The following is a 56,732-nucleotide window of genomic DNA, read 5'->3' as shown; positions in this document are numbered from 1 at the left end:
TTGGGCGATCACCAGTTCCGGCCCGGATACCAGAAACATCGGTGCACCGATTACAGGCAGGCGCATTGACGCGCGTAATCGCAGCAAAGCGGACATAGTCGGAAGGTTTCCTGTCGTTTATTGGATCTGTACGTTGGCTGACTTGATGACTTTTTCCCACATCGCGTACTCGCGGGCAATACGCGCGGAGACGGCCTTGCTATCGCCATCGTTCACGGTATAGCCGCCTTCGAGCATGGCCTTTTGAAATGCAGGATCGTTCGACACCGCCTTCAGTGCCTGGCTCAGGCGTTGCTTGATCGCGTCGGGCAGCTTGGGCGGTGCCATCAAAGCATACCAGCCCACGACTTCATAATCCGGCACGCCGGCTTCAATCATCGTCGGCACATCGGGAAGCTCGCGATTGCGTTCGCGCGAGGTCACTGCCAGCGCGCGCGCCTTTCCGCTTTTAATGAAGGGAATAGCGGTGCTCGTGATGTCGAACATAAAGGTCACTTTGCCGCTGACCACGTCCATCATGGCAGGTGAGTTACCGCGGTAGGGTACATGCAACATGGGGGCATCGGCCTGCTGTTTCATCAGCTCGGCCGATAGATGATTCGATGCACCCACGCCCGCCGAGCCAAACGTCACTGCATCGGGATGCGTCTTGGCGTAATCAACCAGCTCCTTGACCGAGTTCACAGGGATCTGTGGCCCGACGAGCAGCACGTTGGTGTAGTCCACCACCATGCCAATCGGGGTGAAGTCCTTTCGCGGATCAAACAGATCCGATTTTTGCACCAGTGGCGAAATAGTCAGCGTGGGACTGGCGGCAAAGCCAAGCAGATATCCATCAGGGGTGGCTTTGGCCGTGGCATCCGATGCGATCATGCCGCTGGCGCCGGCGCGATTTTCGACGACGACGGTTTGCCCGAGTTTGTCACCCAGGTACTTGGCAAAGACCCGCGCTGTAGTGTCGACTGGCCCGCCGGGCGCGTAGCCTACCAGCAAACGGATCGGTCGGTCCGGGTAGCTTGCAGCCTGTGTGGCCGGGATGGCTGTAGCCATAGCGACCGCGAACACGCCAGCTTGCAGCATTTTTTTGATCTGCATCGTTTGTCTCCTGTTGTGGTGATGGACTGCGTTTGAATCTATAGGGTCTCCTGCGTTCCCAGAATGGCGGTGGACTGGCTCGACAGCGTGCCGCCGTTGCCGTGTACCAGCGCCAGTTGTGCGCCCTCGATCTGCCGTGCTTGCGCGTGTCCACGCAACTGACGCACCGCTTCGATCATGATGAAAACGCCATACATGCCCGGATGCACGCAACACAACCCGCCGCCATTCGTGTTGACGGGCAAGGAACCGCCCGGACTGATCGCCCCGCTTTGTACATAGGCCCCGCCTTCGCCTTTGGCACAAAAGCCCAGGTCTTCCAGAAACAGAATCGTGTTGATCGTGAATGCGTCGTAGAGCTCCACCACATCGATATCCGACGGACGCAATCCCGCCATCTCGAAGGCGCGCCGTCCCGATTCCTGAGCCGCCGTGATGGTCAGATCCTGCATGGATGAGATCTGTCGGTTCCACACCGCTGTGGCATTCCCCAGGACGTACACCGGTTTTTGCGGCAGATCACGTGCGCGCTCGGCGCGCACCAGTACATAGGCGCCTGCGCCGTCGGTCACCAGACAGCAATCGCGCACCGTCAGCGGGTCAGACACCATGCGCGACGACAGAATCTCGTCCAGCGTGATGGGTTCGCGTAATTGGGCTTCGGGATTGCGTTGGGCCCATTGATTAGCGGCTAGGGCCACATGCGCTAACTGCTCGCGGGTCGTGCCGTATTGATGCATGTGCCGCGCGGCGGCCAGGGCGTAGGAACTCAGCGGGCTGAGCGGCTCGTAGGGCGTCTCGTAGGGCTGCGGATCGAACGACTTACGCACGCGGCCGATTTCCGCGCGGCTCAGCGACGAGGTGCGTTGCGTGCTGCCGTAGCAAACCAGCACGGCATTGCATTGGCCTGATGCCAGCGCTTGTAGCGCCGGCATCAAGTGCGCGACAAAACTGGAGCCGCCCAGCATGGTGCTATCGATAAAGGTGGGACGTATGCCCAAATGCTCGATGACGGGCATGGCCCACATGGGTGCGGCCACGCTGGCCGTGCAGATGCCGTCGATATCCTGCATCGTCAGGCCCGCGTCGGCCACCGCGCGTTGCGCGGCTTGAACCAGGATTTCCATCTCCGTATAGCCATCGGCGCGTCCCAGGCCCGCTTGTCCGATGCCTGCCACCGCGACCGAGCCGCGCAGTGCGTGTAAATCCGTCATGCGGCCTCCGTCGCAACAAACACCACCAGCCCTTGTCCGTCCTGCTGGCGCACCAAGGCTTGGACTGCCATCCCGATGCGCACGGCGTCAGGCGCAATGCCCTCGACCCGGCTCATCATGCGCACGCCTTCTTCCAGATCGATGAGCGCCACGTTGTAGTCGCCACCGGCATCGGCTTTGCGGCGCACGACCGTCGTCGAGTAGACCGTGCCACGCCCACTGGCGCGCGCCCAGCGCAACTGCGTCGCACCGCAATGCGGGCAAATCATGCGCGGGTAGAACACCGCGCGGTCACAGGCGGCGCAGTGTTGAATCTGAAAAACACCCTGGGCCAGGGCTTGGCGATATTGCTGGTCGGCGCCGCCGCTCGCCGACGCCTCGACAAATTGTGCAGTCATAGTTCCACAACAGTGATTGAAAGATGCGGTATGGCAGTGTCGGATCCACGGCGCGCGATGGCTATTCTTTATTTCTGAAGCGGGGCTTTTGCACAGGAAGATTGTGCTGTGCACCGGGTGCGTGGCTAGATAGCTGCCAAGGAGGCTGACATGGACCTAAGCTGGACCCCCGAAGAGCGAGCGTTTCGTGAAAGCGTGCGCGCATTCGCCCAACAAAATCTGCCGCAGACCATACGCGACAAGGTGCTCAAGCATCAGCGACTGCATCGCGACGATTATGTGCAATGGCACCGCATCCTGGCTGACCATGGCTGGGGTGCGCCGACCTGGCCCAAGGAACATGGCGGCACGGGTTGGAACGCGATTGAACGGCTGATCTTCGAAGTCGAATGCTTCAAGGCAGGCGCACCGCGCCTGTTGCCGTTTGGCTTGTCGATGATAGGCCCTGTGCTGATGAAATTCGGCAGCGCCGAGCAGCAGCAGCGTTTTCTGCCCCGCATCATTCGTGTCGATGATTGGTGGTGCCAAGGTTATTCCGAACCGGGATCGGGCTCCGATCTGGCATCGCTGAAAACGCGCGCCGAACGCGATGGCGATCACTACGTGGTCAACGGTCAAAAGACCTGGACGACACTTGCTCAGTATGCCGACTGGATGTTTTGTCTGGTGCGTACCGATATGCAGGCCAAGCCACAACGCGGCATCTCGATGCTGCTGATCGACATGCATAGCCCTGGTGTTACGGTCCGCCCGATACGCACGCTGGATGGCGGACACGATGTCAATGAGGTGTGGCTTGAAGATGTGCGCGTGCCCGTGGCGAATCTGGTGGGCGAGGCGGGTCATGGCTGGACCTATGCCAAATACCTGCTCGGTCACGAACGCACGGGCATCGCCGGTTTGGGGCATTGCTACCGCGAGCTGGGCGTGGTGAAAGACATGGCCATGCGCCTGCAGCGCAACGATAAACCGTTATTTGAAGACACCCGTGTGCGCGACCGCATCTCGCGGGTCGAGATCGACATCATGGCGCTGGAAATGCTGCTGCTGCGCGTGGCGGCCGCGCGCGGCGATGCACCGGGTCCCGAGGCGTCGATCCTGAAAATTCGCGGCTCGGAAATCCAGCAGGATCTTGCCATGCTGCAGATGGAAATCGCAGGGCCCGACGCCTGGCCCTACGATCCCGCGTGGATGGAAGCGGACGCCGCGGCTCATGGACCCGGCCCGGACATGACCGCCGCCGCGGGCGCGGGCTATGCCGATATGCGCAAGACCAGCATTTATGGCGGTACGACCGAAGTTCAAAAAGGCATCATCGCTCGCATGATGCTCGGGCTATGAACGTCGCAATCCCGGAATAAGCACGAGATGAATTTCACCTACACCGAAGAGCAGCGCATGCTCGATGACAGCCTGCGTCGTTTGATGCAGGAATCTTGGAATATGGCGGCCCGACGCGCGCGTGCCGAACGCTGCGCACTGGATGCGGGCGCTTGGGCGCAGTTGGCGGATCTGGGCGTACTGGGGTTGAACATCGCTACCGAGCATGGCGGGTTTGGTGAGCCGCCTGCCAGTCTGTTGCCTGTCCACATGGCGCTGGGCCGAGGGCTCGTGGCCGAGCCCGTGATTCCCAGCGGCGTGATGAGCGCCAGTTTGTTGGCCGCCAGTGACAATCCGGCGATGCAGCAGCAATGGCTGCCCGCGCTGGCATCAGGAGGCGCGATCCTTTCCGTCGCGTATCAAGAACCCGGCCGACGATACGCGACGGAACCGGCGCTATGCCGGGTCAGCCCGTGCGATGACGGCGGCTTACGCCTGTCGGGGACGAAACAGTTGGTCTGGCACGGCGCCAGCGCCCATGGCTGGATCGTCTCCGCGCTCGCTGCCTCGGGCGATCCCGTTTTACTGCTGGTGCCTTCCGCTGCGCCGGGCGTTGTTATCCAAGACACCCCGACGCTGGATCGAACGCGTTGCGCCCGCCTCGAATTTACGGACACCATCGTCGACGCGCAGGCCGTCGTGGCCTGGGGGGATCAAGCCCGCGTGGCCCTGGCTGGCGCATTGGATTGGGGCACCGCCGCGCTGTGTGCCCATGCCGCCGGCGCGATGGAAAGGCTGCTGGAAATCACCGTCGATTATCTAAAGACACGTCGTCAATTTGGACAGCCGTTGGCCGCATTCCAGGTGCTGCAGCATCGACTGGCCGATATGTTGATCGCGAAAGAGATGGCGCTTTCGATGGCCTATGTAGCCGTCGCTGCGCTTAGCGAGCCGGACCTTGCGCAGCGGTGTCGCATGCTCGCCAGCGCCAAGTTCGAGACTGCCCGGGCCGGCCGTTATCTCGCCCAGAGCGCGGTGCAATTGCATGGTGGCATGGGCATGACAGATGAGCTGGAAGTCGGGGACTATTTCAAACGCCTGACTGTGATCGACTTGTTGTTCGGCGACATGGCCGAGCAACTGGCAACGTTGAGCAATCTAGCCTGACGCCATAACGCGCTGGGTGGGCGCGTCGCGCACACCCGGTGGATCTTCATGGAAACGCAGAGCGATGACACAAGATTTCGCACAGATCCGCTTCACGCTGGAACACGGCGTAGGCGTCATTACCCTTAACCGCCCGGAACGCTTGAATAGCTTTACCGCCGTGATGCAGGAGGAGCTGCAACGCGCGTTGGACACGTTAGAAGCGTGCGCGACCCTGCGCGGCGTGGTGATCACCGGGGCGGGGCGCGGCTTTTGCTCGGGTCAGGACCTAAGCGAGCGCCAACCCTTGCCCGAAGGGCAAAAGCGCGACTTGAGCGAGGGCCTGAAGAAATACTATCGTCCGTTGGTGTTGCGTCTGCGCGCGCTTCCCGTACCGGTTGTATGCGTGGTCAACGGCGTGGCCGCTGGCGCGGGCGCGAGTCTTGCCTTGGCTTGCGATGTTATCTACGCGGTTGAGTCGGCCCGCTTCATTCAGGCATTTAGCAAGATTGGCCTGCTGCCCGACGCGGGCGGTACCTGGTTCCTGCCGCGACTGGTGGGCGCGGCGCGCGCCATGGGGACTGCGTTGTTTGCCGAGCCGGTGTCCGCCCGACAAGCCGAGTCCTGGGGCTTGATCTGGCGCTGCGTCCCCGATGACGCCTTGCAAGACACCCTGGCGGAGGTGGTGTACAAACTGGCGCAAGGACCCACGCGTTCCTACGCCGCCATCAAGCAAGCTCTGTATGCCTCCGCAGGCAATACGCTGGCCCAGCAAATCGATCTCGAAGCCGAGCTGCAGCGCGATCTCGGTTACACCCAGGACTATCAGGAAGGCATGCGCGCGTTCGCGGAAAAACGCCTGCCCGACTTTCAAGGCAGGTAGGTTGCCGGCATCCGAGCGGTGGATTTCAGGCTGTTGAACAGGGTCTTGTATAAATACGAATTCACAAAACCCTGGCGCCCGCGCATGCTATGGGCCACTCCGAACACAGCCAAGGAACGATTACATGACGTCTCCCATCCCCGCCGACTGGATTGGTAGTAGCGAATCCGTCGTCGATAACCTCGACGTGGGCCACGCCGCGCGCATCGCGGCTACGCTCGGCGAACCGGCCCCCGCAGTGGGCGACGAGCTCCCAGCGCTGTGGCAATGGGCGTTTTTTATCAAGCCGGTGGAAGCAGACGGCATCGGCGTAGATGGACACCCCGCGCGTGGCGGCTTTTTACCGCCCGCCGACGATCGCAATCGCATGTGGGCAGGCGGTCGGGTGACCTTTCACTCGCCGTTGCGCGTGGGCGTTGCCGCCGAGCGCAACTCCACAGTGATCGATGTACGCGAAAAAGTCGGCCGCACGGGTGCCTTGCTGTTCGTGACGGTGCGGCATCATTACCTTCAGGAGGGCGCACTGACGATCGAGGAGGAGCAGGACATCGTCTACCGGCAGCCGTCGCCGCCCAAGCTCACAGGCACGGAGCCCGCGCCAGCTTCGCAATGGCGCGAGACCATTGAGCCTTCGCCCTTGCTGCTGTTTCGCTATTCCGCGGTCACCTTCAACGGTCATCGCATTCACTACGATCATCCCTATGTCACTGAAACCGAGGGCTATCCGGGCCTGGTCGTGCACGGGCCGCTGATCGCGACATTTATGGTGGCGGCTTTTCGTCAAGCGAATCCCGACGCGCGCTTGGATCATTTGTCCTACCGTGGTCTGCGTCCGCTGATCGCGCCCACGCCGTTCGAAGTGGCCGGCCGCGTCGTCGAGCCGGGTCAGGCAGAACTCTGGGCCGAATGCGACGGCACGCTGGCCCATCAGGCACAACTGAGGTTTTCCGCATGAGCAATATCGGCAGTAACCCGCGTCCCCTCGATGGCATCACCGTCATCAGCCTGGAACACGCCATCGCCGCGCCGTTCTGCTCGCGCCAGCTGGCCGATATGGGTGCGCGCGTCATCAAGATCGAGCGGCCCGGTGTGGGCGATTTCGCCCGTGGCTACGATGAACGCGTGCGTGGCCTGTCCTCGCATTTCGTCTGGACCAACCGATCCAAGGAAAGCCTCACGCTTAACCTCAAACATCCCGAGGCGGGCGACGTCATGCAGCGTCTGCTCGAATCGGCCGACGTACTCGTGCAAAACCTCGCGCCCGGTGCGGCCGAGCGCTTGGGACTGTCGTTCGATCAGCTGCACGAAAAATACCCGCGCCTCATCGTGTGCGATATTTCGGGCTATGGCGAGGGCGGTCCCTACGAGACCAAAAAGGCCTACGACTTGCTGATCCAGAGCGAAAGCGGCTTTGTGTCCGTGACGGGCTCGCCCGATGCGCCCGCCAAGGCTGGTTGTTCGATCTCCGACATCGCCGCCGGCATGTATGCGTATACCTCGATCCTGAACGCGCTATTGCTGCGCCAGCGTACAGGCAAGGGCAGCCGTCTGGACGTATCGATGCTGGAAAGCATGGTCGAATGGATGGGCTATCCGCTTTACTACGCTTACGAAGGCGCGACCCCTCCGCCGCGCGCGGGCGCCGCCCATGCGACCATCTATCCCTATGGTCCATTCCCCGTCGGCGATGGCGCCACCATCATGCTGGGCCTGCAGAACGAGCGCGAATGGCGCGTGTTCTGCGAGCGCGTGCTGGGTCAACCCGAGCTGGCCGATGACGAGCGGTTTTCCTCCAACTCGCGCCGCACCGCGAATCGCGAACCCTTGCGAGCCCTCATCGTGCAAGCCTTTGCCGCCATGACGATCGATGAGGTCACGCAGCGGTTGGAAGACGCCCAGATCGCCAATGCCCGCGTGAACGAGATGAAAGACGTCTGGGCACACCCGCAGCTACAGGCGCGCGATCGCTGGCGCGAAGTCGGCAGCCCCGCGGGCACCTTGCCAGCGCTGGTGCCACCCGCCACCAGCAACGCCTTTACGCCGCGCATGGACCCGGTGCCAGCCGTGGGCGAACACACCGACGCCGTGTTGGCGTCGCTGGGCTTCACCCCCGAAGAGGTGGCGCGTTTCAAAGAAAATCAAGTCGTGTGAGGGCGGGTGCCGGCAGCGCTGGATTCAGTCCAGCTGCTGCACCCACTGACCCGACAGCCCCGCGAGCAATTGCGATACGGGGCCTTGGCGCAGCACCAGATCGGGTGCGAGTTCATGCAAGGGCGCCAATACGAAGGCGCGTTCGTGCATACGCGGATGCGGCAGAATCAGGCGCGCAGAATCCATCTGCGTATCGCCATGCAGCAGCAGATCCAGATCCAGCGTGCGTGGCGCATTGGGGTAAGGGCGTTGCCGTCCGTGCCGCGTCTCCAGCGCTTGTAATAGGTCCAGCAGCTCCAGCGGCGCGAGGCTGGTATCCAACGCGGCGACCGCGTTGATATAGTCCGGCCCGGTGGCTTCCACCGGGGCCGTGCGATAAAAGCGCGAGGGCTCGCAATACAACACCCCCGGGCTGCCACGCAGTTCTTTCAACACGGTATGCAGCGTGGTGACCGCGTCGCCCAGGTTGGCGCCCAGGCCGATATAGGCGCGTTCGACGCGGCTCATGCTTCGGCGCGCGGTGCGCTGGGACGGCGAGTTTTTCGGCGGCGCTTGCGCAGCCCGCTGGCCTCGGAGGCCGTCTGCGGCTGGCGCGACAACTCGTCGATCATCTCGGCCCGGATGGCGTCATTGCCATTGGCCAGATCCATCCACCATTGCGCCAGCACACTGTCGAACTCGCCGGCGGCCGCGCGCAGCTGCAGGAAATCGCAGGCGGCGCGAAAACGCGGTTGTTCGATCATGCGATAAATCGTCTTGCCCAGGCGTCGCTCGAAACGCGGCTGCATGAACCAGATCTCACGCATGTCGGAGGTGAATCGCCGCTGGATGGCGAGTTTTTCCGTTTGCTCGTCCAGCACCGAATCGGCGGCTTGGACCAGCGCGGGGATGTTGTGCTCGCCCTGCGCGCGCAATTGCTTCCAGCGCGAATCCACTTGTTGCCATAGCAACGCCGAGAACAGGAAACTCGGGCTGATGCTTTTTCCTGCACGTACACGTGCATCGGTGCGTTCCAGCGCCAACTCGACAAAGCGTTCGCCGCCAGGCTGCTCCAACACCACATCCAGCATAGGTAGTAGCCCGCGCGCCAGGCCCTCGGCGCGCAGCTGGCGCAGGCAATCCATGGCATGACCACAGGTCAAGAGCTTGAGCATCTCATCAAACAGACGCGATGCCGGCACGTTCTCGATCAGCGATGCCATCGTGCCGATCGGCGCGCGCGTGGCGGGGTCGATCGTGCCATTGAGCTTGGCCGCGAAACGCACCGCGCGCAGCATGCGGACCGGATCTTCGCGATAACGCACCGCTGGGTCGCCGATCATGCGCACCTGGCGCTTTTTCAAATCCGCGACGCCTTGGTGAAAATCGATCACCTCTTCGTTATGCGGATCGTAGTAGAGCGCGTTCATCGTGAAATCGCGCCGCGCCGCATCCTGCTCGTGCGTCCCGAATACGTTGTCGCGCAGAATCCGGCCATGCTCGTCGGTTTCTTGATTCTCGGACGCCGGGGCACGGAAGGTCGACGTCTCGATGATCTCCTGCCCGAACACCACATGCACCAGCTGAAAACGACGCCCAATGATGCGCGCGCGGCGGAACAAGGGGCGAATCTGTTCCGGCGTGGCGTTGGTCGCCACATCGAAATCCTTGGGTTCCAGACCCACGATCAGGTCACGAACCGCGCCACCGACGATATAGGCCTCGTATCCATGCTGGCGCAGGACTTCACAGACCTTGATGGCATGCCGCGAAACGTTGCGGCGATCGATACCGTGTTTATCAGGCCCGATCCGCTGGGGCCCACGGGCCGCCGGAGAAAACAGACGGCTGACGAATTTCTTGATTGTGTCGGTGATCATCAGGACTTGGCGTCTTCCAGGTGGTCGAACAAGTCGAGCACTTTCCAGCCGCGTGCGTGGGCGATCTCGCGCAGCGCCGGGCTGGGATTGGCGGCTACGGGATGCGTGACGACCTCAAGCAAGGGCACGTCGTTGATCGAATCGCTATAAAAAACCGATTCGGAGAAATCGGCAAGTGTCAGATTCATTCCCGCCAACCAGTCGCGCACCCGCACGACCTTGCCTTCCTTGAAGCTGGGCGTGCCGGAAATACGGCCCGTGTAATGGCCATTGCGGTATTCGGGGTCGGTGGCGATCAGATGCGGAATGCCGAACGCGCGCGCAATCGGCGCCGTGACAAACGCGTTGGTGGCCGTGACCAGGGCGCACAGATCGCCGGCGGCCAGGTGCTGATCCACCAATTCAATGGCGCGATCCGTGATCGCAGGGCGCACCACCTCGGCCATGAACTCCTCATGCCACGCCGCCAGTTCATAGGGGCGATGCGCGGCCAGCAGGCCCAGCATGAATTCGGCGGCCTGTTCAGCCGTCAGTTCACCGCGGTTATAGCGGTTCATCAGGTCGTCGTTGCGGCGACGCGCCTCGTCCGGATCACCGGCGCGGCCAGTGCGTGCCAGGAAGTCGGCCCATTGGTAATCGCTGTCCAGCGGTAGGAGCGTGTGATCCAGATCGAACAGCGCGAGTCTTTGGGGCATCATCTTGTATGAGTATCGGGGTCTGCCAGCATAGCGCGCAGCAGGGCAATAGTGATGGGGCGGCCGGTAGCCAGCGAATAGCGATCCAGCGCATCGAGCAACACAGTCAATTTACGGATATCGCGTTCGCAATGCGTCAGCATCCATTGGATGACTTCGGGCGCGAGCTGCAAACCACGTTCGGTGGCCTGGGCCGACAACGCGGCCAGCTTGTCACCATCGGACAAAGGCTCGAGCCGAAAGACCAGATCCCACCCGAGCCGCGTGCGCAAATCCTCGCGCAACGGCATGGACAACGGGGCGCGATCGCCTGCCACGGCCAAGGCGAACGCCCGGCTGGTGGCCGCGCACTCGCGCCAGCGATTGTACAGGGCAAAAAGTCCCGCCTGTCGTGGCTCATCTAATTCGTGCACATCATCGACCGCGATCACGCGCGGCATGGCCGCCGCCGAGTCGGCGTTAGCCAGCTGGCGCAGGGCGCGGGCAGTCTGCCCCTTATCGATGTAAACCGCGTCCGGCGTATTCGCCAGTCCCTTGAGCAGATGGCTGCGCCCGCAACCCGCCGCGCCCCATAGATACAGGGCGCGTCCAGGCGCCAGCGCCCGCGCAGCCGCCAACGCCTCGCCGTTACGACCGGCGATAAAGTTCTGCAGCGTAGGAGCAGGTGCGGGTAGAACGTCGAGCAGCAGCTGGCGATTCATGGGTAACAATCTAGACAAGGCAAGGGGCGCGCAAATTGTCAAAATCCGGTTTGCGCGATGCTTTTCCCCCGACATCGTAAAATGGCGGGTGCAGCACCCCGTAAACCCCGCAATTGTCACATACCCCACGGTTTTTCTCATGACGACTCAACCTTCTGCCCCTCTGACGTACCGCGACGCTGGTGTCGATATCGATGCGGGAGACGCCCTGGTCGACCGCATCAAGCCCTTGGCGGCCCGTACGATGCGTCCCGGCGTTTTGGCCGGTATCGGCGGATTTGGCGCGTTGTTCCAGGTGCCCGGGAAATACCGTGAGCCCGTGCTGGTCTCCGGCACCGACGGCGTGGGCACCAAACTGCGCCTGGCCTTCGAATGGAATCGGCATGACACCGTGGGTATCGACCTGGTGGCCATGAGCGTCAACGATATCCTGGTTCAGGGCGCCGAGCCCTTGTTTTTCCTGGATTATTTCGCCTGCGGCAAACTCTCGGTGGACACCGCCGCCGCCGTGGTCGGCGGTATCGCCAAGGGTTGCGAACTGTCCGGCTGCGCCCTGATCGGTGGCGAAACGGCCGAAATGCCCGGCATGTACCCCGATGGCGAATACGATCTGGCCGGTTTCGCGGTCGGCGCGGTCGAAAAGGCCGACATCATCGACGGCAAATCCATCAAACCGGGCGATGTGGTGCTGGGCCTGGCCTCTAGCGGCGCGCATTCCAATGGTTTCTCGCTGATCCGCAAGATCATCGAACGCGCCGGCGCCAAGCCGACCGACGATTTCCATGGTCAGCCCCTGGTTGACGTGGTGATGGCCCCCACGCGCCTCTATGTGAAGCAGGTCCTGGCCGCCCTGGCCAAGCACGGCACTTCCATCAAGGGTCTGGCCCACATCACCGGCGGCGGCCTGCTGGACAACGTGCCGCGCATCCTGCAGCCCGGCTTGTCGGCCAAGCTGCATCGCGACAACTGGGAAATGCCCAAGCTGTTCCAATGGCTGCAAGAGCAAGGCCAAGTCGAAGACACCGAGATGTACCGCGTGTTCAACTGCGGCATCGGCATGGTGCTCGTGGTCGATGCTGCCCAGGCTGACGCCATTGCCGAAACGCTGCGCGAGCAGGGCGAAACGGTCAGCAAGCTGGGCGAGATCGTCGAGCAGACCGAGGGCATGGCGCAGACGTTTGTTGTGTGAGACGGCGCTAGGTCGTCTGCGATGTGAGGCGCTGCTGGTTCGTTTTAGATCTGCAGCGTTGCCGGTTCGTTTGAGATTTGCAGCGTTGCTGGTTCTTAAGCCGCCGAGGCTGCCCTGCGTCATTCCGATGCTCGGTCGGTGCCCTGCGCTTCGGATGACTCCGGGGTCCTCGGCTCACGTCAGCCTAATGCCCCGGACATTACAAACCAGCTCTTGGCCACACGTGTCGGCTCCCAGCGCCTGAAGGACGAACCAACAACGCAGCGCGACGGCGCCGGGATTAAGACTGATGCGCGAGCAGACCCTGTGACTTGGCGATAGAGGGTTTTGCGGCTGATCCGTGAGCAGACGCTGTGACTCGGGGGTAGAGGGTTTTGCGTAAGCGTCCGGCCCAGGCCGTCTTGCTTTAGATTTGTATCTGGCTCAACCGCTGGTTGACCTCATTGAGGTCGAAGGCGGCGGGATCGAAGCGTTTGCCATGCCAGATCAGCATGTCATCGTACTCAGGGTGATTTCTATCAGAGAGCACTTGCCGGAAGTGCTCATAGCCTGGCGGGCCGCCGACATCTTCCGGCGGGCAGGCGTTGGCGCCGTCCAAGCACCAGGGTGAAGTCAACGGGCCGTTGAAGGAAGCCACCTCGAGGATACGCAGATCGTGTTCCCAGTAATCACCGAAGTCGTAGAGATAGAGGAGGCTTTGGGCATCGCCTAACGCTTTGTCCAGTCGCACCCGCTTTTCGCTTTGCAGGTTGAGCTCTGGATAGTCGGGGTCCGGTTCGCCATAGCGCTTGCCATGGATCGTGAACTCATGCAGATGCCCGCCCTGCCAGCCCATCGCCCGCAAAATCGTCACGTGCAGCTTGGGTAGTGTGATGCGGCTGGGCACGACGATCGTGCGATGGATGACTGGCGTGATGTGGCGCAGGTCAATGCGTAACACCAGCGCCGTGCCTTGCAAGGCAACGACCTTTGCGCGGCTTACGCCGCCTTTTCGTTGCAAGGTAAAACCAGATTCCATGGCAACAACTCCTGGATGCGGTTGATGGGGTGATCCGCGATGCGCGCCAGCACTTCTCGCAGATAGGCCATGGGTTCGATTCCATTGAGCGCCGCCGTACCCAGCAGGCTGTAGATTGCCGCTGCGCTATGGCCGCCCGCATCCGATCCTGCGAACAGATAGTTCTTGCGCCCCAGAGCGACCACGCGTAAGGCTCGCTCGGCTGCATTGTTGTCGATCTCGATGCGACCGTCATCGACGTAGCGCGTCAAGGCAACCCAGCGGGCAAGCGCGTAGCGTATCGCCTCAGCGAGCGCCGACTTGCGCGAAAGCGCGCGTAATGTCCCATGTAGCCAGTCATGCAGCGACGCCAACAAGGGGCCGGCCCGCGCCTGGCGTACCTGCTGTCGTTGATCTGCCGGCTGGCCACGTATTTGTGCCTCGATGCCGTAGAGCTCGCCGATGAGTGCGATGGCCTCCAATGCCAGGGGGCTGGCCTGCTGCTGCGCGATGTCGTAGAACTTGCGGTGCACATGCGCCCAACAGGCGGCTTCCAAGACGTTGCCCGTCTCGTACAAACGGTTGAATCCCGCATAGCCATCGGCTTGCACGATACCGGCGAAGTGCTTCAGGTGTTTGGCGGGATGTTCGCCCCTGCGGTCCGGCGAGTATCCGAACCAGACGGCGGGTGGCGTATCGAGGCCGGCCGGTCGATCGTCACGGACATAAGTCCATAAGCGCGCCGTCTTGGTCTTGCCACGACCTGGGGCCAACACCGGCACTGGCGTGTCGTCAGCGTGGATCTTCTGGCCGGCCGTCACATGGCCGTGCAGGGCCTGCACCAAGGGACGCAACAGCCGACTGCTGGCGGTGACCCAATCGGCCAGCGTCGAACGAGATAGTTCCGCGCCGTGGCGCGCATAAATCGCGCTTTGGCGGTAGAGCGGCTGATGGTCGCAGTACTTAGACACCAGTATCTGGGCGAGCAAGCCGGGACCGGCCAGGCCGCGTTCGATGGGGCGGCTGAGCGCGGGGGCTTGCACGATGGCATCGCAACGCCCGCACGCCAGCTTGGGGCGTACCGTGCGCACGACCTTGAAGCTCGCCGGCACGTATTCCAGCATCTCGCTGACGTCCTCACCGAGTGGCTTGAGCATACCGCCGCAGGCCGGACATCCACAGCCCGTCAGGGGAAGCAGCACATGCTCTTCGCGTGGCAGGCTCTCAGGCAAGGGTTTACGGTGCGATGGCTGACGTGGCGTATCTGACTTGATAGGCGCAATGACGGTATCCGCGGCCGGCGTATCCATAGGAATCGGCGCTTCTTGATACAGCGCTAGCTGATTGAGCAGGTCACCACGCTCGCTACTGCGCCCGAAGCGCTCTTGCCGAGCCTTGGCAAGCTGCCAACGCAGGTAATCCAGCTCTTGCTGCATGGACGCAATGACTGCCTTGAGGGCAGCAATGTCGTTCGTGTCGGCAGCAGGTGTTGTTTGCATAGCCGATATTTTATCGGGCTATGCCAGCGTCATGCATGATTGACGCCATTACCACTGCAATTTTTTTTCACGCCGCAAGCGTCGGCGCCGTATGTCGCGGGCTGCGCCAGTCGATGCCTTCAAGCAGCATGGCCAATTGTGCCGATGTCAGCGCCACGCGTCCGTTCTCGGCTTGCGGCCAAACGAAGCGACCCGCTTCCAAGCGTTTGCAGAATAGGCACATCCCATCGCCATCAAACCACAGGATCTTGATGCGATCACCACGCCGGCCACGGAACACAAATACATTGCCGCCGAACGGATCTGATCGCAAATGCAATTGCGCCTTGGCCGCCAGCCCATCGAAGCCACAACGCATATCGGTCACGCCAGCCACAATCCAGATGCGGGTGTTGGTCGGCGGCAGCATCACGCGCGCAACGCGGCAATCGCCGTCTTGAGCATTAGAGGATCAACTGTGCCAGACACGCGCAACCGTGCCGAACCGATCGTGATCTCAAATTGGCCTGCTGGCGAGGTCCCGGGCGACTTCGGCTCGACATCGACGACGTCAACGGCCAGCAACGGTTGCGCCGCCATGTTCAAACGCCCTTCGTTATACAACTTGCGCCAGGCCCAGATTTGGTTGGCGTTGATACCATACTCCAGCGCCAACGCCGCGACTGACGTTCCCGGCACCAGCGACGCCTCGACAACCTGGCGCTTAAACGCGGTGGGGTGGTGTTGGTACTTGCGCGGCCTGACTGTCATCTTATCCCTGAAATTTATGTCCATAAATTTTTTTGTGGACACGAATTTGAAGGTGCCCGAGATCGGTATTCTCGGGGCTGAGTTATTACCGCGCTAGACGGTGTTCAGCGGACGCTTACGGTTTTGCCACTGATCCGTGAGCAGATGCTGTGAGTCGGTGGCAGGGCGGAGGGATCCGAAGCGGAGGGCACCGACCGAGCATCGGAATCCCGCAGTCCTGACGCCGACGGCTTCAGAACAAAAAACAGCTTCAGAACAAAAACACCGCCTCAGAGCAAAACCGCCGGCTCCGGAGCAAAATCCCGGCGCCAGCAATAAATAATCAACCACCAACCGCATCAGCCACGGCATCGATCACCCGCCCGACGGCGTCCCCGGCGAGACAGTCCACGATAACCCGCTCCGGCTGCGCGCGCAGCCAAGTGAGCTGGCGTTTGGCTAATTGCCGGGTGGCGGCGATGGCTTGTTCGCGTGCCGTGTCGAGGTCGATCTCGCCATCCAGATGGCTCCACATCTGCCGATAACCGACACAACGCACGGACGGCAAGCCGACATGCAGATCGTCGCGCGCGTGCAGCGTACGGACCTCGTCCAATAGACCGGCATCCAGCATCGCATCGAAACGTTGTGCGATGCGCGCATGCAGCGCGGCGCGGTCCGAGGGTTCGAGGCTGATGGTCAAGTAGCGATGCGAGGATGCCGTGGCATTCTGCGATACGGATTCGGCTTTCGCTTCCGATGCACGTTGCAATAGCGACGACATCGACTGCCCGCTCAAGATGCATATCTCAAGCGCACGCTGAATACGCTGACTATCGTTCGGAGCAAGGCGCGCTGCCGTGATCGGATCGCGCTCGGCGAGCTCCGCATGCAGCGCGGGCCACCCCAGTTCTGCGGCCCGGGCTTCGAGCTCGGCACGCAACGCTGGGTCTGCCTTGGGCAGATCATCCAGCCCATCGCGCAGCGTCTTGTAGTACATCATGGTGCCGCCCGCCAGCAGGGGCATCCGGCCGCGTGCGCGTATCTCGTCGATCAAACACAGTGTATCGGCGCGAAATTCCGCTGCCGAATACGATTGCGCGGGGTCGCGAATGTCCAACATGTGTTGCGGCACGCGCGCTTGCTCGCTGGGCGAGGGCTTGGCCGTGCCAATATCCATGCCGCGATAAATGGTGGCCGAGTCCACGTTGATGATCTCGACCGGCCAACGTTCGGCCACGGCCAACGTAGAGGCACTTTTGCCGGCAGCCGTGGGGCCAGCAAGGCAGATGATAGGGGCCACGTTCATCGCCGGGCATCCATCGCGCTATGCAATATCAACGACATGCTTATTGTCCGCGCAGAAAGAGTTTATCTAGGTCGGACATCGACCACTGTACCCATGTCGGGCGACCGTGGTTGCACTGATCCGCGCGTTCGGTGACTTCCATCTGGCGCAGCAACGCGTTCATTTCTTCTATCGTGAGACGGCGGTTGGCGCGCACCGAGCCATGGCAAGCCATGGTCGAGAGCAGGGCGTTACGCTGCTCGGTCAACAGACGCGAGACGCCCACGGCACCCAGATCGCGCAAAATCGCCCGGGCCATGGTCTCGATATCGCCGCGCGCCAAAATCGCCGGCACGGCGCGCACCGCGATCGACGTGGGGCCAGCAGGGCGCAGATCGAAACATAGCTCGGCCAACTGCTCCTGATGCTCTTCCACCAACGCCACGTCTTTCTCTTGCGCGTGAAACACGACGGGCACCAGTAGTTCCTGGCGGGGCAGTTCGCGCGCATCGAGCGCGCGTTTCAGCTGCTCATAGACCACGCGCTCATGGGCCGCGTGCATGTCCACCAACACCAGGCCGTGACGGTTCTGCGCGAGGATATAGATGCCGTGCAATTGCCCTAGTGCCATGCCTAGCGGATGGTCTTCGTCCTGCGGCAAAGTGGTACTCGCGGCGGTGGCAGCGGATGCACCGACAGAGGATGAGCCGTCGGCGGCGCTTTGCTCCGGCAGTGGCCGGTAAAGCGTCTGCCAGTCAGAGACGCGGTTGCCTTCCGAGCCGCTTTGCAGTCGAAAAGGCATTTGCGTGTGCGGCCGCATGGGCTGGCGCGGGGGCGTTGCCTGACTCTGTCCTGCCGCGTGGAAAGGGCGTTCAGCATGGGCCGATGACGACTCGGTCTGTGCCCATGATCCCGTCAAACGCGCGGAGCCGGGGGACGCGTCTCGGCCCGCGGCAGCGGCGTTGCCCGACAGGTTTGCCGCGGCGGCGTCCCTGCTGTGCTGGCGCTCCGCGTTCATCTGTTGTCCCGGATCCGCAGGCGCACCAGCGGAGCCATTGACGGGCTGATAATGAGATATTGAACCGGGTGCGTTGGCTGGCGCGGTCTGAGTCGTGGTCGTATCGCCGGCGGCGTTCCACGCATGCTTGGACGTGGAGGGCATACCTGTGCCAGCCCCTGCTCCGTCGACGCTGGCCGTCCTCGGCATGTCTTCAGACGTGCGAGCCGTCCCACCTGCAGCCGGGATCACCTCGCCGTCTGGCGTCACCACCACCGCCGAGGAGCCGCCCGTTTGCGCCAGCGCCTGGCTTACGACCTGATTGACAAACCGGTGTACCGCGCCGCTATCGCGAAAGCGCACTTCGTTTTTCGCCGGGTGCACATTGACATCCACGGCGGTCGGATCGATATCCAGATACAGCACATAGGCGGGCTGGCGATCGCCATGCAGCACATCCGCATAGGCGGCTTTCAGCGCATGGCTCACCGTACGGTCGCGCACGAATCGACCGTTGACGTAGAGATATTGCCGATCCGCGCGTGCGCGCGCTGCGGTGGGTCGGGTGACCATCCCTGACAGGCTGATCGCGCCCATCGACACATCGACCGGCAACGCATGCGAGGCGAATTCCGCGCCCAACACATCACGAATTCGCTGACCCGGGACAGCGGGCAGCCATTGCCGCTGCGCGCGATCATTGTGAAACAGGCGAAACGCGATATTCGGATGCGCCAGCGCGATCCGCTCCATCGCATCGACGCAGTGCCCAAACTCAGTGGCCTCGGAACGCAAAAATTTACGGCGCGCCGGCACCGAATCAAACAGCTGGCGCACATTGATCGTGGTGCCGGGCGGGCCGGAAGCTGGCGTCACCTGCAAGCTGCCGCCCTCGATCTGCCACGCATGGTCGCCGTCGCGTGTACGCGAAATAAGGGTCACTTGCGCCACAGACGCGATCGATGCCAGCGCCTCGCCCCGAAACCCCATCGAGGCGACGGATTCCAGTTCGCTAAGCGAGCGGATCTTGCTGGTCGCATGCCGCGCCAACGCCAGCGGCAGTTCCTCGGGCGGAATACCGACGCCGTCGTCGCTGACGGCAATCCGCCGTATGCCACCTCCTTCCAGCCGCACTTCGATCGCGCGCGCGCCCGCGTCGATGGCGTTTTCCAGCACCTCTTTCAAAACGGAGGCCGGGCGCTCGATCACTTCGCCGGCGGCGATCTGGCTGATGAGCAGATCTGGCAGCGCGGCAATGCTGCGGCGTTCGGACGTAGCGCGGGATGGAGGCGTAGCGGTGATTTCAGGCATGAGCCGATTTTAGCCTCCGCGGCACGATGGCCGCGAGGCGGGGGGCACCGCTGCTCGGGCTTCGATCTCAGCTTGCGTCCGCGATATGCGCCAGCGGTGGATTGGCCACAAAGTATTGCTGGATTCCGGCCAGCATCGCTTGCGCGAGTTTCTGCTGGTGGCTTGGGGATCGCAGCAGCTCTTCTTCGCGCGGGTTACTGATGAAAGCGGTTTCCACGAGGATCGAGGGGATGTCCGGCGCCTTCAGCACGGCAAAGCCAGCTTGTTCCACCCGTGGTTTGTGCAACCGGTTGATCTTTTTGATCTCGTCCAGAAAGGCGCTGCCGAGCCTGAGCGAATCGTTGATCTGGGCGGTGGTGGACAAATCCAGCAGCACTTTGGCCACGTGCTTATCGTGACTACCCAGGTTGACGCCACCGATCAAATCCGCCGCGTTTTCCTTGTCGGCCAGCCAACGCGCCTGCGTGCTGGAAGCACCGCGCTCGGACAGCGCAAAGACGGATGAACCGTTGGCGGTGGGTTTGACCCAGGCGTCTGCATGGATTGAGATAAACAAGTCAGCTCGCACGCGGCGCGCTTTCTGCACGCGCACATGCAGCGGAACAAAAAAATCGTCATCGCGCGTCAGATAGGCGCGCATGTTCGGCTGATTATCGATCAGGGTTTTAAGCTGACGCGCGATCCGTAACACGACATCTTTCTCGCGTAAGCCCGATTTGCCAATCGCGCCAGGGTCCTCCCCGCCATGACCTGGGTCCAGGGCGATGGTCACCATGCGCTTGCGGCGCGAAGGCGTAGAAGGCATGGGCGTGGCTGGAGCGGGCGCGGGCTGCGGCAACGCGATGCGTGCCGGCGGCTGCTGCCCGGGCGCTTGTGGTGCCGGGGCAGGGGCCGGCGATGCGGTCGTCGTGGCCGGCGAGTTGCGCGAGATGTCTTCGAGAATGCGTGCCAGCGGATCGTCTACGTCCGGGTTGGTCGATTGCTTGTTCAGCATCGCCATCAGCGGATCTTGCGCGATCTTGGGGTACAGGTCGAGCACCAGTCGGTACTGATAATCCGCCACGGGTTTCAGCGTAAAGACCTGCGGCGCGATGGGCTGCTTCAGGTCGAACACCAGCCGCACCACGTTAGGGCGGTTCTGGGCGACACGCAGACTGCGAATATAAGGATCGTCGGGACGAACCTTGGAAATGAGTTGATTTAGCGCCGCGTCGGCCTGCAGACCCTCCAGATCGACCACCAGCCGATGAGGATTGTCCAATGTGAAGTGTTCGGCCTTCAGCTCGCGGTCGAGCTCCAGCGTCACCCGTGTGTATTCATCGGCCGGCCAGGTCCGCACCGCCAGGATCGTAGCGGCCCGCGCCAATGAGGGAATCACCGGCAAGGCGAGCAGCGTAGTCGCCGCGGCAATCAGGCGCCGGCGACGGGCCCCGGTGTTGGACAGGGCTTCTGGGACAGAGGAGCAATCGCGTTCAACCATGTTTGTCCTCGGGCGGTAAAGGCGGTCAGCGTGAAGTCACGGCCTGGGTCTGCATAGGCCAGGTCAATCTGCAGGTCGGGAGGGGGGAGCAGGCCCTCTGCACGTTCGGGCCATTCGATCAGGACGACCGCGTCGTCACGTAGCAAATCTCGAAATCCCGCATCCAACCATTCGCGCGAATCGCTAAATCTATAAAAATCAAAGTGATAGAAGTATAAGTTAGAAACTTTATAGGATTCAAGCAAGGCATAGCTGGGGCTTTTGATGCGGCCTTTTATGCCGCTTTCGCGCAACAGTGCTCTTGTAAATGCGGTTTTTCCCGCACCCAAATCGCCACGCAAGTGAATCCGGCCGCCCGGAGCAAGCCCTGTCGCGCCAGTCAGCAGCGGCGCGAATTGGCGCGCCAGTGCATCGGTAGCGGTTTCATCAGGCAGATTCAAAGTCAAGCTGCACAAGGGGGCGGACATGGCGGGCGCTCGGGTGGTAAAACAGGTTGAGTGTGGACGAATTATAGAAAGCTAGCGGGCTGCTATGATCGAATTGAGTTTTATTCTTATTTAGACCCTGCATGCGCCGTCGCCGGCCATGCCTCGCCAGGAAAGTGGACACCATGACGACTCGCATTGAGAAAGATACTTTCGGCCCTATCGAGGTCCCCGCTGATCACCTTTGGGGCGCGCAGACGCAGCGGTCGCTGCACTTTTTTTCGATTTCCACCGAGAAGATGCCGCATCAATTGGTGGCAGCCATGGCGCGTCTGAAGCGCGCCGCCGCCCGCGTCAATGCTGAACTAGGCGAGCTGGACCCCAAGATCGCCGAGGCTATCGTGCAGGCGGCCGACGAGGTCATCGCGGAGAAATGGCCCAATGAATTCCCCCTGTCCGTCTGGCAGACCGGCTCGGGCACGCAGAGCAACATGAACATGAACGAGGTGCTGGCCAACCGCGCCTCGGAAATTCTCGGCGGCGAACGCGGCGAAGCGCGCCTGGTGCACCCGAACGACCACGTCAATCGCGGCCAATCGTCCAACGACACGTTCCCGACCGCCATGCACGTGGCCGCGGCCGTGCAGGTGGAAACGCATCTGTTGCCCGCGTTGAAATCGCTGCGTGCGACCCTGGCGGAGAAAAGCGCCGCCTTCTACGACATCGTCAAAATCGGCCGCACGCATTTGCAAGACGCCACGCCACTGACGCTGGGCCAGGAACTATCGGGCCACGTGGCACAGCTGGATCTGGCCGAACAGCAGATCCGCGCGACCTTGCCCGGTCTGCATCAGTTGGCCATCGGCGGCACGGCGGTCGGCACGGGCTTGAACGCCCATCCACAATTCAGCGCGAAGGTCAGCGCCGCGCTGGCGCACGACACCGGTTTGTCGTTCGTGTCGGCCCCCAACAAGTTCCAGGCGCTCGCCTCGCACGAAGCCTTGCTGTTTGCCCACGGCGCGCTCAAGGCGCTCGCCGCCGGCCTGATGAAAATTGCCAACGATGTGCGCTGGCTGTCCAGCGGCCCGCGATCGGGTCTGGGCGAAATCAGCATCCCCGAGAACGAGCCCGGCAGCTCCATCATGCCCGGCAAGGTCAACCCGACGCAATGCGAGGCGCTGACCATGCTGGCCGCGCAGGTGATGGGTAACGATGTGGCTATCAACATCGGCGGCGCGAGCGGCAATTTCGAGCTGAACGTCTACAAACCGCTGGTGATTCACAACTTCCTGCAGTCGGTGCGCCTGTTGGCCGACGGCATGGCGAGTTTCGATAAGCATTGCGCCTCGGGCATCGAGCCCAACCGCGAGCGCATCGCCGAGCTGGTCGATCGATCACTGATGCTGGTGACGGCCTTGAACCCGCACATCGGCTACGACAAAGCCGCGCAAATCGCCAAGAAGGCCCACAAGGAAAATCTGTCGTTGAAAGACGCGGCGCTGGCTTTGGGGTATGTGACCGAAGCGCAGTTTGCGGAATGGGTCGTACCCGCCGCGATGACCAACGCCAAGCGTTGATAGCACACGCGTGGACCACGGCTCGAGGCCTTGCCCGTGCCGTGGTCCGCGATGTGTCCGCGCGTCCGTCTAACCCCCTGCGATCATCAACCACATCGGCAGCGTGACGACCGAGAACAGCGTGCCCAGCGAAATGATTAGCGCCACCAGACGGCCGTCGCCGCCCATCCGCATGGCCAGCACATAGGCCGCGGATGCGGTGGGCAAGGCGGCGAAAAGCAGCAGCATGCGTGCATCGACCTCGGTCAAACCCGCCAGGCGCGCCGCGCCCATCGCCGCCAACGGCAATAACAGCAGCTTCACCACCACCATCCACGCCACCAGCGGACCGTGACCGCGACCGCCCTGCCACGACAGACTCGCGCCCACACACAAAATTCCCAGTGCGAGCGACGCGCTACCGAGACGCCCCAATACCGTATCGACCGGGCCGGGTAGATGCAGGCCAGCCAGATTGCCGATCAGACCCAATACCGTCGCCACCAGCAGGGGGTTGCGCGCGAGTTCACGGATTAGCCCTTGATTGCCATGACGCGCCAGCCCCGTGACGGCCGCGACATTCGCAATTGGCACGGCGAACCCGATGATGAGCGCCATCGCGGTCTGTCCTTGCGCGCCGCCCAAGCTTGCCGCCAACGCCAAACCGATATAAGTGTTGAACCGATACCCGCACTGCGCCGAGGAAGCCAAGGCGATTGCCGGGGCGCGCAGTAACCAGCCACCGATCCAGGCAAGCGCCACCCCCGATAGCAGTACGCAAACCGTCGCCTGCAACAGCTCCAGTGCGCTGCCGGCGCTGATGGGCGTCCGCAGGATGGACTGAAACAGCAATGCCGGAAACAACACGAAATACACGATGCGTTCCGTACCGGCAAAGAATTCACGCGTGAACCCGAGCTTATGACGCAGCACCCATCCAAGCGCGACTAACAAAAAATCCGGCAAAACCAACAGCGCAACCGACATAACCGTCCGGGAAAGTTTGGTAATTTTTGTAATCTCAAGCTACTCGGACAAGCCGATTTGCTGCTATTCTCCGCCCATTCGGCCTGTCCGTGCAAAGTTGTATTACAGATAAGTCGTTCTATTTTGATTTGCAGCGCTGGCTTACCGGCCCGCGCTGACGCCTGCACTAGCGGCCCTCAGACAGGAGGGGCGCGCACATGGAGGGAGCACAATAATGAAGATCACTACTCGTACGCTCGTAACGGCCATTGCCATGGCCACGGGAATGGTGGCCACCTCGGCCGCGACGGCAGCCAATGCCGCAGACAGTTATCCGGACAAACCCATCCGAGTCATCGTGCCGTTTGCGCCGGGCGGATCGACCGACATCATCGCGCGTCTGGTCACCCAGCGCATGGCTCAGGAACTGGGCAAGCCGATGGTCGTGGAAAACAAGGGCGGTGCCGGCGGCGCCATCGGCGCGGCCGAAGCGGCCCGCGCCAAGCCGGACGGCTATGTCTTGTCGATTGCCACCGTGTCCACCATGGCGGTGAACTCCGCCTGCCGTCCGGACGATCTGCCCTACGACCCGTTGAAGGATTTCCAGCCGGTCACGAACTTCGCCAACACGGCTAACGTGGTGTCGGTCAACCCGAAGTTCCCGGCCAAGGATTTCGCCGGCTTCCTGGAAGAACTGAAGAAGAATCCGGGCAAATATTCCTACGGTAGCTCGGGCACCTGCGGCGTGCTGCACTTGATGGGCGAGTCGTTCAAGAACTCGACCGGCACCGACATCGTCCACGTGCCTTACAAGGGTTCGGGCCCCGCCGTGGCTGACGCCGTGGGAGGCCAGATCGAACTGATCTTCGACAACCTGCCTTCCTCGATGGGCCAAATCCAAGCCGGCGGTCTGCGTCCCATGGCCGTGGCCTGGCCGGAGCGCCTCAAGTCGCTGCCTGACGTGCCGACGTTCAAGGAAGCGGGCTTCCCGCAAGTGAACCAACCTGTCTGGTACGGTTTGCTCGCCCCGGCCGGCACGCCCATGGAGATCGTCAACAAATTGCGCGACGCCGCCGTGGTGGCTCTGAAGGATCCCAAAGTCATCGAAGTCCTCGAACAGCAGGGTTCGGCGCCGTCGGGCAACACCCCGGAAGAGTTCGCCAAGGAAATCAAGGAACAGTACGACTGGGCCAAGGACGTCGTGCAAAAGAGCAATATCAAGCTCCAGTAAGCGACCCTGACACGGTGTCTCTGGCCTCGTGTGACAACAGGCCGCCAGGGACGCCAAGACAGGGCTTGCCTCGCAAAACCCTCCGCATTGTCGGAGGGTTTTGTTTTTGCGCTTGCAAAGGCACGTCTTTCCTCATCCCTCCGTTGACGCGAACGGACCGGCATCCGCGTCTACGCCGTGCTGCCTGGTGTAAAGGCTTAAGCAATCGTGGATTGCATGCTCGGGCACCGAAATTGCGTATCGGTCGTACAGCGTCGCGCATGAAGCCTGTCAGCGGCACATGTTGAGCGCAGCGCGACACCCGTTCCACACGGAGAAATAATATGAGCCCACCGAATGCGAATACCTACACCTTTCGGACTAAAGCCGGTCAACGTCTGGTGGTGACGGCAGACTCCTACGAAAGCGCATTGACCGATCTGGCGGATACCTTGGGCATCCGCCTGTTGAGTGCAAAGATTGCTCCGCGCCCGCCCGCACCGGCGCGGTTTCAGAACAACGTGGTGCAGTTCAAGTTACTGAGGTCGGGGGTCTGCTGAAGCGGGCAGACGTCCGTGAAGCGCAATCCGCCCAAGCCAACGACCTGGGTCGGCAACTGCTGCTAGGCCCGCTAGCCTGCGATGGCGCCAGCAGCGATGCCCATAACCCCGCTCCCTGTAGCTCCGCTCTCTGTCGCTTCGCTCGTTGTTGCTTCGCTGTCTGATGTTTGGCTACTGTCGGGCGCCTTCCCGGTGCCGAGGGGCTGACGATTTTTTGTGGCGTCCTCGATCTGGTGCGCGCGCTTTCTCTCTTGCCGTGCGCGCCTTTCTCCTTCAAGCATGGCGTCCAGGAAGGCGGTTTGCATCGAGTTGTTGATCATGCGGCGCATACTGTCCGCGGCGCGCATGGCGGCATGTTCCGCTAACAGAATACGAGTCAGCAGCTTGCGAGGGAGTTGGCGAGTCGCTTGCGCAGACAGTGTGACATTTGGTTTTGCCGGAGCCGGGCCGCTGTCTCCCGTCTCGTGAACGCCTGTCGCGGCGGTCGATATGCCCGATTTCAGCGCCTCCTGACTGTCAGCGGCGCACGCACGCAATGCAGTGTCGCTTATACGGTAGGTCTGTGTGTCTCGAATCATCCGATATGTCTCCAGGGAAGCCAGACGCTAGGAGGCGCATCCAGCATGAGCCGCGATGAGTAACACGCCATCGGGCGATGTCCCCCCCTGTTGACCGCGCCTCTCGCGAAATCGGACGATTCGGGTTAAACGGGCATGCCTTGCCTCAACGCATCACAGGCCAGGCGCAGGCGTTCCATGAACTCGCGCTGCAGGTTCGATAGCGGGTCATGCGAGCGGGTCAGGATGCTTAGCGGCACCTTCAGTGGCGGATCCAGGCGACGAGCCACCATCCCAGGGCGCAGCATCGCCCGGGCCGTGATGGCATCCACGATGGCTTCGCCGCACCCGGCTTCGGCCAGGGCGCAGGCCACATAGTGAGTCTGCACTTGGATCGGCACCTCGGGATTCAGCCCTTGGGCATCCATCGCCATCTGCAGCAAGGCGCCCGACGCGTCGCGCGAATCCAGCACGATCAACGTGTCATTCATCAGGTCCGCCAGGCGTGTCGTGGTCTGGCTGCCCGGCTTGCGCCCCAGATGCACGAGTTCGGTATCGCCTAGCGGGGTACGCGTCAGGCCGGGATAGTCCTGTCGGTCAAAAGTGACTGCCAGGTCGAGCTCACGATTCAACAGACCCTGCACCAATTCCGCGCTGTGATGCGTATGAATATCGAAGGTAATGCCGGGCTGAGCCTCCCGGCTGGCACGCACGACTTGCGGCAGCAGACCCAGGCCCAGCGCGGGGGCGCAGCCCAGGCGGATATGTCCATGAGGATGTTCGCGCAAACTCGCGGCCAGGCGCCGCACGCTGTTGAGGTCCTGATTCAAACGCGTGACCTCGGGCGCGAGAATCTCAGCTTCGCGCGTCGCCACCAGACGGCCTTTGACCCGCTCAAACAGCTTGAAGCCCAGCTGCGCCTCCGCATGCGCGAGCAGCTTGCTGGCGGCGGGTTGGGAGATATGCAACGCGGCGGCCGCTTCGGTCAGAGACCCGGTGCGGCGTATGGCTTCGAAGATTTCGATGTGTCGCAGGCGCATGGCGGCATTCAAGGGGAAAACAAGCCATTCTATTGCGTTAAGCTTGGGTCCACGGATCAAAGGAGGCGTTCATGCCGGTAAAGTCCCGCGTCGCCGCGATGATGGCGTTACTGCTCGGTGTTTCAACCCCAGGCGTTGCGGCGCCTTCGCATGAATACCTCAATCCAGAAATCGCCTCGGGCTTTACCACCCGGCAGGCCGTGACAGGCCAGGGGTATATGGTGGCCACCGCGAACCCACTCGCCACTCAGGCGGGATTCGAGGTGCTGCAAGCGGGCGGCAGCGCGGTCGATGCGGCCATTGCCGCGCAGCTGGTGCTCGGTTTGACCGAACCGCAGTCCTCGGGCGTGGGTGGAGGCGGCTTTCTGGTTCATTACGCCGCCGATAATGGGCAACTGCGCGTGTACGACAGTCGCGAAACGGCGCCGGCCGCCGCGCGATCTGACCGGTTTCTGCGCGACGGCCGGCCCTTGCCCTTCGAGCAGGCAGTCGATAACGGATTGTCGGTCGGCACGCCCGGCTTGTTGCGCGGGCTGGAACTGGCGCATCGCCAACATGGCGTGCTGCCGTGGCGCTCGCTGTTTCAACCGGCGATCGAATTGGCAAAGTCCGGCTTCGAGGTTTCACCGCGTTTGCACGCGCAGATCGTTCAATCGCGCGAGGCGCTTGCCGCGCAGCCGGCCGCGGCGCGGTATTTTCTCGATGAGAACGGGCAGCCTTGGCCGGTGGGCCACGTCCTCAAGAACCCCGATTACGCCGTGGTGTTAACGCGGGTAGCGGACCAAGGGGCCGATGCGTTCTACACGGGCGACATCGCGCGCGATATCGTCGCTGCCGTGCGCGCACATCCCAGCCCTGGTGACTTGAGCGTGGAGGATCTCGCCACCTATCGCGCGCAGGTGCGCGATGCCGTGTGCGGCGACTATCGCGCCTATCGTATCTGCGGTGCGCCGCCGCCTAGCAGCGGGCCACTTGCCATATTACAAATGCTGGGAATTCTTGAGCACTATCCGATGGGGCAGCTGGGTCCGCGCAGTGCGCAGGCCTGGCACTATTTCACGGAGGCGGGGCGTTTGGCCTTCGCCGACCGGGGCTTGTACGTTGCCGATCCCGCTTTTGTCGACGTGCCGATGAATGAGATGCTAGCCCCGGCCTATCTGGCTCAACGCGCTTCGTTGATTCAGCTGGGCCGCAGCATGGGCACCGCGCGGCCCGGCGATCCTGGCAAGCTGATATCGAAACGCGCGGCCGGGGATGCGTTGGAGGTGCCATCGACGACCCATGTTGTCGTGGCCGATGCGCGAGGCAACGTGCTCTCCATGACCAACTCGATCGAGTCGGCATTCGGCAGCAAAATATTCGTGCGCGGCTTTTTGTTGAACAATGAGCTCACCGATTTCTCGTTATCGCCTGAGGATTCGCAAGGGCGACTGGTCGCCAATCGCGTGGAGCCTGGCAAACGGCCACGTAGCTCGATGGCGCCGATCATCGTATTTCGCGATGGGCGTCCTTATTTGGCGGTGGGGTCGCCCGGCGGCAGCGCGATCATTAACTATGTCGCGAAAACGCTCGTGGGCGTGTTGGATTGGGATCTGGACATTCAGCAGGCGATCGCGCTGCCGAATATCGGCAGTCGTAATCAAGCCACGGAGGTAGAGAAGGGCAGCGCGCTAACCGAGCTCGGGCGCCTGCTGCAAGGACTCGGCCACGAGGTGAAGTTCATCGATTTCCCTAGCGGTATCCAGGGCATCGTGATGGAAGATAGTGTGCTGACCGGAGGCGCGGATCCGCGACGCGAGGGACTGGTGCTCGCACCGCCGGCGGCGCCTCGTGAACCGCCCGCTGCGGCCGCCGCGCCCTGAAAGGCAGGCGCGGCGCTCGTCGCGAAAGCTTAGTGATTGTGCCGCGGCATACGCTGCGCAATCCGTTGGAACGTCAATGTGTCTTCCAATACCGCGCCTTCTGACAATGCCCCAACGCCTCGGCGATAAATCATCTGCCACGGTGTGGCATCCGGCGGCACTGGCGGCAAGCCGTCTTGCGAACGACGCCGCGCGATCTCGGCATCATCGACCAGCGCATCACAGCGACCCGTATTGAGGTCCACACGGATGATGTCATCCGTGCGCAGCCAAGATAACCCGCCACCCGCGGCGCTTTCGGGCGAAGCATTCAAGATCGACGGGCTATCCGCCGTGCCCGATTGCCGGCCATCACCCAGCGTGGGCAAACTGGTCACCCCCGCGCGCAGCAGCGCGTCGGGCGGCTGCATGTTGACGACTTCCGCCGAGCCAGGCCAACCCACAGGCCCGGCCCCGCGTATGACGAGCATGCAACGATCATCGATGTTCAAGGCAGGATCATTGATGCGGCGGTGATAGTCTTCGGATCCATCAAACACAATCGCACGGCATTCGAACACGCCTTCGCGACCCGGTTCGCTGAGATAGCGCTGGCGAAACTCCTCGGAGATCACGCTCGTTTTCATGATGGCGAAGTCGAACAGATTCCCTTGGAGCACCATGAATCCGGCGCGCTCTTTCAACGGGGCATCATAGGCATAAATGACTTCGCGGTCCGTGCTCTCGCGGCCTTGTAGATTTTCGCCGATGGTCTTGCCGGTGACTGTGGGGCAGTCCGCGTGGAGCTGTCCTTGCTGCAGCAATTCCCACATCACGGCAGGCACGCCGCCCGCGCGATGGAACCGCTCACACAGATATTTGCCCGCAGGCTGCACGTTAGCCAACAGCGGCAAGTCGTAGCCTTCGCGCTGCCAGTCTTCCAGCGGCAGTTCGACGCCGGCATGCCGTGCCATGGCCATCAAGTGTGGCTGCGCGTTGGTGGAGCCGCCGATCGCCGTGTTGACTTTGATCGCGTTGATAAACGCTTCGCGCGTCAGAATGTCTGAGGGCTTGATGTCTTCGAGCACCAGTTCGACCGCGCGGCGGCCGGTACGGTAGGCCATCTGGCCGCGTTCGCGGTAGGCAGCGGGAATCGCGGCGCAGCCCGTCAGCGACATCCCCAGTGCTTCGGCCATCGCGTTCATGGTGGAGGCGGTCCCCATGGTGTTGCAATGACCCACCGATGGTGCGGAATCCAATGCGGCCTGCATGAACTCTTCCGCATTGATCTGCCCGGCGGCCAGCTTGCGCCGCGATCGCCAGATCACCGTGCCGGATCCGACCAGCTCGTTATCGTGCCAGCCATCGAGCATGGGCCCTCCGGACAGCACAATCGCGGGGATATCCACGGTGGCGGCAGCCATCAATGCGGAAGGCGTCGTCTTGTCACAGCCTGTGGTCAGCACCACGCCATCGATGGGATAGCCGTACAGAATCTCGACCAATCCTAAATAGGCCAGATTGCGATCGAGCGCCGCCGTCGGCCGCTTGCAGTTTTCAAAGAGCGGATGGGTGGGAAATTCGATGGGGATACCGCCCGCATCGCGAATGCCATCACGCACGCGTTTCGCCAATTCCAGGTGAACGCGATTGCACGGCACCAGATCACTGCCGCTTTGCGCAATGCCTATGATGGGCTTGCCCGATCGCAACTCCTCCGGGGTGACGCCGTAATTCATGAAGCGTTCCAGATATAACGCCGTCATGTCGATGTGATCGGGGTTGTCGAACCAATCTAGCGAACGCAGGCGTTTGACGGGTTTCTTCATGTTTTGGCTCATCAGTGGCTCCAGTGGGGCAGCGTGCCGCCGAGTTCATCTTCGATGTGGGCTTGCAGGATCTCGTCGAAAGAGCTCTCCGCGGTAAATCCCAACTCGCGCGCGCGTGTCGCGGTAAAGCCGGGCGCCCAGCCTTGCACCATTTGCGTAATGGCGGCATCGGGCTCGCGACGAATAAGTGCGACAACGCGATCGCCCGCCACGCGTTGCAGAGCAGCGATTTGTTCGCCTACGGTGGCGCTCACGCCGGGCATGTTCAGATTGCGGCGAGGTCCCAGGCGCTGCAGATCCAAGGTGGCGGCATGACGCAAAAAGCCCACGGCGGATCGTGGCGAGGCATGCCAATGGCGCACATCTTCGGGGACGGGCAGTACGGCCTCCTGACCAATGAGCGGCTCGCGCAGAATGCTGGAGAAAAATCCCGATGCCGCCTTATTCGGTTTGCCAGGGCGCACGCATAGCGTGGGCAGCCTGATGCCTATCCCGTCGAAAAAGCCGCGTCGTGTGTAGTCCGACAGCAGCAGCTCGCAGATTGCTTTCTGCGTGCCATAGCTGGTCAACGGCGTTTGGTGGAAATCATCGGGGATCGGGTAGGGCAGCGGTGCGCCATACACGGCGATAGACGAGGCGAACACCACGCGCGGCCGCCATCCCTCTGCCAGCGATGCAGCCCGGATCGCATCAAACAGATAGCGCGTGCCGTCCAGGTTGATCCGATAGCCCTTGTCGAAATCCAGCTCCGCCTCGCCCGAGACGATGGCGGCCAGATGCACGATGAGATCGGGTCTGCTGGAAACGACCTGTGCGGCCACGTCGGGCTGCGACAGATCCGCCGCGCGAGAATCTACCTGCCCACCAAAACCCGCTGGCGGTTGCGGGGCGATGACGTCCCACAGCGTCAAGCGATCGACAGTGTGATCTCCCAATTGGGGGTGACGCGCCAGCGATTCGGTGAATTTACGTCCGACCATGCCTGCCGCGCCAATGATGGCGATATGCATTTTGTCTCCTTCGGTCCCGTGGGCCGTTCTTGTCCACCGTCGGCATCCTAGGGTTGTTCTCTAGTAGGCACGCGGCGCGCTTTTGAGTAATCTGTTGTCCAATTATAGGGTTGTCTGACAGGCTGACTACTGGTGAAAACCTGCACCCGACCCAGATAACGGAGACAAAACATGACCTCGCCGGATGCGGCACGTCTATCGGAATTGCAATCCGCGTTAGTGCGCGCGCTTGGCCCCAATTCGGTGATTACCGATGCGGCGGAGCGTGCTAACTACTGCCGCGATTGGCATGGCGATGTCACCATGGACGCGGTGGCGATCCTGCGGCCGGATTGCACCGAAGCGGTCTCGCGCGCAGTGCAAACCTGTGCCCGGCTCGGCTTGGCCATTGTGCCGCAGGGTGGCAATACCGGCCTGGTGCTGGGGGCGATTCCCGATGATGCGCACGGGCAGGTCGTATTAAGCCTGTCTCGGATGAATCGTGTTCGTCGCATCGATGCGGATGACTTTTCCATGGTGGTGGATGCGGGGTGCGTGTTGCAGCATCTGCACGAAGCCGCCGACGCGGCGGACATGTTCCTCGGACTGTCGTTGGGTGCCAAGGGCAGCTGTCAGATAGGCGGCAATATCAGCACCAACGCCGGGGGCATCAACGTGCTGCGCTATGGCATGGCGCGCGATCAGGTGCTGGGTCTGGAGGTCGTGTTGCCCGACGGTAGCGTGCTGGATGCGCTGGGTACCTTGCGCAAGGACAATCGCGGCCTGGACGTTAAACAACTGTTCATCGGCGCCGAAGGCATCTTGGGCGTGGTGACCGGTGTCGCGTTGAAGCTCTATCCGCGCCCGACCCAAGTGGAAACGGCGCTGCTAGGCGTGGATTCGTTGCAAGCTGCCATTGAACTGTACCGGCGTGCGCGTCGGGATTGCTGCGATCTGATGACCGCGTTCGAGTTCATGCCGCCTGCCGCATTCACCTTGGCGCGCGAGGCCATGCCTCGCCTGACCTCGCCGATTGCGATGGATCATCCAGGCTATGTGTTGGTGGAGCTCTCGGGATCGGGGCTGGTCGATATTCGCGATCTCTTGGATCGATTTCTGGAAGGGGTCATGGTGGATGGCCTCGTGCGCGACGGCGTGGTCGCCGCATCGCGTGCGCAGGCCGACCATATCTGGAAGTTTCGCGAGGTGATGATCGAGGGCCAAGCCCTGCGCGGGCTGCATCTTCGCACCGATGTATCGGTGTCGTTGTCGCAGCTTGCGACCTTCGTGGAGCAGGCCGAATCGGCATTGCGATCCGCATTCCCTGACTGCATGACGGTGACGTACGGCCATGTGGGCGATGGCAATGTGCATATCAACGTGCTGCCACCGGCCGGCATGGATGTGGCATCGCGCGGCCAGGTGATCCACGGGGCGAAAGACTGCATCAACGCCGTGGTCGATGCATTCCAGGGCAGCATCAGTGCCGAGCACGGCATAGGTCGCTTAAAGCGCGCGGAATTCGAGGCCCGCATCAGCATGCCACGCCGCCAGTTGCTGAGCGCGATCAAAAGGGCTATCGATCCCGATGGTCTGCTTAATCCGAATTGTCAGCTAGATCAGGAAGCTGGACAGGCCGCGCGTGCCGCGATGTCCACGTCCTGACGCCAAAATAAGATGGTCAACTTCGCTCAAATTCAACGGCTCGAACACCTGCCGGCCAAAATCGCCGCCGCGATTGAACAAGAGATCGCGGCTGGACGCTTGAAAGCCGGCGACAAGTTGCCTACCGAGCATGCGCTCGCGCGAACCTTCGGCGTCAGCCGCTCCGTCGTGCGAGAAGCGATCGCGCAATTGCGCAATGAAGGCCTAATCGACACGCGTCAGGGCGTGGGCGCGTTCGTGTTGGACCTGCAACGCCGTCACGTGATACGCATCGACAGCAATGAGTTGGCCAATCGCGAAAGTTTCCGCAGTCTGTTTCAACTGCGTGTGCCTTTGGAGGTCGAAGCCGCGGGCCTCGCCGCTCTGCACCACACCGCCGAGGATTTGGAACGACTGGACCAAGCATTGGAAATCATGCGTGGAATGGAAACGCGGTGGACGGCCGAGGGCGTGGAGGCCGATCTGGAGTTTCACTGCGCATTAGCCGATGGGACGCAGAACGCCTACTACTCGATGTTTGTGGGTTTTATCGGCGACAAAATCACCAACACCATCGCGGTCGCGCGTGCGCGCGCCGAACTCGAACAAATCGTGCAGATCACCTTGGCCGAGCATACCGCCGTGCGCGATGCCGTCGCCTCTCGTGACGTGCTGGGCGCGCGGGCAGCCATGCACGCGCACATCATGGGCGCGGCGTCGCGTCTGGATCTGCAATTGGATATGCCATTAAGGAGCTAAGCATGAGTGCCACTAAGCCAGACGTTACCAGCCAACGCGCCGCCGCTAAAGCAGAACGGGCGCAGTTGCGCGCGACCGATATTCTGCCCACCTCTGACAAACAGGCCCGTCTGGTGGGTCGCGTGTGGTCGGACGACGCTGGCGGACCATGCCCGGTGTTTCTCCATCAAGACAAGCTGTATGACGCGAGCCGTATCGCCGCCACCGTTTCGGAATTGCTGGAGCGTGATGACCTTATCGCCCAGTTCGATCGATGCACTGAGCTGCCGGTGCTGGGCACCGTACAAGACTTTCTGGACGGGTCCTCTGGCGAGTTGCTGGCTCCCATTGACCTGCAGGCCGTGAAAGCCGCCGGCGTGACCTTTGCCGACAGTATGCTGGAGCGCGTGATCGAGGAGCAAGCCCGTGGCGACGCCGCCCAGGCGCAAGCCATCCGCGAGCGGCTCGCGCCGATCCTGGGTGACAACTTGCGCGGCATTGTGGCGGGATCCGAACAGGCAGCAAAGGTCAAAGCTTTGCTGCAGGACATGCAGTGCTGGTCGCAGTATCTGGAAGTCGGTATCGGTCCCGATGCCGAGATCTTCACCAAAGCCCAGCCGATGTCATCGGTGGGCTGCGCGGCGACGATCGGTTTGCATCCCAAATCGCAATGGAATAACCCGGAGCCCGAGGTCGTGTTGGCGATTGCGTCGGACGGTCGCATTGTGGGCGCGACGCTGGGCAATGATGTCAATCTACGCGATTTCGAAGGTCGCTCCGCGCTGTTGTTGAGCAAGGCCAAGGACAACAATGCCTCGTGCGCGATCGGGCCTTTTATTCGCCTCTTGGATGACCACTTCACGCTCGATGCAGTCGGCAATCTCGAAGTCTCGCTCGATGTGCGCGGGCAGGACGGATTTCATATGGAAGGCATGAGTGCGATGTCTGCCATCAGCAGGTCGCCGCGTGATTTGACCGATCAGTTGTTGAACTCTTGTCATCAATACCCGGATGGCGCGGTGCTGTTCCTGGGCACCATGTTCGCGCCGACGCAAGACAGATATGGTCCGGGGCAAGGATTCACGCATGCGGTCGGTGATCGCGTGCGGATAGCTGCGCCTGAATTGGGGGCTCTGATCAATTGGGTTGATACCTCGGATGCCTGCCAACCCTGGACGTTTGGCGTGCGCGCGTTGATGGAAAACCTGGCCAATCGGGGGTTGCTGCATAGTAAAAAATAGATCGCGCGGAGGCCGCGCGCTGGGTCAGCGACTGACCGGCATTCAGACGAATAACGCATCGCACACGCCCCTGAGGTGTCGCGCGATCATGGAGGAGACCGTATGCAAAAAGTAATCGACTTGTTCTATAAGTTCTTAGGGGTGATCATGGTGCTGCTCCTGGCCGCCATGGTGGCCATGGTGTTTGGCAACGTGACGTTGCGCTATGGATTCAATTCCGGACTACTGGTGTCCGAGGAGTTGTCGCGGTATTGCTTTGTCTGGCTAACCTTTGTCGGCGCGGTGCTGACCTTTCACGAACACTCGCACATGGGCATCGAAAGTCTGGTGCAGCGTTTTGGCCGACGTGGGCGCATGCTTTGCATGGCGGTGAGCAACATCATCATCATGGGCTGCTCTGGCGTGTTTTTCTGGGGGGCGCTCACGCAGTTCGATATCAACGCAACCATGTTCGCGCCGGTCACCGGCTTGTCATTGGCTTGGGTGTATGGCATCGGCCTGTTCACGGGCGCGGCGTGCTTCCTCATTGCGGCAGTACGGCTAATCCAGGTTTTGACCGGCACCGTTAGCGACGAAGAGATCGCCCGGTTCGCTGGCGAAGACGGCACCGTCGCGGAGGTGGTCTGATGATTCTGCTGATTTTTATTTCGTCCCTGCTGGGGGCCATGGCGGTTGGTGTGCCGATTGCATTCGCGCTGATTTTCTGCGGCATCGCGATGATGTGGAACATGGATATGTTCAACGCGCAGATCGTCGCACAGAACATGGTCACAGGCGCTGACGCGTTTACGCTGCTGGCGATTCCGTTCTTCTTGCTGGCGGGCGAACTGATGAATGCGGGCGGGTTATCGCGCCGTATTATCGATTTTGCGCTGGCTTGCGTGGGACATATCAAAGGCGGGTTGGGTATTGTGGCCATTTTGGCCGCGGTCATTATGGCCAGTCTGTCTGGATCGGCCGCAGCGGATACCGCTGCGCTGGCATCGATTCTGATTCCCATGATGCGCGAGGCCGGCTACAACGTCCCCAGGTCGGCCGGGCTGATGGCTGCGGGCGGCGTGATCGCGCCGGTCATTCCGCCATCAATGGCTTTCATCGTGTTTGGCGTGGCAGCCAACGTTTCCATTTCAAAGCTGTTCATGGCGGGGATCGCCCCGGGCCTGATGATGGGCCTGACGCTGATACTCGTCTGGCTCTGGCTGATGCGTAAATCAGACGTCAAGCCGTTGCCCAAGCAGAGCGCCGCGGAACGCTTGCGCGCGACCGGACGCGGTGTTTGGGCATTGGGTATGCCCGTCATCATTCTTGGCGGTATTCGCATGGGGGTCGTGACGCCGACCGAAGCCGCTGTCGTCGCCGCCGTGTATGCATGGTTCGTGGGCATGTTCGTCTACCGCGAGCTAAAGCTCGCCGATTTGTACAGTGTGTTTTTGCGCGCGGCGAAGACGACCTCTGTAGTGATGTTCCTCGTTGCGGCCGCGATGGTGTCCGCGTGGCTCATCACCGCCGCCGACATTCCCGGTGAGGTCACGAATCTGATCGAGCCTTTGATCGACGATCCGAAGCTGCTGATGCTGGTCATCATGCTGTTGTTGATGGTGGTGGGCACCGCGTTGGATCTCACTCCCACCATTTTGATCATGACGCCGGTTCTCATGCCGGTGGTGCAGCTCGCAGGTATTGATCCGGTGTACTTCGGCGTGATGTTCATCATGAACGCTTGCATCGGCTTGTTGACGCCGCCGGTCGGGGTAGTCCTGAACGTGGTGAGCGGCGTGGCGCGCGTGCCTCTGGGCCGTGTGGTGACCGGCGTTCTACCGTTCTTGCTTTCTTATATCACCTTGTTGTTGTTGTTCGTGGCGGTTCCTGAACTGATCACGGTACCGATGCGTTGGCTGTATTAGCGTCGGCGTTGCATCGCACGCCGGACTGGGACCGGCGGCGACCGCAAGCGAGCGCGAGACTCGCCCATCTGTCCAGTCCCACGCAAGTGGGAGGCTGTTCATAAACACCATCTGCCGATTCACGAGGAGAGAAGTATGAAAAAGTTTGCACTCGCCGCCATTGCGGCCGCACTGGGATTGAGCACCGCGCTGTCGGCCGCCGCCGAAGGCGATTTCAAGGCGCGCAATATCCGTCTTTCTAATGGCCTGGCACAAGATCACCCGGTTGGCGCCGGCGTGAAAGTGTTCAACCAATGCCTGCAGGATAAATCCGGCGGCAAGATGAAGATCACGGCGTACTGGAGCAGCTCGCTAGGCGATGACTTGCAAGCCACGCAAGCACTGCGTTCGGGCACGCAAGAAGCCGTTATCACCTCATCGTCGCCACTGGTCGGCCTGGTGCCCGCGCTCGGCGTATTTGATCTGCCATTCCTGTTTAGCAACGAGAAAGAAGCCGACGCCGTCATGGACGGCGAGTTCGGTAAGTTCATCAACGAAAAACTTGACGCGGCAGGGGTCATCAATCTCGCGTACTGGGAGAATGGCTTTCGCAACTTGAGTAATTCCAAGCATCCCGTTTCCAAATGGGAAGACTTCGGCGATCTGAAGCTGCGTGTCATGCAGAACAATATCTTCCTGGATACGTTCCGCACGATGGGCGCGAATGCCACGCCGATGGCGTTCGGCGAAATCTTTTCCGCCCTCGAGACGCGCGCCATCGACGGTCAGGAAAACCCGTTCGTGACCATCGATACGTCGAAGTTCTTCGAGGTGCAGAAATTCATCTCGGTCACGAATCACGCGTATACGCCGTTCCTGGTGTTATTTTCCAAGCCGATCTGGAACCGCTATTCCGATGACGAGAAAGCCGCATTGCGCGAATGCGCCATCAAGGGTGGACAGGAAGAGCGTCGCGTCATCCGCGCCATGAATGGCGAATCACTGGCCAAGATCAAGCAGGCCGGTCTACAGGTCAACGAGGTCAGCGCCGAGGAGCAGCAACGGATGCGGGAAAAAGTGCAGCCCGTGTACGAGAAGCACAAAGCGACCATCGGAGCGGACGTGGTGGAACGCGTGCAGAAAGATCTCGCGGATTTGCGCGCCAAAGGCAACTCGTGATCGTGCGCCGATGACCACGCCCGTCAAGTCCGCATCGGCGCTTTTCGATCTGACCGGCCGGTTGGCGCTGATCACGGGCGCCAGTCGCGGTCTGGGATACGCGCTGGCGCGCGGCTTGGCGGAGCACGGCGCCACGGTGATCATGAACGCCCGCGATGCGCAGCGTTTGCATGCAGCGGTAAGCTCTCTGCGAGAGGAGGGCTTGTCCGCGCATGCGCTGCCTTTCGACGTGACGGATGCCGCGGCGGCAGAGGCGGGAGTCGCCAGGGCGGAATCCGAGTTCGGCGCGATAGACATTCTGGTCAATAACGCCGGTATGCAGCATCGCGGACCGCTAGAGCAGTTTCCGGTAGAACAGTGGGATGCGTTGATGCGCACCAATGTCAGCAGTTTGTTCTACGTCAGCAAGCCGGTGGCGGCGCACATGATCGCGCGAGGTCGCGGCAAGATCATCAACATCGCGTCGGTGCAAAGCGAACTTGCCCGGCCCGGCATCGCACCGTATACCGCGACCAAGGGCGCCGTGCGCAATTTCACGCGCGGGATGGCAACGGACTGGGCGCGTTATGGCTTGCAGGTGAATGCCATCGCGCCCGGCTATTTCAATACGGAGCTGACGCGCGCGCTGGTACAAGACAGCGCGTTCACGCAGTGGCTCACGGCGCGTACACCGGCCGGCCGGTGGGGTGAGCCGCGCGAGCTGGTGGGCGCAGCGGTGTTTTTGGCGAGCGAAGCGTCGTCATTCGTGAATGGGCATACGCTATATGTCGATGGCGGGATGACGGCCAGCGTGTGAGGGTTCGGGGCAGCGCCCACAGCATCTTGGCGCTGCCGGTACGGTGTTACGTCATTCCTCTTGGATGACGCTTTATGCAGAGTTCTTCATGAGCGATTCCTTGCAAAACCGATTGATCCAGACGCGCGTGGTGCCAGTGCTGCGCTACGGCGATGCCGAGAGCGCCTTGTACGCGGCCGACATTGCTATTCGCGCGGGCTTTGAGTGCATCGAACTGACCTGGACGATACCCAACGTCCTGGACGTGTTGCGTAATCTGCGTCAGCAACATGGCGCCGCTGTGCTGCTGGGGGTGGGCACATTGATGGAGGAGGATCAGGCACAGCGCGCGTTGGATGCGGGCGCGGATTTTCTCGTGTCTCCAGGACTCGCCACCGATTTGGTGGCCCCCGCGCATGAAGCGGGAAAGCTTTGCTTGCTCGGTGCTTTCACCCCTAGCGAAGTGATGGCCGCTATTCAGGCTCGTGCCGACATCGTCAAGGTTTTCCCCGCCGATACCGGTGGCCTCACGCATCTCGCGGCGTTACGCGCCGTATTCTCGTCCACGCTGTTTTGTCCGACAGGTGGTGTATCCGCACAGAATATGCACGATTACTTCCGCGCCGGGGCAAACGTGGTGGGCATAGGTTCTTCGCTCTTTGATAAACAGGCCTTTGCCGCGCGCGATACCGATCGCCTGCTCGCAGCTGCCCGCCATACGCTGGAGGCCGCGCATGGCAAGCCAGCGTGACTTCGATGTGGTCGGGTTGGGCGAGGCGCTGATCGAATTCAACCAGACTGACCCGGCCGCGCCGGTTTATCGTCAGGGCATAGGCGGCGATACCTCGAACGCCATCATCGCGGCAGCCCGGGCCGGGGCGCGTACGGCGTATCTCAGCCGTTATGGCGGGTTGGATGAATTCGGCGAGCTACTACTCAATCTATGGCGCGCGGAAGGCGTCGATGTGTCCGGTGTACTGCGCGACGACGGGGCGAATAACGGCCTGTATTTTGTGCAGCACACGCCGTCCGGACATCAGTTCAGTTATGTGCGTAGCCATTCCGCCGCCGCGCGCATGCGGCCCGCGGATCTGGGCCATGGCATCGTTGAGCGATCACGATATCTGCATGTGTCGGGCATCAGCCTGGCCATTAGCACGACGGCCTGCGATACCGTATTCGCCGCCATGACTCGCGCGCGTGCGGCGGGGACGCAGGTCTGTCTGGATGCCAATCTGCGCCTGCGGCTATGGCCTGTCTCGCGCGCTCGCGCGATCTTGCGCGAGGCGATTGCGCAATGTGATCTGTTTTTGCCCGGCGTCGATGATATGCGTTCACTGACGGGGTTGGACGATCCGCAAGCGATTCTCGACTGGGTGAGGGCACTCAATCCCGACGCCATCGTTGTACTGAAGGCGGGCAGCAAAGGCGTGATCGTGGACGATAAGGTTTCGCGTACGCACGTGCCGCCGTGCCGGGTACAAGCGGTGGATGCGACTGGCGCAGGCGATTGCTTCGCCGGAAATCTGCTCGCCCGGCTTTGCGCGGGCGAGGACTGGTTGAGTGCGTGCCGCTATGCCAACGCCGCGGCCGCACTGTCGACCACAGGCTACGGCGCCGTCGCACCGCTGCCGCGCCCTGACGCGGTCAGGGCGTTGCTGCGAGGCGTCTAGCGGAACACCACCGTCTTGTTGCGATTGAGCAAGATACGATGTTCGACATGGCTGCGCACCGCGCGCGCCAGCACCAGCGATTCCACATCGCTGCCCACTTGCGTCAGATCCTGAGCCGTCATCGTGTGATCCACGCGCTCGATGTCCTGTTCGATGATCGGACCTTCATCCAGATCCGAGGTGACATAGTGCGCCGTGGCGCCAATGATCTTCACGCCCCGCGCATGCGCCTGATGATAGGGCCGTGCGCCCTTGAAGCTCGGCAAGAAGCTGTGGTGAATATTGATCGCGCGGCCGTTGAGCGCCTCACACATTTGCGCCGACAGGATCTGCATATAGCGCGCCAGCACCACCAGATCGATCTTCTCGGACGCGACCAGCCGCAGGATTTTTTGTTCCTGTTCCGCCTTGGTTTCCGGTGTCACGGGCAGATGGTGGAACGGGATGCCATATGACGCCGCCAGCCCCGCGAAATCATTATGGTTGGACACAATCGCCGCGATCTCGGCGTGCAACTGGCCGCTGCTCACGCGAAACAGCAGGTCGTTCAGGCAATGGCCTTGCTTGCTGACCATGATCAACAAACGCGGTTTGCGGCGCGCGTCGTGAATCTGCCAGTCCATGCCATAGCCCTCGGCCATCGCCGTAAAGCGCGTACGCAGTTCGTCCGCGCTGATCGCCTCGGGCAAATTGAAGTGCACGCGTAGGAAGAACCGACCGGTTTCATCGTCGCCGAATTGCTGCGAATCCAGGATGTTGCAGCCCAGCTCGAACAGCAGGCCGCTCACGCGGTACACGATGCCCGTACGGTCGGGGCAGGACAGGGTCAGGATATGATCGTTTTGCGGCATGATCGAATTAAAAATAGCTTAAGGCGTCAGGCGAGCCAGCGTTTCGTCGGCAATCGCCAGGCTGGCGGTCAGTCCGGGCGATTCGATGCCGAACAGATTGACCAGGCCAGCGACGCCATGCACGGCAGGGCCGGCGATGACGAAATCGGCCGCTGGTTCATTGGGGCCGGAGATTTTGGGACGGATGCCAGTATAGCCAGGGGCCAGCGCGCCATCGGGCAGCGCGGGCCAGTAGGTACGCACCGCATCGTAGAACACGTCCGCGCGGCTGGGCTCCAGCGTGTAGTCTTCCTCGGGGATCCACTCGGTATCGGGTCCGAATTTCGCCTGCCCGCCCAGATCCAGCGTCAGATGCACGCCCAGGCCTGCATGGTTGGGCACGGGATAAATCAGATGCGAGAAAGGGGCTCTACCGCTCAGCGTGAAATAGCTGCCCTTGCACAGATATTCGTTCGGAATGCTGGACTCCGGCAGACCGGCAATACGGCGCGCTAACGTGGGCGCGTGAATGCCCGACGCATTGATCAACACATTGCACGACAGGCTCATCGCCTCGTCACCGCCGAACTCCACCTCGAAACCGCCCTCGGGCCGCACACGCGCCGAGAGCATCGGGGTAAAGAATACGCACTGCGCGCCGGCATTTTCGGCATCGCCTTGATACGCCAGCATCAGCCCATGGCTGTCGACGATGCCCGTCGATGGCGACAGCAGTGCGGCCGTGCAACGCAGTGCAGGCTCCATCGCCATGGCTTCCTCGGCCGAGAGCTTGCGCATATCGTCCACGCCGTTCGCGCGCGCGCGCTCGGCGATACCATCGAGCAAGCGCGCTTCATCCTCGGTGGTCGCGACGATCAGCTTGCCCCTTCGCTGGTACGGCACCCCGCGCGCTTCGCAATAGTCATACAGCATGTGCTTGCCACGCACGCACAGCTGCGCCTTCAGGCTGCCAGCCGGATAATAAATCCCGGCATGGATGACCTCCGAATTGCGCGAGCTGGTGCCGGTGCCGATGCCCTCGGTGGCTTCCGCGACCAAGACTTCACGGCCTTGCAGGGCCAACGCGCGCGCCACGGCCAGGCCTACCACGCCCGCGCCGACCACGATGCAGTCGATATCAGTACTCATATTCGGCTCGAAATCAGGAAGAATGCTTGGAGGCCGGCGTCAGATCGAAGCCGCCGGCATGGAAAACTAATGGCGCCTCGGCCGAGTGGCCGCAACGCTCGACCTCGCCCACCATGATGATGTGATCGCCCTCGACATAACGGCTGCGGTTGCGGCACTCGAACCACGCGGCACACTGCTCGTCTAGCATGGGCGTGCCGCCAGGAGCCAGGCGATGCGGCACGGCGGCGAATCGCTCGCGCGAATTGCCCGTGGCGAAATGCCGGGCCAGCGCGATTTGTTCGGCCGACAAGACGTTGACCACATAGCGTTCGCACTGCTCGAATACCTCGCGCGAGCTGGAGGTGAGCGACAAGCTCCACAGCACCAGCGGCGGTTGCAGCGACACGGAATTGAACGAGCTGACCGTCATGCCGATGGGTGTGCCGTCGGCGGCGGTGGTCGTCAACACGGTGACGCCGGTGGCAAACCGGCCGAGTGCGGTGCGGAAAAAGCGCGCGTCGAAAGGGGAGTCAATATCGGGCATGCAGCGGTTGAGTGGCGTGGCGACGTCACTCAGGGCGTAGGATTAAAGGTTAGGCGCGCTTACGGCGAAAGTCGGTCGCGGACCCAGCCGCCTTGCCCGTCGGGCAGATAGCGCAGGCGGTCATGCAGGCGCGACGGGCGGCCTTGCCAGAATTCAAAGGCGTGCGGCACCAGGCGATAGCCGCCCCAGTGTGGCGGTCTCGGCGGTTCGTTGCCATACCGCTCGCGAAACGCCAGCTCGCGTGCCTCGAGTTCGGCGCGCGTGATGGGCTTGCTTTGCTCGGATGCCCAGGCGCCCAGGCGCGATCCCAACGGCCGGCTGTGGAAATAGGCGTCGGATTCCTCCGGCGACACTTTTTCGATCACGCCTTCGATGCGCACTTGACGCTCCAGCGCCTGCCAGAAAAACAGCAACGCCGCGCGAGGATTGCTTTTCAGATCCTGACCCTTACGCGAGTCATAGTTCGTGAAAAACGTGAACCCCTTTTCGTCAAAGCCCTTGATCAGCACCGTGCGTGCCGACGGCTGGCCGTTGGCATCGACCGTGGCCAGGGTCATTGCGTTGGGTTCAGGCACCTTGGCCGTGAGCGCTTCCTCGAACCACTGAGTGAACTGCGCAAGCGGAGACGCCGAGGCGGTCTCTTCGAGCAGCACATTTTTTTCGTAACTTTGGCGCAGATCAGAAACAGACATGGGGGACATCCTGGCGCAACAAAAATCGGATAACCCCGAGTTTACCGCCTTCCCCCGATCCGATTCAGTTCTCGGGCAGGGGATCCACCGGCTCTTGCAGGCGGCGGGCGATATGTTCCAGGCGGGCGTCGCGGATACCCGCCGCCCGCAGGGCCTGCGCGGTTTGAATGACATACTCCGTGCAAGGGCCACGCGAGCCCGTGGCGCGGCGGATGATCGCCAGCAGCTCCGGTTCCGGCAGCGCCCGGATGTAGGCGGGGTTGTCGCGGTTTATGATGAAAACGAGCGCGCGCACTGTCCCCTGATCGGTCGCGCAATTGACCCAGCGCGGCAGATAAGCGCCCGTGGACATTTCCCGATCCCATAATGCCGGGAAATAGTCGGGTACCGCCTGGCCCGACAGCCGGTACACCATGCCGCGGCACGAGCCTCCACGATCCAGACCGAATACCAGCCCCGGACATTCCGGCGTGCCGCGGTTCACCCGCGACCACAGGCACAACGCGCGGTGATGTCCATGCAGGGTCGCCAGTCGCCGTTCCTGGTATTCGAAATCGGGCCGCCAGATCAGCGACCCATACGCATACACCCAGACGTCTTCGCCTTCGCGCCAGTGACGCAACGCCTCTTCAAGTGAGGCGCGGCGTTCCTCGGGAGTCCAAAGGCGGAACGGAATCGAGTGGGCGTTCAAGGCGGGGGTCGAAGTCGACGAATTCACGGCGAAGGAGGTTCAGCGTCTTGCGGAGGATTACGGTTTGCCCAGCCTCCCACGCTCAGCGCGGTGGCGTAGGCCCAAAACAGGGGCGCGATGCCCACGATTGCACCCAACGCGCCAAAAGCCAGCGGCAGCGAGACCTGAGAAGCATTGATCAGCGCGAGCCGTAACCCGACAGCCTCGGCGGCGCGGCCGTGCGGCGTGTGTTGGTGCAAGAGCGACAGCATACTCGGTTGGCACGATCCCAGCGCGAGCCCCAGCACAAAAGAGAGCGGCATCAGGACAGTCAGGCTGCTGAACCAGGGGTAAAGCAAGAACACCAATACGGCGATCACCGTAGAGACCCGCACCAGCGCCCAGGACGTCACCCGTTTTTGGATAACCGGCAATGCCAGCCGTATCAAAAAAGTCCCCAGCGCAAAAGTCGCCAGAATGGTCCCGATCGTGGTGGCGGACAGGCCGATGGCCACACCGTACAGCGGCACTACAAACAGGTGCGTATCCCAGGCGCCCGACAGAATGGTGTTCACCATCAGCACGCGCCGCAAGGGCGGCAGCTTCAACAGCTCGGTAGCCCGTGGACGCATCACCTGACGGGCGGCCGGTTCCATGGCGGTATCGACGGCCCGCAGGGCAGGCTGCAGCCGACGCAGACCTGCCAGTGCCAGTAGCGGCCCCAAGGTCAATATGCCAAAGGCCATCCGCGAACCCACGTGATCGATGGCCAGACCCGCAATCAGGGGTCCGCTAAAGCCAGAGGCGGCCAGAGTCAGCGATAGCCACGAAAAATTGCGTAAGCGACGCGTGGGCTCGGCATGACCGAGCACGTCCTGCGTCGCCACTTGGTGCAGCATGAAGCCAATACCGATGCTAAAAGCCGCAAATAACAGCGCCAGCTCGTCATGCACGAGGAACGGGATCACAGTGCCGATCACCACGAGGGCGTTGCCAAGATTGAGCGGGCGGCGCACGCCAATCCGATCGATCCATTGGCCGGCGCGCACCGACATTAGCATGGGGATAACGGCAAATAACGCCACCAGCCCCCCGACGATAAATGTCGATAGGCCCAGTTGTAGCGCCGTCAGCGACACCGTGATGCGCCCGCCCGTCAGTGCGACATGGTTCAACATAGCGACCAGGCACAACATCCCCGCTCCGGTAAATTCCGTCGCGAGCGCGGTAGAGGAGGGGGAAGGGGCGCTGGTAGACACTGATACGGCGTTAACTTCTGTCATTCTGACCACAGATGTGGTCAATGTCGAGCCACTTGCCGCTCGTGCGTCCGCCCCTGCACGCGTAATATCGATGGGTGTAACGCGTGGAATCGACGTAGCTAGGCCCAGATCGTTGATAGATCACAGAAGTTAGAGAATCCACGGAAGGTATGAGCGATGACGCTCGTCTGGTGCGCTGTGTATTAATTGCAACGCCGTGGGAAAATACCGGCATGGAATCTTCAACTTCATTCGACGACGCGGACCTCGAACGGCGTTTTGGCGGTCTCGCGCGGCTATATGGTCCCGAGGCACCCACGCGCCTGCGACAGGCGCATGTCGCCGTCGCGGGGCTGGGTGGTGTCGGATCCTGGGCGGTCGAGGCGCTGGCGCGCTGCGGCGTGGGGGCTTTGACGCTGATCGATCTGGACAATATCGCCGAATCCAACATCAACCGGCAGATACATGCACTAAGTTCGACCATCGGGCAGGCCAAGGTCGACGCCCTGGCCGCACGAATCCGCGAGATTAATCCGACCTGCGCGGTGACCCGGGTCGAGGATTTTGTCGAGCCTGGCAATACCAGACAGATCCTGGCCGAACGCTATTCCGTCCTGGCTGACTGCACGGATCAGGCGGCCGCGAAAATCGCCATGGTTTTGCATGCGCGCGAGCAACGTATGCCGATGCTGCTGTGCGGCGGAGCCGGAGGCAAAACCGATCCCCTGGCCTTGCGAGCAGGTGATCTGTCGCAGGCGACGAATGACGCCTTGCTAGCTAAATTGCGCAATCAGCTGCGCCGTCAGCATGGATTCCCGAGGGCGAGTGACGCACGCGGCAAAGCGCTTAAACGCGTGCCTCGCATGGGCGTGCGCGCGCTGTGGTTCGATCAGCCGGCGATTTTGCCCGCCGCCTGGACCCGCGCCGCCGAGATCGCCGATGACTTGGGTGCCGCCGGACAGACGCCGGCGCCCCAGGGCTTGTCCTGCGCGGGCTACGGCTCGGTCGTCACCGTGACGGCGGTGATGGGCATGGCGGTCGCCAATGAAGTCTTGCGTATTGTGCTGGGTGAGAAGGGGTAGGTGGCTTGAGCTTAGGCCGCGCCACTGGGGCCCATCCACCACGACGCGTGCGAGAAAGACCAAACCAACCCCTTGCGCCCCGTCTAAACCACGCGCCAAGAGACATCCAGCCATCCGCGTAATGCGTTAGAGATGCGTATGCCTTGCGCGCTGTGCAGATCTTCCATCGTCAACGTCCGTTCGTGGACCTGCTCGCGCTCGATCAATTCCGCGCGCTGTACCCCCGGCAAGCATCCCACGCTAACAGGCGGTGTGTACCAGACCCCACGTAGCAGCAAATACACATTGCTGCGGCTGCCCTCGCAGAGTTCGCCGCGCGCATTCAGATACAGCAGGTCGAATACATCGGGATGCCCCTCCAGCCAGCTGGCTGCCTGCGCGTACCAGGGGCGGTAAGTCGTCTTGAAACGCAACAAGGGTTCATCGGCATCCAGCACAGTATCGGACAGCATCACGTGCTGAGCGCCCAACAACGGCGGCAGCGGCGCCGCCTGGATCGTGCGTTTGCCGCTACGATCCAGCAGCAGGCGCAGCCGATGCACGCCCGTGGTGCCCAGCATCGAAATCGCTTCGTAGGCATCGCGCTCCAGATTGGGGACGCCGGGCCACACAAAGCCCAAGGCCGTGCAGCTGGCCTGCAAGCGGGCAAGATGGCGCGACAACAGCGGGATGGAGCCGTCGGCTTGCACGCGCATGGTTTCGATCAGCTCTGGCGACATGGGAATTCTCCGTGGGCGAGGGGGAGGAACGCTGGCAGTGCCGTGGTACGGCCACGCCTACAGCGGGCCGTTGGCGCGCTCGAGGTCGGCCATAGCGCCCGAGCCGTCGGCGTTCATGCCATCTCGCAAGATGCGCGCTTTCCACAGGCATTCCTGCCACTCTTGTTCAGGATCCGAATCGTACACAATGCCACCGCCCACGCTGTAAACGCCGTGGCCAGAGGCATCCACGACCAGCGTGCGGATCGCCACGTTCAAGGAAAAATCGCCATCGGGCGCCAGCCAGCCAATCGCCCCACAATACAGGCCGCGCGGCGCGATCTCCATCTGGCGGATTCGCCGCATGGCCGCCACTTTGGGCGCGCCGGTGATGGATCCGCAAGGAAACAGTGCTTGCAGGATCTGCCCGAAGGTGGCGTCCGGGACATCGGCTGTCACCGTGGACGTCATGGTCCACACGGTCGGATAGGCTTCCAACGTAAAGAGCGCGGGCACCCGCACCGACCCGGGACGCGCGAGGCGACCCAGATCGTTGCGCAACAGATCCACGATCATCAGGTTTTCCGACCGATTCTTGACGCTGGCCACCAGCGTCTGACATAGCCGCGTGTCTTCGGCCGGATCGGAATGGCGGGGCGCCGTGCCTTTCATGGGCCGCACGGTAAGCTGGCTGCCTTCTCGGCGTACGAATAGCTCGGGGGAAAACGACAACACCTTGCGGTCGCCGTCTTCGATATAGGCGGCGTGGGCCACGGGGTGGCGCGCGGCGATGCGTTGATAAACGAGCCGGGCGTCGCCTTGAATTTGGACATCCAAGGGTAGCGTGAAATTGACCTGATAAAGCTCACCCGCCGCGATCAGTTCGCGGATAGTCGCGATGTGACGCAGGTAATCGGAGCGCGCCATGCGTGGCGTGATTGCGCTGATGTATCCGGCAGTGGGAAGGCTGTGTTTCGCGCTCAGATCGCCTCGCCCTGATGCGGACGACGGCTGCCCTGCGGACCACGGCGCCTCGATCACCATGCGATCGAACACCAACGCAGTCAAGCGCGACGCGCCGTCGGTCTCCTCTCGAGTTGCCGGCCCGCCCGTGGGCGGAGCCAGCGTGGTTTCAGGCGCGAGCCACTCGCCCAATTCATAATCGAGCAACAGCGCGACCCAATGCCCCGCGCGGCGGGCGCGCTCAATGGCATCCAGCGCAGCAGGCAGGCCCGCGGCATCGCGAACCTCGATACGCTCGCGCAGCCCCTGTAGTACGCGTGCCCGACCGGTCACGCGATCTTCAAAACGACAGTGCATGATGCTTTAGCCTTGCTGCGCCAAAAATTCCGCCAGTACACGGCCGGTGTGTGAACGGTCACGCAAACTCATGACATGCTCGGGCGAACCCTCGGCCACCAGTTGACCGCCACCCGTGCCGCCTTCCGGGCCCAGGTCAAGCAGCCAATCGGCTTCCGCGATCACATCCAGGTTGTGTTCGATGACCACCACCGTGTTGCCCGCGTCGACCAGGCGATGCAGCACATGGATCAGTTTTTCCACATCCGCCATCGACAAGCCCACGGTCGGTTCATCCAGCACATACAACGTATGCGGCACGCGCGAGGCGCGGCCCGTGGTGATGACGCCTTCCGTTAGCCGCGCCTTGGCAAGCTCGGTCACGAGCTTGATCCGTTGCGCTTCCCCGCCCGACAGCGTGGGCGAGGGTTGGCCGAGTGTTAAATATCCCAAGCCGACATCCTGCATCAATTGCAAGGGACGGCGGATCTTGGTGTGCGCGGCGAAATACTCCAGCGCATCGTCGACCTCCATGCTGAGCACTTCGCCCGCGTTCTTGCCTCGCATCTGCACCGACAAAGTATCGGCATTAAAGCGCGCGCCATGACACGCGTCGCACGGCACCTTCACATCCGGCAGGAAGTTCATTTCGATGGTGCGCATGCCTTGCCCTTCGCAGATCGGGCAGCGGCCATCGCCGGTATTGAACGAAAACCGCGCCGCCGTCCAGCCACGCATGCGCGCCTCGCGCATTTCCGCGAATTGGCGGCGCACATCGTCCCAGAAACCGATATAGGTCGCAGGGCAGGAACGCGGCGTTTTACCGATGGGCGTCTGATCGACTTCCAACACCCGGTCGATCGCCTCCCAGCCCGTGATGCGCGCGCAACCTTGCCAACGCGGGGTGGCGTCCTTGCCCACGGCCAGAGCGAGATTATCGAGCAGCACTTCACGCGCCAGCGTGGACTTGCCCGAGCCGGATACGCCCGTCACCACGCTTAACCGGCCGATGGGCAAGCGTGCGTCCACTTGCCGCAAGTTGTGCAGATGCGCGCCATGAATCTGGATCATAGGCGTGGCGGCGTCGACTGCGCGGCGCCCGTTGAGCGGGTGCTTGAGCGGCTTGGCCAGATAGCGGCCTGTCACGGATTCGGGGGCATCGATCAGATCTTGCGCCGTGCCCTGCGCGACAACACGGCCGCCGCGCACGCCCGCGCCTGGCCCGATATCGATGATGTGCGAAGCGCGCCGTATGGTGTCATCATCGTGTTCCACCACGACCAAGGTGTTGCCATTGCCCTCCAGACGCGCGAGCGCGTCCAACAAAATACGGTTGTCGCGCGGATGCAGGCCAATGGTGGGTTCGTCCAGCACATAGCACACGCCTTGCAGATTCGAGCCCAGTTGCGCCGCCAGCCGGATACGCTGCGCCTCGCCGCCAGACAGCGTGGGCGCGGCGCGATCCAAGGCCAGATAGTCAAGGCCGACTTCTTTCATGAAGTTCAACCGGCCACGGATTTCCGCCAGGATGTCGCGCGCGATCTCGCCTTCGCGCCCGCGTGTCACCAGCCCGGTAAAAAAGGTGTGGGCTTCGGATACCGGCATGGCCGCCAGCTCGGCAATCGAGCGATCGCGCCAGCGCACGTTGCGCGCTACCCGGTTAAGACGCTGGCCGTCGCACATCGTGCACACATGCACTTCGCCATCGTAGCTGGCGTTCCATGCGGATTCCTCGCCGGTTTGCTCCTCGTCGAAGTTCTGCAATTGCACGCCCGTGCCATAGCAACCCGTGCACCAGCCATGCTTGGAGTTATACGAGAACAAACGCGGATCCGGTTCCGGGAAGCTCGCGCCGCAAGATGGGCAAGCCCGCTTCACCGAAAAATGCTGCTGCTGCAATTCGCTGTCCAGGGCTTCATGCAGTTTGTTGACGGGCCACACCATGCTAAGCACGCCCTGGCCTTGCTCCAGCGCTTGCTTGACCGCATCACGCAATGCGGATTCATTGTCGGGATCAACGACCAAATCGGCGATGGGCAGCTCGATCGTATGTTCCTTATAGCGATCCAGACGTGGCCACGGACTCACGGGGATAAAGGCGCCATCCACACGCAAATGCGTATAGCCCTTGCTACCCGCCCATTTGGCGAGATCGGTGTAATAACCCTTGCGCGCGGTGACCAGCGGCGCGAGCAGGCCGATATGTTCACCGGCGTGCTCACGCAGCAGGCGCGCGACGATTTGATCCGCATTCTGCGGTTCCACCGGGATCTGACAATCGGGGCAATACTGGATACCCAGCTTGACGTACAACAGGCGTAGAAAGTGATGAATCTCCGTCATCGTCGCAACGGTCGATTTACGCCCGCCGCGACTCGTGCGCTGTTCGATGGCGACTGTGGGTGGGATGCCGAAGATCGCATCGACATCCGGCTTGCCCGCGGGCTGCACAATGGCGCGCGCATAGGCGTTCAGCGATTCCAGATAACGGCGCTGCCCTTCATTGAACAGAATGTCGAAGGCCAAGGTCGATTTTCCAGAGCCGGACACACCGGTAATGACGGTGAATTTCTCGTGTGGAATCTCGACGCTGACGTTCTTCAGATTGTGTTCGCGCGCATTGCGAATCTCGATGGCCTGAGCCTGTCGGCGCCGGCGCATCACTGATTGCAATGGCGTGCCTGCGGATTCAGCACTGTAGCTGGCAACGGGTTCGGCCAATGCGGGTACGAGTGCGGTTTGATCGGTTTGGGCGGCCGCCGAGGTCACGCCTTGCGTGACGAGCGCCGTCGCGCCATCACCTGGCAAGACGCTGACCTCGTAATCGCGCAGCGCCGCGCCGGTGAACGAAGCAGGATTATTCATGAGGTCCTGCGGCGTACCGACACCGACGACCATGCCGCCCGCATCGCCGCCCTCGGGACCGAGATCGATCAACCAATCCGCCGCGCGGATGACGTCCAGATTATGTTCGATGACCAGCAGCGTATGTCCGGCCGCGAGCAGTTTGCGGAACGCGCGCATCAATCGCGCCACGTCATCAAAGTGCAGACCCGTGGTCGGTTCGTCGAACAGGAACAGGCTGCCTTTCTTGGCGACCTTCGCCGTGGAAATGCCGCTGCGTGCCGCTTCGGCCAAATGGCCCGCGAGTTTGAGGCGTTGTGCTTCGCCACCCGATAAGGTGGGCACGGGCTGTCCCAAACGCACATATTCCAGACCGACATCGGCCAGTGGCGCAAGCCCCGTCTGCACATCGCGCAGGCCCTTGAAAAAGTCCAGCGCCTCGCTGACTGTCATTTCCAGGACCTCATCGATCGAAGCGCGTTTGCCTAGATGTTCGATATGAACTTGCAGCACCTCGGGACGAAAGCGGCGTCCATCACAATCGGGGCAGCGCAAATACACGTCCGACAGGAACTGCATTTCGACGTGTTCAAAGCCTGTGCCGCCGCAGGTGGGACAACGACCATCGCCGCTATTAAAACTGAAGGTCCCTGCGGTATAACCGCGTTCTTTCGCGACCGGCGCTTGCGCGAAGAGCTTACGGATCGCGTCGAACGCGCCGACATAGCTGGCCGGATTGGAGCGCGCGGTTTTCCCGATGGGGGTCTGATCCACCATCACCACATCGGCGATCTGCTCCGCGCCCAGCAGGCGTTCGAATGCACCCGGAGACTCGGCGGGTTTGCCTTGAAACTTTAGCAAGGCCGGATACAGCACATCCTGCACCAGCGTGGATTTGCCCGAGCCGGATACGCCTGTGACGCACACCAGCCGGCCGAGCGGCAGCTCGATGGAGACGTTACGCAGATTGTGCGCGGTGACGCCTTCGAGCAGCAGGCGCGGAGTGTTGGGCGCAACGGGCATGGGACGCGGGGCCTCGACACGCTTGCGTCCGCCCAAGTAATCGCCCGTCAAGGTTGCCGAACCGCGCAAGGCATCCGGCGTGCCGTCGAACACGATTTGGCCCCCGCGCTCGCCGGGACCCGGACCGATATCGATGATGCGATCCGCGGCCACCATGACCTGCGGATCATGTTCAACGACCACCAGCGTATTGCCCGCCGCGCGCAATCGATGCATTACCTCCACCACGCGATGCATATCGCGCGGGTGCAGACCGATAGAGGGCTCGTCCAACACAAATAACGTATTGACGAGTGAAGTCCCAAGCGCCGTGGTCAGATTGATCCGCTGTACTTCCCCGCCCGACAAGGTTCGGCTTTGCCGGTCTAGCGTTAAATAGCCCAGACCCACATCGCACAAAAACCGCAATCGCGCGCGCACTTCGGTGAGCAGCAAATCCACGGCGGCATCCAAGGCGCCGCCAAACGTCAGCGCGTCGAAAAAGCGTCGCACGCGCTCGATCGGCAACAGCATGACGTCATGAATGGACAAGCCGTCCAGGTCATTGAGCTGTTCGCGGGACCACGCCGCGCCTACCGGCATGAAACGGATATAACGGCCCTCGTCAGGCGGAAGCACCGCATCGGCGTTGTCTTTGCTACCCAAACGCCATAACAGCGCATCGGGCTTTAGCCGCGCGCCACGGCAGGTGGGGCAGGGGGTATAGCTGCGATATTTCGAAAGCAGCACGCGCACGTGCATTTTGTAGGCGCGCGACTCCAGCCAGGCAAAGAATCGATGCACGCCATACCACTGCGTTTTCCAGGCGTTGTTGCCGCCTTTCCAATCCGGGTCGCCGTTCATGACCCAGTCGCGTTGTTCTGGTGTCAGTGCTTTCCATGGCACATTGAGCGGGACGCCTGCGCGCGGCGCATACTTGCACAGATCGTCCTGACACTCTTTATAAGAAGGCGTCTGCCATGGCTTGATCGCGCCCTCGCGCAGCGTTTTATTCTCGTCGGGAATGACCAGGCCATCGTCGATGCCGATCACGCGCCCGAAACCCCGGCATGCTTCGCAAGCGCCCAGCGGCGAGTTAAACGAAAAACTGCTGGGCAGCGGATCCGTGTATTCGATATCGCAGTCCGCGCAATGCAGGCGGTCGCTGAATCGCCAGACGTGGGCATCGGCGCCTTCATCGTCCAGCACATGCACGGCCATATGTCCGCCGCCCATGCGCAGCGCGGTGTCCAGCGCTTCCATCACGCGCTCGCGCTCGGCGCCGCTGTAGCGGAATCGATCCTGCACGACATGCAGAATGCGGCGCGCATCGCCGCTGGCGCTGGGCGTGACGGCGCTCTTGGCTTTACGTGTGGTCTTGCCGCTTTTTGCTGGCGGCGTGGTGACGGCGCGCGATTCTTCTGCGTGGACGCGTGTATAGCCCTGTTGCTCCAGAAAACCACGTACCTCGTCTTCACCGAAATTGGCCGGCACGGCGATGGGGAAGGTGATCACCATGCGGGGATCGCCAAACGCCTGCGCTCGTTGTTCCAACGTCGCAGCAATAGATTCCGGCGTATCGCGGCGTACGACCGTGCCGCAGCCCCGGCAATACAGCTTCGCGCCGCGCGCGAACAGTAGCTTTAAATGGTCGTTGAGCTCCGTCATGGTGCCCACGGTGCTGCGCGAGCTGCGCACCGGGTTGGTCTGGTCGATGGCGATCGCGGGCAAAATGCCCTCGATGCGGTCGACCTGCGGCTTGTCCATGCGATCCAGGAACTGGCGCGCATAAGGCGAGAAGGTTTCGACATAGCGTCGCTGCCCTTCGGCGTACAGCGTGTCGAACGCCAATGAGCTCTTGCCGGATCCCGATACGCCGGTGATGACGACCAGTTCTCCGGTATCCAGAGTCAGGTCCAAGTTTTTCAGGTTGTTTTGGCGGGCGCCGACGATGCGTATATGAGAGCTCATAGCGGGGGATGCAGCGTGGATGAAGCGAAACAGGGTTTGATTTCGCAAGCGAGAGGATATCGCTAAATCATCTGTATATTTAAACAGTGTTGTAGGTTAGCGCGAATCTCACCGCCTGTCTTGACCGTCGGAGCGCAAGCCCTGGGCCCGGGGCGGATTTGTTTAATGCCCGCGTTTAAGGCTAAAATGCTGAGTTATTCCAATTTCTGCCACCAGCCTGTGGCCCTCGTTATCTGTCGTGTATGCGGCGAATGACGGGAACGTCGGGCGGGTTTGGGCACCATCGAACCTTACCGGAGATCATCATGGCTGAGCGCAAACGTGTGCGTCGTAACACCCTGGAACGCCGTTGCCTGGGCAAGTCTTTCAAGCGCTTGTTCGTCAACGCTCCCAAGGGCGTTTTCAAGATGCTGGAAAAGATCAAGCGCGTGTAATTTCGACGCGATTGATGAAAAACCACCGGTGCTGCCGGTGGTTTTTTTTCGCCTGCTGGTTTTGGACGCAGGCGGGATCGCCGCGGGAGATCGTCGGCTGCACGCGTAGCAGCGTGGCAAGCTTTGAAAAATTTGTTTGCACAATGGTCGGGTTGGCGTATGGCGGGGTCTGCGATATCTCCTACACTGGGGCCTCTCTCACTCTCGTTGGCGCGCGGCGCAGCGTCGCGCGGGTCCGGATTCTTACTGTATGAGCGCGCCCCGATTTACTTTCACCGTCCTGACGCCCACGTATAACCGAGCGGGTACGTTACATCGGGTCTACGAGTCGCTGTTGACCCAGACGTGCCGGGATTTCGAGTGGCTGATTGTGGATGACGGCTCGACCGATCGCACGCATGAAGCGGTACAGGCCTGGCAGGCCCAGGCGCCGTTTCCTATCCGCTATATCTGGCAAAAGAATCAGCATAAGAAAACGGCATTCAATCGTGGCGTGCGCGAGGCGCAGGGCGAGTTCATCGTCGCGCTGGATAGCGATGACGAGATTCCGGCGGATTCGCTGGATATCTTGAAAGAGGCCTGGGACAGTATTGCGCCAGCGCAGCGCGAGCATTATGTCGGGGTGACCGGGCTCTGTGCGCGGCCGGATGGGGCGATCGTGGGGGATAAGTTCCCGCAGGACGTGTATGACGCGACGTCGGTGGATCTGTATTTCCGGCATCGGGTCAGGGGCGAGAAGTTTGGCACGATGCGCACGGATGTGCTGCGGCGGTTTCCGTTTCCGGAGAATGTGGCGGGGTTTGTGCCGGAAAGCTTGATCTGGTGGGCGATTGCGCGGGCGGGGTATCAGAGTCGATTCATTAATCGCGTGGTGCGGATTTACCATCCGAATCCGGAGGGGATCAGCCAAGGGGCGGTGTCGGTGCGGAGTAATGCGCAGGGGCTGTATCTGCTGGCCTGGAATATTCTCGAGCACCATATGGAGTGGTTTCGATTCCGGCCTAAGGAGTTCTTGATGGCGGCGGCGCGGTTTACTCGGTTTCGGCTGGATTTAAAGCATTCGGGGGTGGCTACGGCTTTGAAGGATTATCCGTTGCGGAAATTCTCGGCTCGGGTGTTGGTGGGGGTGATGTATCCGGTGGGGTATGCGTTGTATCGGCGGGATCAGCGGCGGGGGGTGGCTTGATGTCTACGTCGGCGTGACGACGGGAAGGG

Annotated in this window: 52 protein-coding genes (1 of these 52 running past the window's edge); 22 read left to right on the top strand and 30 right to left on the bottom strand. The window is 61.8% G+C overall.

All coding sequences use genetic code 11. The features are described from left to right. The 4 genes in view from GOQ25_RS01155 to GOQ25_RS01140 are tightly spaced (at most 38 nt apart) and all read right to left on the bottom strand, a layout consistent with a single transcriptional unit that may run on beyond the window. Positions 1-96, bottom strand: partial view of a nitronate monooxygenase family protein gene (locus GOQ25_RS01155; protein ID WP_160348607.1) — the 5' end (the start) only. It extends 867 nt beyond the left edge of the window; the window shows 96 of its 963 coding nt (coding positions 1-96); it begins with the start codon at positions 94-96; its stop codon lies off the left edge, out of view. Positions 97-117: 21 nt separating this feature from the next. Beyond that, the gene (locus GOQ25_RS01150; RefSeq protein ID WP_160348606.1) at positions 118-1,095 is read right to left on the bottom strand and encodes a tripartite tricarboxylate transporter substrate binding protein; all 978 of its coding nucleotides are present in this window, start codon (positions 1,093-1,095) and stop codon (positions 118-120) included. A gap of 38 nt (positions 1,096-1,133) precedes the next feature. Continuing rightward, a complete protein-coding gene (locus GOQ25_RS01145; protein WP_160348605.1) occupies positions 1,134-2,309 on the bottom strand; it encodes a thiolase in 1,176 nt (391 codons plus the stop codon). Then, entirely contained in the window at positions 2,306-2,707 is a 402-nt protein-coding gene (locus GOQ25_RS01140) for a Zn-ribbon domain-containing OB-fold protein (RefSeq protein WP_160348604.1), read from the bottom strand. Before GOQ25_RS01140 ends, GOQ25_RS01145 begins: the two co-directional genes overlap by 4 nt. A gap of 150 nt (positions 2,708-2,857) precedes the next feature. Between GOQ25_RS01140 and GOQ25_RS01135 the strand changes: the two genes are divergently transcribed. The 5 genes from GOQ25_RS01135 (at position 2,858) to GOQ25_RS01115 (ending at position 8,207) form a co-directional block, all read left to right on the top strand. Then, positions 2,858-4,048 (top strand): acyl-CoA dehydrogenase family protein, encoded by a 1,191-nt coding sequence (locus tag GOQ25_RS01135; RefSeq protein WP_160348603.1) that lies wholly within the window; start codon positions 2,858-2,860, stop codon positions 4,046-4,048. Between the two features lie 27 nt (positions 4,049-4,075). Beyond that, positions 4,076-5,194 carry an acyl-CoA dehydrogenase family protein gene (locus GOQ25_RS01130; protein ID WP_160348602.1) on the top strand — a complete coding sequence of 373 codons (1,119 nt, stop codon included), beginning with the start codon at positions 4,076-4,078 and terminating at the stop codon, positions 5,192-5,194. A gap of 64 nt (positions 5,195-5,258) precedes the next feature. Then, the gene (gene paaG, locus GOQ25_RS01125; protein WP_160348601.1) at positions 5,259-6,056 is read left to right on the top strand and encodes a 2-(1,2-epoxy-1,2-dihydrophenyl)acetyl-CoA isomerase PaaG; all 798 of its coding nucleotides are present in this window, start codon (positions 5,259-5,261) and stop codon (positions 6,054-6,056) included. A 124-nt stretch (positions 6,057-6,180) separates the two neighbouring features. Then, the gene (locus GOQ25_RS01120) at positions 6,181-7,011 is read left to right on the top strand and encodes a MaoC family dehydratase N-terminal domain-containing protein (protein WP_160348600.1); all 831 of its coding nucleotides are present in this window, start codon (positions 6,181-6,183) and stop codon (positions 7,009-7,011) included. Then, positions 7,008-8,207, top strand: a complete 1,200-nt coding sequence (locus tag GOQ25_RS01115) for a CaiB/BaiF CoA-transferase family protein (RefSeq protein WP_160348599.1) — start codon at positions 7,008-7,010, stop codon at positions 8,205-8,207. The genes GOQ25_RS01120 and GOQ25_RS01115 overlap by 4 nt, the downstream gene beginning before the upstream one ends. Before the next feature lie 24 nt (positions 8,208-8,231). On the opposite strand, the gene GOQ25_RS01110 is transcribed toward GOQ25_RS01115, so the two are convergent. The 4 genes from GOQ25_RS01110 to hda are packed head-to-tail and all read right to left on the bottom strand — an operon-like array spanning position 8,232 to position 11,462. Then, positions 8,232-8,714, bottom strand: coding sequence for a 2-amino-4-hydroxy-6-hydroxymethyldihydropteridine diphosphokinase (locus GOQ25_RS01110; protein ID WP_160348598.1), 483 nt, complete (start codon positions 8,712-8,714; stop codon positions 8,232-8,234). Further along, positions 8,711-10,066, bottom strand: a complete 1,356-nt coding sequence (gene pcnB / locus GOQ25_RS01105; protein WP_160348597.1) for a polynucleotide adenylyltransferase PcnB — start codon at positions 10,064-10,066, stop codon at positions 8,711-8,713. Before pcnB ends, GOQ25_RS01110 begins: the two co-directional genes overlap by 4 nt. Further along, positions 10,066-10,764, bottom strand: a complete 699-nt coding sequence (locus tag GOQ25_RS01100; RefSeq protein WP_160348596.1) for an HAD family phosphatase — start codon at positions 10,762-10,764, stop codon at positions 10,066-10,068. Before GOQ25_RS01100 ends, pcnB begins: the two co-directional genes overlap by 1 nt. Then, positions 10,761-11,462 (bottom strand): DnaA regulatory inactivator Hda, encoded by a 702-nt coding sequence (gene hda, locus GOQ25_RS01095; protein WP_160348595.1) that lies wholly within the window; start codon positions 11,460-11,462, stop codon positions 10,761-10,763. Before hda ends, GOQ25_RS01100 begins: the two co-directional genes overlap by 4 nt. Before the next feature lie 139 nt (positions 11,463-11,601). On the opposite strand from hda, the gene purM reads away from it, so the two are divergent. After that, positions 11,602-12,651 (top strand): phosphoribosylformylglycinamidine cyclo-ligase, encoded by a 1,050-nt coding sequence (gene purM / locus GOQ25_RS01090; protein ID WP_160348594.1) that lies wholly within the window; start codon positions 11,602-11,604, stop codon positions 12,649-12,651. 406 nt (positions 12,652-13,057) lie between these two features. Here the strand turns inward: purM and GOQ25_RS01085 are convergent, their stop codons facing one another. The 8 genes from GOQ25_RS01085 to tsaE all read right to left on the bottom strand — a co-directional run bounded on the left by GOQ25_RS01085 (position 13,058) and on the right by tsaE (position 21,419). Continuing rightward, positions 13,058-13,669, bottom strand: a complete 612-nt coding sequence (locus tag GOQ25_RS01085) for a plasmid pRiA4b ORF-3 family protein (RefSeq protein WP_160348593.1) — start codon at positions 13,667-13,669, stop codon at positions 13,058-13,060. Continuing rightward, a complete protein-coding gene (locus GOQ25_RS01080; protein ID WP_160348592.1) occupies positions 13,630-15,147 on the bottom strand; it encodes an IS66 family transposase in 1,518 nt (505 codons plus the stop codon). Before GOQ25_RS01080 ends, GOQ25_RS01085 begins: the two co-directional genes overlap by 40 nt. 67 nt (positions 15,148-15,214) lie before the next feature. Further along, positions 15,215-15,556: an IS66 family insertion sequence element accessory protein TnpB gene (tnpB, locus tag GOQ25_RS01075; RefSeq protein ID WP_160348591.1), complete on the bottom strand. Its 342-nt coding sequence runs from the start codon at positions 15,554-15,556 to the stop codon at positions 15,215-15,217. Further along, a complete protein-coding gene (locus GOQ25_RS01070) occupies positions 15,556-15,897 on the bottom strand; it encodes a transposase (protein ID WP_160348590.1) in 342 nt (113 codons plus the stop codon). Before GOQ25_RS01070 ends, tnpB begins: the two co-directional genes overlap by 1 nt. Before the next feature lie 322 nt (positions 15,898-16,219). Then, positions 16,220-17,185, bottom strand: coding sequence for a tRNA (adenosine(37)-N6)-dimethylallyltransferase MiaA (gene miaA, locus GOQ25_RS01065; RefSeq protein WP_160348589.1), 966 nt, complete (start codon positions 17,183-17,185; stop codon positions 16,220-16,222). A 40-nt stretch (positions 17,186-17,225) separates the two neighbouring features. Further along, positions 17,226-19,472 (bottom strand): DNA mismatch repair endonuclease MutL, encoded by a 2,247-nt coding sequence (mutL, locus tag GOQ25_RS19450; RefSeq protein ID WP_236844443.1) that lies wholly within the window; start codon positions 19,470-19,472, stop codon positions 17,226-17,228. 67 nt (positions 19,473-19,539) lie between these two features. Then, positions 19,540-20,952 carry an N-acetylmuramoyl-L-alanine amidase gene (locus GOQ25_RS01050; protein ID WP_160348588.1) on the bottom strand — a complete coding sequence of 471 codons (1,413 nt, stop codon included), beginning with the start codon at positions 20,950-20,952 and terminating at the stop codon, positions 19,540-19,542. Further along, complete coding sequence (gene tsaE / locus GOQ25_RS01045) at positions 20,883-21,419, bottom strand: tRNA (adenosine(37)-N6)-threonylcarbamoyltransferase complex ATPase subunit type 1 TsaE (protein WP_160348587.1); 537 nt, start codon at positions 21,417-21,419, stop codon at positions 20,883-20,885. The genes GOQ25_RS01050 and tsaE overlap by 70 nt, the downstream gene beginning before the upstream one ends. 143 nt (positions 21,420-21,562) lie before the next feature. Between tsaE and fumC the strand changes: the two genes are divergently transcribed. Beyond that, positions 21,563-22,954, top strand: a complete 1,392-nt coding sequence (fumC, locus tag GOQ25_RS01040; protein WP_160348586.1) for a class II fumarate hydratase — start codon at positions 21,563-21,565, stop codon at positions 22,952-22,954. A 69-nt stretch (positions 22,955-23,023) separates the two neighbouring features. Here fumC and GOQ25_RS01035 read toward each other — a convergent pair whose 3' ends face one another. Then, a complete protein-coding gene (locus tag GOQ25_RS01035; RefSeq protein WP_160348585.1) occupies positions 23,024-23,920 on the bottom strand; it encodes an AEC family transporter in 897 nt (298 codons plus the stop codon). 214 nt (positions 23,921-24,134) lie between these two features. Here GOQ25_RS01035 and GOQ25_RS01030 point away from each other — a divergent pair, with 214 nt between their 5' ends. Together GOQ25_RS01030 and GOQ25_RS01025 are read left to right on the top strand one after the other, a co-directional pair. Further along, the gene (locus GOQ25_RS01030; RefSeq protein ID WP_160348584.1) at positions 24,135-25,130 is read left to right on the top strand and encodes a tripartite tricarboxylate transporter substrate binding protein BugE; all 996 of its coding nucleotides are present in this window, start codon (positions 24,135-24,137) and stop codon (positions 25,128-25,130) included. A 323-nt stretch (positions 25,131-25,453) separates the two neighbouring features. Beyond that, positions 25,454-25,669 carry a hypothetical protein gene (locus GOQ25_RS01025; RefSeq protein WP_160348583.1) on the top strand — a complete coding sequence of 72 codons (216 nt, stop codon included), beginning with the start codon at positions 25,454-25,456 and terminating at the stop codon, positions 25,667-25,669. Positions 25,670-25,740: 71 nt separating this feature from the next. Here the strand turns inward: GOQ25_RS01025 and GOQ25_RS01020 are convergent, their stop codons facing one another. Then, positions 25,741-26,247, bottom strand: a complete 507-nt coding sequence (locus GOQ25_RS01020; protein WP_160348582.1) for a hypothetical protein — start codon at positions 26,245-26,247, stop codon at positions 25,741-25,743. A gap of 125 nt (positions 26,248-26,372) precedes the next feature. Then, positions 26,373-27,266, bottom strand: coding sequence for a LysR family transcriptional regulator (locus GOQ25_RS01015; RefSeq protein ID WP_160348581.1), 894 nt, complete (start codon positions 27,264-27,266; stop codon positions 26,373-26,375). Between the two features lie 71 nt (positions 27,267-27,337). Between GOQ25_RS01015 and ggt the strand changes: the two genes are divergently transcribed. Continuing rightward, the gene (gene ggt / locus GOQ25_RS01010; RefSeq protein ID WP_160348580.1) at positions 27,338-29,128 is read left to right on the top strand and encodes a gamma-glutamyltransferase; all 1,791 of its coding nucleotides are present in this window, start codon (positions 27,338-27,340) and stop codon (positions 29,126-29,128) included. A gap of 29 nt (positions 29,129-29,157) precedes the next feature. On the opposite strand, the gene GOQ25_RS01005 is transcribed toward ggt, so the two are convergent. Together GOQ25_RS01005 and denD are read right to left on the bottom strand one after the other, a co-directional pair. Then, the gene (locus tag GOQ25_RS01005; RefSeq protein WP_160348579.1) at positions 29,158-30,948 is read right to left on the bottom strand and encodes an IlvD/Edd family dehydratase; all 1,791 of its coding nucleotides are present in this window, start codon (positions 30,946-30,948) and stop codon (positions 29,158-29,160) included. After that, positions 30,948-31,946, bottom strand: coding sequence for a D-erythronate dehydrogenase (gene denD / locus GOQ25_RS01000; protein ID WP_160348578.1), 999 nt, complete (start codon positions 31,944-31,946; stop codon positions 30,948-30,950). Before denD ends, GOQ25_RS01005 begins: the two co-directional genes overlap by 1 nt. Positions 31,947-32,117: 171 nt before the next feature. On the opposite strand from denD, the gene GOQ25_RS00995 reads away from it, so the two are divergent. The 9 genes from GOQ25_RS00995 to GOQ25_RS00955 all read left to right on the top strand — a co-directional run bounded on the left by GOQ25_RS00995 (position 32,118) and on the right by GOQ25_RS00955 (position 41,058). Further along, on the top strand, positions 32,118-33,590 hold the full coding sequence (locus GOQ25_RS00995; RefSeq protein ID WP_160348577.1) for an FAD-binding oxidoreductase: 1,473 nt from the start codon (positions 32,118-32,120) through the stop codon (positions 33,588-33,590). A gap of 12 nt (positions 33,591-33,602) precedes the next feature. Continuing rightward, a complete protein-coding gene (locus GOQ25_RS00990; protein WP_160348576.1) occupies positions 33,603-34,328 on the top strand; it encodes a FadR/GntR family transcriptional regulator in 726 nt (241 codons plus the stop codon). Positions 34,329-34,330: 2 nt separating this feature from the next. After that, positions 34,331-35,548, top strand: a complete 1,218-nt coding sequence (locus tag GOQ25_RS00985) for a fumarylacetoacetate hydrolase family protein (RefSeq protein WP_236844442.1) — start codon at positions 34,331-34,333, stop codon at positions 35,546-35,548. 102 nt (positions 35,549-35,650) lie between these two features. Then, a complete protein-coding gene (locus tag GOQ25_RS00980; protein ID WP_160348575.1) occupies positions 35,651-36,175 on the top strand; it encodes a TRAP transporter small permease in 525 nt (174 codons plus the stop codon). Further along, complete coding sequence (locus GOQ25_RS00975; RefSeq protein ID WP_160348574.1) at positions 36,175-37,452, top strand: TRAP transporter large permease subunit; 1,278 nt, start codon at positions 36,175-36,177, stop codon at positions 37,450-37,452. The genes GOQ25_RS00980 and GOQ25_RS00975 overlap by 1 nt, the downstream gene beginning before the upstream one ends. Before the next feature lie 135 nt (positions 37,453-37,587). Then, positions 37,588-38,610 (top strand): TRAP transporter substrate-binding protein, encoded by a 1,023-nt coding sequence (locus GOQ25_RS00970; protein ID WP_160348573.1) that lies wholly within the window; start codon positions 37,588-37,590, stop codon positions 38,608-38,610. Positions 38,611-38,620: 10 nt separating this feature from the next. Further along, positions 38,621-39,406 (top strand): SDR family oxidoreductase, encoded by a 786-nt coding sequence (locus tag GOQ25_RS00965; protein ID WP_160348572.1) that lies wholly within the window; start codon positions 38,621-38,623, stop codon positions 39,404-39,406. An 88-nt stretch (positions 39,407-39,494) separates the two neighbouring features. Then, complete coding sequence (locus GOQ25_RS00960; protein ID WP_160348571.1) at positions 39,495-40,136, top strand: bifunctional 4-hydroxy-2-oxoglutarate aldolase/2-dehydro-3-deoxy-phosphogluconate aldolase; 642 nt, start codon at positions 39,495-39,497, stop codon at positions 40,134-40,136. Continuing rightward, positions 40,120-41,058, top strand: coding sequence for a sugar kinase (locus GOQ25_RS00955; RefSeq protein WP_160348570.1), 939 nt, complete (start codon positions 40,120-40,122; stop codon positions 41,056-41,058). Before GOQ25_RS00960 ends, GOQ25_RS00955 begins: the two co-directional genes overlap by 17 nt. Here GOQ25_RS00955 and purU read toward each other — a convergent pair. The 6 genes from purU to GOQ25_RS00925 form a co-directional block, all read right to left on the bottom strand. Beyond that, positions 41,055-41,909 (bottom strand): formyltetrahydrofolate deformylase, encoded by an 855-nt coding sequence (purU, locus tag GOQ25_RS00950; protein WP_160348569.1) that lies wholly within the window; start codon positions 41,907-41,909, stop codon positions 41,055-41,057. The two genes, GOQ25_RS00955 and purU, sit on opposite strands and share 4 nt — an antisense overlap. Before the next feature lie 18 nt (positions 41,910-41,927). After that, entirely contained in the window at positions 41,928-43,037 is a 1,110-nt protein-coding gene (locus GOQ25_RS00945; RefSeq protein WP_160348568.1) for an NAD(P)/FAD-dependent oxidoreductase, read from the bottom strand. Positions 43,038-43,050: 13 nt separating this feature from the next. Further along, complete coding sequence (locus GOQ25_RS00940) at positions 43,051-43,563, bottom strand: flavin reductase family protein (RefSeq protein ID WP_160348567.1); 513 nt, start codon at positions 43,561-43,563, stop codon at positions 43,051-43,053. 59 nt (positions 43,564-43,622) lie between these two features. Continuing rightward, positions 43,623-44,255 carry a pyridoxamine 5'-phosphate oxidase gene (pdxH, locus tag GOQ25_RS00935; protein WP_160348566.1) on the bottom strand — a complete coding sequence of 211 codons (633 nt, stop codon included), beginning with the start codon at positions 44,253-44,255 and terminating at the stop codon, positions 43,623-43,625. A gap of 64 nt (positions 44,256-44,319) precedes the next feature. Then, a complete protein-coding gene (locus GOQ25_RS00930) occupies positions 44,320-44,973 on the bottom strand; it encodes a gamma-glutamylcyclotransferase (protein WP_370519851.1) in 654 nt (217 codons plus the stop codon). Beyond that, positions 44,970-46,184 carry an MFS transporter gene (locus GOQ25_RS00925; protein ID WP_370519850.1) on the bottom strand — a complete coding sequence of 405 codons (1,215 nt, stop codon included), beginning with the start codon at positions 46,182-46,184 and terminating at the stop codon, positions 44,970-44,972. Before GOQ25_RS00925 ends, GOQ25_RS00930 begins: the two co-directional genes overlap by 4 nt. A 236-nt stretch (positions 46,185-46,420) precedes the next feature. On the opposite strand from GOQ25_RS00925, the gene GOQ25_RS00920 reads away from it, so the two are divergent. Next, positions 46,421-47,269, top strand: a complete 849-nt coding sequence (locus tag GOQ25_RS00920; protein WP_160348565.1) for a ThiF family adenylyltransferase — start codon at positions 46,421-46,423, stop codon at positions 47,267-47,269. A gap of 83 nt (positions 47,270-47,352) precedes the next feature. Here the strand turns inward: GOQ25_RS00920 and GOQ25_RS00915 are convergent, their stop codons facing one another. Genes GOQ25_RS00915 through uvrA form a run of 3 tightly spaced genes read right to left on the bottom strand, consistent with a single transcriptional unit; the run spans position 47,353 to position 55,083 of the window. Next, a complete protein-coding gene (locus tag GOQ25_RS00915) occupies positions 47,353-47,988 on the bottom strand; it encodes an aminotransferase class IV family protein (protein ID WP_160348564.1) in 636 nt (211 codons plus the stop codon). A gap of 57 nt (positions 47,989-48,045) precedes the next feature. Then, complete coding sequence (locus GOQ25_RS00910) at positions 48,046-49,287, bottom strand: aminodeoxychorismate synthase component I (protein WP_160348563.1); 1,242 nt, start codon at positions 49,285-49,287, stop codon at positions 48,046-48,048. Between the two features lie 6 nt (positions 49,288-49,293). Beyond that, the gene (gene uvrA, locus GOQ25_RS00905) at positions 49,294-55,083 is read right to left on the bottom strand and encodes an excinuclease ABC subunit UvrA (RefSeq protein ID WP_160348562.1); all 5,790 of its coding nucleotides are present in this window, start codon (positions 55,081-55,083) and stop codon (positions 49,294-49,296) included. Between the two features lie 305 nt (positions 55,084-55,388). On the opposite strand from uvrA, the gene GOQ25_RS19635 reads away from it, so the two are divergent. Beyond that, complete coding sequence (locus GOQ25_RS19635) at positions 55,389-55,517, top strand: hypothetical protein (RefSeq protein ID WP_005016451.1); 129 nt, start codon at positions 55,389-55,391, stop codon at positions 55,515-55,517. 250 nt (positions 55,518-55,767) lie between these two features. Further along, positions 55,768-56,703 (top strand): glycosyltransferase family 2 protein, encoded by a 936-nt coding sequence (locus GOQ25_RS00900; RefSeq protein ID WP_160348561.1) that lies wholly within the window; start codon positions 55,768-55,770, stop codon positions 56,701-56,703. The last annotated feature ends 29 nt before the right edge of the window (positions 56,704-56,732 follow it).

It is taken from the genome of Bordetella sp. 15P40C-2 (assembly GCF_009763235.1).
Taxonomy (GTDB): domain Bacteria; phylum Pseudomonadota; class Gammaproteobacteria; order Burkholderiales; family Burkholderiaceae_B; genus Bordetella_A.
Note: the sequence above shows the minus strand (reverse complement) of the source record. Positions and strands in the feature narration are given on the sequence as shown.

Bases quoted from the DNA above. Each gene is read 5' to 3' on its own strand.
- GOQ25_RS01050 (WP_160348588.1), bottom strand. From the start codon at position 20,952: ATGGTTGAACGCGATTGCTCCTCTGTCCCAGAAGCCCTGTCCAACACC.
- GOQ25_RS01025 (WP_160348583.1), top strand. From the start codon at position 25,454: ATGAGCCCACCGAATGCGAATACCTACACCTTTCGGACTAAAGCCGGT.
- GOQ25_RS00970 (WP_160348573.1), top strand. From the start codon at position 37,588: ATGAAAAAGTTTGCACTCGCCGCCATTGCGGCCGCACTGGGATTGAGC.
- GOQ25_RS01015 (WP_160348581.1), bottom strand. From the start codon at position 27,266: ATGCGCCTGCGACACATCGAAATCTTCGAAGCCATACGCCGCACCGGG.
- GOQ25_RS01035 (WP_160348585.1), bottom strand. From the start codon at position 23,920: ATGTCGGTTGCGCTGTTGGTTTTGCCGGATTTTTTGTTAGTCGCGCTT.
- GOQ25_RS00955 (WP_160348570.1), top strand. From the start codon at position 40,120: ATGGCAAGCCAGCGTGACTTCGATGTGGTCGGGTTGGGCGAGGCGCTG.
- GOQ25_RS01070 (WP_160348590.1), bottom strand. From the start codon at position 15,897: ATGACAGTCAGGCCGCGCAAGTACCAACACCACCCCACCGCGTTTAAG.
- GOQ25_RS00990 (WP_160348576.1), top strand. From the start codon at position 33,603: ATGGTCAACTTCGCTCAAATTCAACGGCTCGAACACCTGCCGGCCAAA.
- GOQ25_RS01085 (WP_160348593.1), bottom strand. From the start codon at position 13,669: ATGGAATCTGGTTTTACCTTGCAACGAAAAGGCGGCGTAAGCCGCGCA.
- pdxH (WP_160348566.1), bottom strand. From the start codon at position 44,255: ATGTCTGTTTCTGATCTGCGCCAAAGTTACGAAAAAAATGTGCTGCTC.
- tsaE (WP_160348587.1), bottom strand. From the start codon at position 21,419: ATGTCCGCCCCCTTGTGCAGCTTGACTTTGAATCTGCCTGATGAAACC.
- miaA (WP_160348589.1), bottom strand. From the start codon at position 17,185: ATGAACGTGGCCCCTATCATCTGCCTTGCTGGCCCCACGGCTGCCGGC.
- GOQ25_RS01110 (WP_160348598.1), bottom strand. From the start codon at position 8,714: ATGAGCCGCGTCGAACGCGCCTATATCGGCCTGGGCGCCAACCTGGGC.
- GOQ25_RS01145 (WP_160348605.1), bottom strand. From the start codon at position 2,309: ATGACGGATTTACACGCACTGCGCGGCTCGGTCGCGGTGGCAGGCATC.
- GOQ25_RS01100 (WP_160348596.1), bottom strand. From the start codon at position 10,764: ATGATGCCCCAAAGACTCGCGCTGTTCGATCTGGATCACACGCTCCTA.
- GOQ25_RS00985 (WP_236844442.1), top strand. From the start codon at position 34,331: ATGAGTGCCACTAAGCCAGACGTTACCAGCCAACGCGCCGCCGCTAAA.
- GOQ25_RS00995 (WP_160348577.1), top strand. From the start codon at position 32,118: ATGACCTCGCCGGATGCGGCACGTCTATCGGAATTGCAATCCGCGTTA.
- GOQ25_RS01115 (WP_160348599.1), top strand. From the start codon at position 7,008: ATGAGCAATATCGGCAGTAACCCGCGTCCCCTCGATGGCATCACCGTC.
- GOQ25_RS00945 (WP_160348568.1), bottom strand. From the start codon at position 43,037: ATGAGTACTGATATCGACTGCATCGTGGTCGGCGCGGGCGTGGTAGGC.
- GOQ25_RS00920 (WP_160348565.1), top strand. From the start codon at position 46,421: ATGGAATCTTCAACTTCATTCGACGACGCGGACCTCGAACGGCGTTTT.
- uvrA (WP_160348562.1), bottom strand. From the start codon at position 55,083: ATGAGCTCTCATATACGCATCGTCGGCGCCCGCCAAAACAACCTGAAA.
- GOQ25_RS00965 (WP_160348572.1), top strand. From the start codon at position 38,621: ATGACCACGCCCGTCAAGTCCGCATCGGCGCTTTTCGATCTGACCGGC.
- GOQ25_RS01140 (WP_160348604.1), bottom strand. From the start codon at position 2,707: ATGACTGCACAATTTGTCGAGGCGTCGGCGAGCGGCGGCGCCGACCAG.
- tnpB (WP_160348591.1), bottom strand. From the start codon at position 15,556: ATGCTGCCGCCGACCAACACCCGCATCTGGATTGTGGCTGGCGTGACC.
- purM (WP_160348594.1), top strand. From the start codon at position 11,602: ATGACGACTCAACCTTCTGCCCCTCTGACGTACCGCGACGCTGGTGTC.
- denD (WP_160348578.1), bottom strand. From the start codon at position 31,946: ATGCATATCGCCATCATTGGCGCGGCAGGCATGGTCGGACGTAAATTC.
- purU (WP_160348569.1), bottom strand. From the start codon at position 41,909: ATGCCGCAAAACGATCATATCCTGACCCTGTCCTGCCCCGACCGTACG.
- GOQ25_RS01020 (WP_160348582.1), bottom strand. From the start codon at position 26,247: ATGATTCGAGACACACAGACCTACCGTATAAGCGACACTGCATTGCGT.
- GOQ25_RS00910 (WP_160348563.1), bottom strand. From the start codon at position 49,287: ATGCACTGTCGTTTTGAAGATCGCGTGACCGGTCGGGCACGCGTACTA.
- GOQ25_RS01130 (WP_160348602.1), top strand. From the start codon at position 4,076: ATGAATTTCACCTACACCGAAGAGCAGCGCATGCTCGATGACAGCCTG.
- GOQ25_RS00900 (WP_160348561.1), top strand. From the start codon at position 55,768: ATGAGCGCGCCCCGATTTACTTTCACCGTCCTGACGCCCACGTATAAC.
- ggt (WP_160348580.1), top strand. From the start codon at position 27,338: ATGCCGGTAAAGTCCCGCGTCGCCGCGATGATGGCGTTACTGCTCGGT.
- GOQ25_RS00975 (WP_160348574.1), top strand. From the start codon at position 36,175: ATGATTCTGCTGATTTTTATTTCGTCCCTGCTGGGGGCCATGGCGGTT.
- GOQ25_RS00980 (WP_160348575.1), top strand. From the start codon at position 35,651: ATGCAAAAAGTAATCGACTTGTTCTATAAGTTCTTAGGGGTGATCATG.
- GOQ25_RS01030 (WP_160348584.1), top strand. From the start codon at position 24,135: ATGAAGATCACTACTCGTACGCTCGTAACGGCCATTGCCATGGCCACG.
- pcnB (WP_160348597.1), bottom strand. From the start codon at position 10,066: ATGATCACCGACACAATCAAGAAATTCGTCAGCCGTCTGTTTTCTCCG.
- GOQ25_RS00940 (WP_160348567.1), bottom strand. From the start codon at position 43,563: ATGCCCGATATTGACTCCCCTTTCGACGCGCGCTTTTTCCGCACCGCA.
- GOQ25_RS01080 (WP_160348592.1), bottom strand. From the start codon at position 15,147: ATGCAAACAACACCTGCTGCCGACACGAACGACATTGCTGCCCTCAAG.
- GOQ25_RS01005 (WP_160348579.1), bottom strand. From the start codon at position 30,948: ATGAGCCAAAACATGAAGAAACCCGTCAAACGCCTGCGTTCGCTAGAT.
- hda (WP_160348595.1), bottom strand. From the start codon at position 11,462: ATGAATCGCCAGCTGCTGCTCGACGTTCTACCCGCACCTGCTCCTACG.
- GOQ25_RS01150 (WP_160348606.1), bottom strand. From the start codon at position 1,095: ATGCAGATCAAAAAAATGCTGCAAGCTGGCGTGTTCGCGGTCGCTATG.
- paaG (WP_160348601.1), top strand. From the start codon at position 5,259: ATGACACAAGATTTCGCACAGATCCGCTTCACGCTGGAACACGGCGTA.
- fumC (WP_160348586.1), top strand. From the start codon at position 21,563: ATGACGACTCGCATTGAGAAAGATACTTTCGGCCCTATCGAGGTCCCC.
- mutL (WP_236844443.1), bottom strand. From the start codon at position 19,472: ATGCCTGAAATCACCGCTACGCCTCCATCCCGCGCTACGTCCGAACGC.
- GOQ25_RS01135 (WP_160348603.1), top strand. From the start codon at position 2,858: ATGGACCTAAGCTGGACCCCCGAAGAGCGAGCGTTTCGTGAAAGCGTG.
- GOQ25_RS19635 (WP_005016451.1), top strand. From the start codon at position 55,389: ATGGCTGAGCGCAAACGTGTGCGTCGTAACACCCTGGAACGCCGTTGC.
- GOQ25_RS00915 (WP_160348564.1), bottom strand. From the start codon at position 47,988: ATGTCGCCAGAGCTGATCGAAACCATGCGCGTGCAAGCCGACGGCTCC.
- GOQ25_RS00960 (WP_160348571.1), top strand. From the start codon at position 39,495: ATGAGCGATTCCTTGCAAAACCGATTGATCCAGACGCGCGTGGTGCCA.
- GOQ25_RS01120 (WP_160348600.1), top strand. From the start codon at position 6,181: ATGACGTCTCCCATCCCCGCCGACTGGATTGGTAGTAGCGAATCCGTC.